Here is a 57,019-nt window from a genome sequence, read left to right as displayed (position 1 = left end):
CGCTGTTCCGGGACGGCTACCGCGCCGGCCTCGACGCGGGCGACCTCCAGTTCGCGGGCTACTTCCTCATCTACCTGCTCCTCAACCCGCTCTTCCGCGGCGAGAGCGCGCGCGGGCTGCTCGACGAGCTGCCCGGCTCGCTCCGCTTCGCGAAGCGGACGAAGCACACGGTCGCCACGCACAGCCTCCTCGGCCTCTTGCTCGCGCTCCGCGATCTCACCGGCGACGCCGCGGCGGTGCCCGAGGAGCCGCTGACGGAGGAGCAGTTCCTCAGGGACTGCGAGGCGCACCAGACGCGCTACGCGCTCTGCCACTACCAGATCCTCAAGGCCATGTGCCTCACCCTGCACGGCCTCCCCGCCGACGCGCTGCGGGTCGCGGACGAGGCCGAGGAGAACCTCGGCTTCCTCGCCGGGAAGTTCCAGACCGCGGCGCTCCGGTTCTACCGCGCGCTCGCGATCGCGGCGCTCTTGCCCGGGGCGACGGAGGGGGAGCGGGCGCGCCTCAGGCCCGAGCTCGACGCGTGCCGCGAGCGGCTGCGCGGCTGGAGCGAGGGCTCTGCCGCGAACTTCTCCCACAAGCACCAGCTCGTCGAGGCGGAGGCGGCGCGCCTCGACGGGCGGCTCGACGACGCGGCGAGGTCCTACGAGCAGGCGATCGCGCTCGCCCGCGAGCACGCCTTCCCCAACATCGAGGCGATCGCGTGCGAGCTCGCGGGCCGCTTCTGGATGTCGCGCGGCCGGACGCGCGTCGCGCTCGATTTCCTCACGGACGCGGTCCAGGCCTACGGCCGCTGGGGCGTCGATCGCAAGATCGCGCGCCTCACCGAGGAGTTCCCGCTCATCCGACCCGGGCGCGACCGCGCCGCGCCCGGGGGCGTGCGCGCGGACGCCTTCGACGTGGAGACGCTGCTCAAGGCGGCGCGCGTGCTCTCCCAGGAGCTCGTCGTCGAGCGGCTGCTCGGCAGCATGGCGCAGGTGCTCGTCGAGAACGCCGGCGCCGAGCGGGGGACGCTGCTCCTCGCCCGCGGCGACGACCTCGTGCTCGTCGCGCAGGGCGTGGCGCACCCGCCCGGGTCGCGGGCGCTGCCCTCGATCCCGCTCGGCGACCAGAGCGACGAGGTCTGCGCCTCGGTGGTGCGGCTCGCCGTGCGCACGCGCCAGAGCGTGATCCACGCGGACGCCTCCCGGGATCCGGCGCTGCGAGACGACCCGTACGTGAGCTCCCGCAAGGTCCGGTCGATGCTCTGCGCGCCGCTCCTGCTCAAGGGGCGGGTGCTCGGCGCCATCTACCTCGAGAACAACCTGGTCGAGGGGCTCTTCGGCCCCGAGCGCCTCGAGATCCTGCACCTGCTCGCCGCGCAGGCGGCCGTCTCGTTCAACAACGCGCTCGTCTACGAGGACCTCGAGCGCATGGTGGAGGAGCGCACGCGCGAGCTCCGGAGCGCGCAGCAGCAGCTCGTCGACGCCGCGCGCAAGGCGGGGATGGCCGAGGTCGCGGGCAGCGCCATGCACAACGTGGGCAACGCGCTGAACAGCGTCATGGTGCTGCGGATGCAGCTCTCGGAGCGGGTCGCCGCCTCGCGCGTCCCGCGGCTCGCCCAGGTGGCGCAGCTCCTGAAGGAGCACCGGGGCGACCTCGGCGCGTTCCTCACGACCGACCCGCGCGGCCAGCGGCTGATCGAGTACATGGACGAGCTCGCGCGGCACCTCGCGTCCGAGCAGGAGAGCGCGGCCTCCGAGCTCCTGGAGCTCGGCGAGTGCGTCGGCCGCATCCGCGACATCGTGTCCGATCAGCTCCGGAACGCCGGCATGAAGATCATCGTCGAGCCGGTCGCCGTCTCCGCGGTGGTCGAGGACGCCCTGCGCGTCGGGCTGAACCGGATCGAGCGCGCGCACCACGGCATCGAGGTGGTCTGCGAGCTCTCGGACGAGGCGCGGGTCGAGACGGACCGGCACCGGCTGCTCCAGATCGTCACGAACCTCATCACGAACGCGCGGCGCGCCGTGTGCCACGCGGCGGGCCTGGAGCGCCGCGTGTTCGTCCGGTGCGCGCCGCTCGAGGGGGGCGGCTGCTCCGTGGAGGTCGAGGACACCGGCGTCGGCATCGCGTCGGAGCACCTCGCGCGGCTGTTCCAGCAGGGGTTCACCACGTGGCCCGAGGGCACGGGGCTCGGCCTTCACGCGAGCGTGCTGGAGGCCCGCCTGCTCGGCGCGGCGCTCCGCGCCGAGAGCAAGGGCCCCGGCCAGGGCGCGAAGTTCACGCTCGACCTCCCGGCCGCGGCGCCCCGCAGCGGGAGGATCTCCGTCGAGGCGGTCGGCTGAGGGCGCGCCCGCCGGCCGAGGCGATGCATCGGCCTTCTGTGCATGGCAGACCTGCCCCGCTCGGAGGGCTGGACCGGCACGGGCCGAGCGTGCGATGAACCCGGCGAGCGTGCTCCACGAGATGCGGATCCTGGTCGTCGACGACAACGCCTCGATCCACAACGATTTCCGTCGGATCCTGAAGGCGGCCCCCTCCAGGTCTTCGCTCGAGGAGCACGAGGCCGAGCTCTTCGGCGATGTCGACGCGCCGAGGGGGCTCCCGGCGGTGGAGCTCGACGTGGAGCTCACGCTGGCGCACCAGGGCGAGGAGGGGGTCGAGCTCGTGCGGCAGGCGCGGGCGCGCGGGGAGCCGTACGCGGTGGCGTTCGTGGATTTCCGGATGCCCCCCGGCATCGACGGCGTGGAGACGATCCACCGCATGTTCGACGAGGATCCCGACATCCAGGCCGTGTTCTGCACCGCGTACACCGACCTGTCGTGGAGGGAGATCGCGGACCGGCTCTCGCGGGTGGACCGCTACCTGATCCTCAAGAAGCCGTTCGAGCCGATGGAGGTGCGGCAGATGGCGGCGGCGCTCGGCGCGAAGTGGCGGCACGAGCGGGAGCGCGCGATGGCGCACGCCGCGCTGCTCGAGCGCGAGGCGCAGCTCCGGGCGCTCCTCGACGCCCTGCCGCAGGGGATCTTGCGGGTCGATCGGCGCGGGCGGTGCCTCGAGGCCCGGCTACCGCAGGGCATGGCCGGCGGGGTCGCGGGCGCTGTCCCGTCCTCGCTCGAGGAGCTCGTGCCGCCGGCCGACGCGGCGCGCGCGATCGAGCTGGTGCGGCGTGCGATCGACGAGGGGGTGTCGCAGCGGATGGAGTCCTCCGTGGAGGGCGTCGAGGGGCGCCGGCACCTCGACGTGCGCATCGCGGCCCTCGGCGAGCGCTCCGAGGCGATCGTCTCGCTGACGGACATCACCGAGCTGCGGCAGCGCCAGGAGCAGGAGAGCTTGCTGAGGGAGCGGGAGATCGCGCTGCAGGCGCAGGTCGATGCGCTCGGCGCGCTGTCCACGCCGATCGTGCCGATCTCCCGTCACGTGGTCGTGGTCCCGCTCGTCGGCGAGCTCGACGCGCGCCGCGGCGAGAGCATGCGGTCGGCGCTGCTCGCGGGCATCGTCGCGCGGGGGACCCGCACGGCGATCCTCGATGTCACGGGTGTGCCCAGGATGGATGAGCAGATGGCCACGGAGCTGGAGCGGACGGCGGGCGCGGTCGGGCTGCTCGGCGCCGAGCCGGTGCTGACCGGCCTCGGGCCGCAGGCGGCGCAGCAGCTCGTCGCGCTCGGCATCTCGCTGACGAGGCTGAAGACGTTTCTCACGCTGCAGGAGGGGGTCGAGTTCGCGCTCCGCCGCCGGCACAAGGCGTAGTCCTGCGTCCCCGAAGCTCTGGCTTTCCGATGGGGGAGAGTTGGAACCACAGGGGCACAGGCTCGAGTCTCGCCGGTCCCGCGGCGAATCTCCGCCAGGAGGATCGCTACAACGCCGAGTTGTTCACGATCCAGTTGTAAAGGCCGGTGGTCATCCTGCGGCCATGGTTCACGTCGTACCCGAGCCAGTCCTCCGTCCAGCCTTTGTGGACCCCCACGACGTAGCGGACGTCGGCGCTGTCGAATTTGTATATGGCTGAACCGCTCTGCCCGCTCGTCGTGTCGATGTCATACCAGAGCTCGACGCCCTCGTCGAAGAGCGGGCCCCAGTAACCCCAGATCTGCGGCCACGTTGTCTTCTCCCCGGGATAGCCATAGATGTAGCCCTGCCTATCCTCGATGGCGGACTCGCTCGCGACCCACAGGCCGTGGAAGCCGAGATCGTTGCCCGGGTCGAGGTTGCAATTCCCCGGGTACATGGAGCTGAGCTCCATGATCGCGAAGTCGTGGGAGACGGAGGTGTCGCCGTTCAGCCATTCGCTCGGAACGACGGCCTTGTAGCAACCGAATATCGGAGCGGTGCCAGAGGGATCCGGGTAGACAGTGCCACCCTGATAGGGGAACGGGTTCGAATCCTGGCTGTCCACACCAGGGCTCCAGGCTCGCGTGGCGAACCAGCCGCTACCATTGTGAAGGCAGTGGGCCGCGGTGAGGATGGTCGTCGGTCCGATGAGCTGTCCGGAGCACTGGCTCGTCACCGCCTGATTCGTGATGAGCACGCGGGTTCTGCTCGGGAACGTCGTATTGTCCCGCTTCTGCTCACGCTCGTCGGAGCCTCCGATGATGATCTGCGGGGTGAGCCCGGGCGTGAGGTCGACCTCGTTCTTGTCAGGGGCGCGGCCCCGACTGCCCTGCGTCTTCAGCTCCTTCCCTCGCGCAGCGATGATCGCGTCGGCGAGCTCGTACGCAGGCCCCTCGAGGATGTACTCGTGCTTGTTGTAGAGTACCACCGGCCGGAGCGTGTGCGCGAGCTCCTCGCGCGTCATCTGGTCCTCGGAGCGCCGGCCACGGGCGCCGGGGGCCTCGACGGACGAGAACGGCTGCGGAGCCCCGACGGGGTCATCAACGAACTTTGCAGGCCCGCGTAGCACGAAGCGTTGCCCTTTACCGCTGATGAATTCCTTCGGGACGGCCTCCGTGCCGACGATCTTGAAATCCCGAACTCCTTCGACCACCTCGACGTCTTCCGCGACGCAGCCGATCAGGAGCATTGCTGACGACGTGATCACAGCCGTCAGACTTGTCGTGCGCATGGTTCTTCGCCTTCCTGTCCACGGCAATTCAATCACCCGTGGCGCGGCGCGCCGGTGGCAAGCCTTGGACCACGCGCTTCCAGGGCGCGCCATGGCGCTTTATCGTGCAGGAGGGAGCTGCCACCCAGAAGCGACGCTGGCACGCTGGCACGCTGGCACGCTGGCACGCTGGCACGCTGGCACGCTGGCACGCTGGCACGCTGGCAGCATTGTTCGGAGCCGCTCGTCACAACATGGGCGCTTTCGCAGGGCACGAGCGCTTCAACGTCGCCGGGCAGACCCGTCAGATGAGCCGCCGCGCTCTCCTGGAAAAAGCAGGTACAGCGATCCGGGACAAGAAAAGGCGCCAGGGACGCCAGAGAGGACGCGGATCTCTCATACCGCTCTTCTCCTGGCGTCTTGGCGCTTGCTTTTGCTTCCAGCTATCGTCCGACGCCGGGGCGTTGCGGCGCAGGGGAGCGCCGGCGGCTCAGGTGCAGGTGCCTTCCACGCACGCGCTGCCGCTCGGACAGTCGCAGTCCACCTCGCAGGAGATGGCCGGCTCGGGCGGAGGCTGGCAGTACCCGCCCTCGCACGACTCGCCCTCTGCGCACTCGCACGAGGCCGCACAGGGCACCTTGCAGGCCCCCTCGACGCACGCGCTGCCGCTCGGGCAGTCGCAGTCCGCCTCGCACGCGGCCGTCTCCCCCCCGGTGCCGGCGCCGCCGTCGCCGCCGTCTCCGTCATCGTTGGGGTCCGGGCGCCCGATGTCGGGCGCGTCGGGCGCGTCGGGCGCGTCGGGCGCGTCGGGCGCGTCGGGCGCGTCGGGCGCGTCGGGCGCGTCGGGCGCGTCGGGCGCGTCGGGCGCGTCGCCCCAGAAGCACTCCTCATCGTCGTCCCAGTCGCAGTCTCTGTCGGTCTCGATGTAGCAACCGAGCATCGTTGTGGAGAAGAAGCACAGAGAGAGACCGAGACCCCACTCGAAGGCCGTGCGCATGCTCATACGTCATCACTCCTGATCGGCGAGACGGATCCAGGACAGCGGCGCCGACCGTCAACCGCGGCGCCCTCTGCCCACCCGATGCTGCGTGCCCGGCGGCGCCCCGTCCGTTCAACCGCCCGCGCGCCGCCGCACGATTCCGACGCCCGCCCACCCCCGCACCCCCGCCGGCGGCCCAGATCGCCCCCGGCCGGCGCTCTCCCCCGGTTTTCGCTCCCCCGCGTTGAACGTCCCCGGCCCCTCCGGGCACGAAACGGACGCGGAGCCATGAACGACCGCCTCCCTGCCGGGCACGAAGCGGTGTGCCCCCCATCGCCCTGGACCCGCCGGCGCTCGCTCACCGCAAACGGGCAGCGCCGCGGGGCGCGTTCGGATGTAACCATGATGACGCAGGAATGGACCGAGATGGGACAGAGCAGGCCGCGGGCTTCCCGCCGGGCGAGCCGTCGGGCGCCGTCCGCCCGCCGCGCGCGCCGCGCGGGCCGCACGTGCCGCACGTTGAAGAGAGGAAGGGGCCGATGAGGACCATCGCGCTCCTCGTGCCCTTCCTCTTCTCCCGCGGCGCCGAGCGCGCGCAGGATCCGGAGGAGGCCCTCGTCGAGCGGCTGCGGCGCGGCGAGGCCGCGGCGATCGGCGAGGCGTACGACAGGCACTACGACGCGGTGCGCGGGTTCGCCCGCCGCCTCACCGGCGACGACGCCGCCGCCGAGGACCTCGCGCACGACGTCTTCGTCAGCCTGCCGCAGGCCGCGCAGCGGTTCCGCGGCGGCTCGTCGCTCAAGACGTTCCTCATCGCGATCGCGGTCAACCACGCCCGCCACCACGTCCGCGCCGCCGCGCGCCGCCGCGCCGCCATGGAGCGCCTCGCCCTCGAGCCGGACGACGACAGCTCGCCGAGCCCCGAGCGGGAGGCCGGCCGCGCCGCGCTCGCCCAGGCCCTGAACCGCGCCCTCGACGCGCTCCCGGACGCGCAGCGCGCGACGTTCGTCCTCTGCGAGGTCGAGGAGCGCAGCGCGCGCGAGGTGTCCGAGATCCTCGGCGTGCCCGAGGCGACCGTGCGCACGCGGCTGTTCCACGCCAAACAGAAGCTCCGCACGCTGCTGGAAGAGAGGACCCCATGAAGGACGACGTGCTCCGCGAGGCCGCGCGCGCGCTGCGCGAGGAGGCAGGCGCGTCGCGCGCCCGTCGCGACGAGACGCGCGCCCGCGTGATGAGGAGCCTGAAGGCGCAGCGCGCCCGCCGGCTCACCACGGTCCGCGTCGCGGTCCCGCTGGCCGCCGTGCTCGTCGGCTCGGCCGCGTGGGCCTCGGCCGCGCGCTGGTTCCCCGACGCGTGGAACGACCTCGCCTCCCAGCTCGGCCTGAGCGTGGCCGATCCGCCCGACGCGCCGCCCGCGCCGCCGATGTCGCGCGCGCTGCCCTCGCCGCGCCGCGCAGCCGAGGCCGACGCGCCCGCGCCGCCGCCGCCCGAGCCCGAGGCGCCCGCGCCGCCGCCGCCCGAGCCCAGCAGCGTCGCCGAGCTCGCCCCGCCCGCGCCGCTGCCCGCGCCGCCGCTCTCGCCCTCCGCGCCGCCCGAGAGCGCGCCGGCGCCGCGGCGCGCGCCGGTCGTGGCGGTCGCGCCGCGGGCGCGATCGTCGTCGAGCGCGCCCGTCGCGGCGAGCCCCGCGAAGCCCGCGCAGCCGCCGGCGGACGATCCGCAGGCGATCCAGCGTCCGCCCGCCGGCCCCGACGCCGACGCGCTCTACCAGGCGGCGCACCGAGCGCACTTCGTCGACCGCAACCCGTCCGCCGCCCTCGCCGCCTGGAACGACTACCTCGCCGCCGCGCCGCGCGGCCGCTTCGCGGTCGAGGCGCAGTACAACCGCGCCCTCTGCCTCGTGCGCCTCGGCCGCACGGACGAGGCGCGGCGCGCGCTCGAGCCGTTCGCGCAGGGCGCCTTCGGCGGCTACCGTCAGACCGAGTCGCGCTCGCTGCTCGAGGCCATGAGCAACGCCGGCCCGTGATCGACCATCGGCGCGCGCGTGAACGAACGCGCCTCGAGCGGGCACTGCACGGTCGATGAACACCCCCGACATCGCTCCTCACCTCGCACCTCCGGGCGGCCTGCCGCGCGCCCGTCGGAAGGTCCCCGCGCGCGGCGCCGTCCTCGGCGCGGGCGTCCTCCTGCTGCGCGCGATCGCGGCCGCGGGCGTGTTCGCCGCGGCCGCCGCGCTCCCCGAGAGCGCCCTCGCCGCCGCGCCGAGCGCCGCCGGCGTCGACCTCGTCGTCGACGGCGCCTCGTGGACGCTCGACCCCGAGGCGGTGCGCGCTGCGCTCGCGCGCGAGCTCGGCGGCCCCGTCACGGCGGTCGACGCGGCGACCGCCGGGCGCCCCACGCTCACCCTTCGCGGCGAGCCCGACGGCCGCGTCACGCTGACGTACAGCGCCCCCGACGGCCGCCACATCGGTCGCACGATCGACGTCCCCGAGGATCCCGATCGCGCCGCCGAGGCGATCGCCCTGCTCGGGGGCAACCTCGTCCGCGACGAGGCCGCGGAGCTCGCCGCCGCCCTGAACAAGCGCCCGCCCGAGGAGCCGGCCGCGGCGCCGCCCGCGCCCGCCGCGCGCCCCGCGTCACCCGCCGCGCGCGCCGTGCAGCCGCCCGGGCGCCCCGCGCCGCCCGGGCCTCCTCCCTGCGCCCTCCCCGGCGCGAAGCACGTCCTCGTCGGCGGCGACATCGTCCCCTTCGTCGGCTCCTCGAACGTCGACGGCACGAACGTCGTCCGCCGCTACTCGCTGAACCTCGTTGGCGGGTACACGGCGGGCGTCTCCGGCGTGGAGCTCAGCGCCGGCGTCAACGTCCTCTCGTCGTTCCTGTGCGGCGCGCAGATCTCGACCGCCGGAAACCTCGTGCTCGGCCCGGCGCGCGGCGCGCAGATCACGGGGGGGCTCAACCTCGCCACGTCGCTCGACGGCGCGCAGCTCGGCTCGTTCAACCTCGCCACCGGCCCGGTCGACGGCGTGCAGGGCGGCCTCCTGAACGTCGCCGTCGGCGCCGTGGCCGGCGCGCAGCTCGGCGCGGCCAACGTCGCCTTGGGCGACGCGACCGACGTGCAGGTCGGCATCGCCAACCTCGCCGTGAGCGCGTCGACCGACGTGCAGCTCGGCGTGGCCAACGTCGCCGCGGGCGAGTCGGCCGACCTGCAGATAAGCCTCGCCAACGTCGCCGCCGGCAAGTCGAACGACGTGCAGATCGGCCTGGCCAACCTCGCCGCGGGCGAGTCGACGGGCGTCCAGATCGGGCTCCTCAACGTGTCCACCGGCGCGGTGCGGGGCGCGCAGATCGGCCTTGTCAACTACGCCGACGCGTCGCCGTTCTCGCTCGGGCTGCTCAACATCATCCGCAACGGCCGCCTCCACATCGACGCCTGGGGCACCGAGTCGGGCCTCGCCATGGCCGGCATCAAGCACGGCAGCGACCACTTCCACAACGTCTACGGCATCGGCGTCCGCCTCCTCGGCGACCGCCCGCTCCTCGCGTACGCGCTCGGCCTCGGCGGCCGCATCTCCCTCGGCGAGCGCGTGTACGCCGACCTGGACGTGCTCGGGTACTCGCTCCACGAGCCCTCCGTGCTCAAGCCCACGGCCGTGCTGACGCAGGCGCGCGCGCTCCTCGGCCTCCGTCTCCTCCCCGGGTTCGCGATCTTCGGCGGCCCCAGCTACAACGTCGCGTTCGGCGAGACCCCCGAGGACGCCGGCCTGAGCCCCTACGGCAGCATCCCGCTCCGCATCGACGACTCCTTCTCCCAGCGCGCCTGGCCCGGCGTCGTGCTCGGCGTCCAGGCGCTCTGACCCGGACGCCACGCTCGTCCGGCAGCGAGCTGACGCTTCGCTCGGCGTCCAGGCGCTCCGACCCGCGCTCTGGCCCGCGTGCGCCGAGCTCGTCGGTGGCGGGTTGACGGACCGGTGAACGAATTTACTTTCCGTTCATCGATTCATGGAGCTCGCCCGAGCGGTCGCTCGCGGCGGTCTACGTGAGCGTCCCATCCGCGCGCCGCGCGCCGCCCTCACGGGCGAGGCGCGGCGCAGCTCATCCACCAACGTCCACCAACTGTCCGGTTCCGGCAGGGATGGCGCGAGCCAGCCGCTGCCACAGGAGTCCGCATGAGCCAGCTTCGCAGCGGCGCCAGCGCGCCTCGCTCTCCATTTCCCCTGCTCCCGCTCCGCACGGGCGTGCTCTTCCCGGGCACCGTGCTCACGCTCCCTGTGGGGCGCGCCCGCTCGGTGGCGCTGCTCAACGCGGTGCACGCCGGCGACGTCATCGGCGTCATCGCGCAGCGCGACCCGAAGCGCGAGGATCCCCGGCGCGAGGACCTCCACGACATCGGCACGTTCGCCCGGATCGTCGACGTCACGCGCGTCTCGAACGGCTTTCGCCTCGTGATCGAGGGGCTCGACCGCTTCGCGCTCACCGCGCTCGTCGACACCGACACCGAGCCGTACTGGCGGGCCGAGGGCGCCGTCGCGCCCGAGTTCCTCGGCGACGCCGAGGAGGCGCGCCTGCTCGCCGCGTCGCTGCGCGAGCGCGCCCGCGAGGTCGGCCAGAAGCTCGCGACGAACCTCGCCGAGATCGCCGCCACGAGCCGGGCCGAGCCGGGCCTCCTCGCCGATCAGATCGCCGGCGCGCTCGGCCTCCCGACCGACAAGGAGATCGAGGTGCTCGCCGAGCTCCGCGTCGTGCCGCGGCTCCAGCGCGTCGCCGCGCTGCTCTCCGAGGCGGCCGCCCTCGCCGATCTGAAGAAGAAGATCGACAGCGACGTCCGGCGCGAGCTCGGCAAGGGTCAGCGCGAGGTGATCCTCCGCGAGCAGCTCCGGGCGATCCAGAAGGAGCTCGCGGGCGGCGACCAGGGCGAGGACGAGCTGGCGATCCTGCGCAGGCGCCTCGACGAGGCCGGCCTCCCCGAGGAGGCGCGCGCCGTCGCCGATCGGGAGCTCCGCCGGCTCGAGTCGGTCGGCCCGCAGAGCGCGGAGCACAACGTGATCCGCACCTACCTGGAGTGGATCGCCGATCTGCCGTGGAGCGCGCGGGCGTCGGTGAAGGACGACCTCGACGCGGTCCAGGCGAAGCTCGACGCGGATCACCGCGGCCTCGACGACGTGAAGCGCCGCATCCTCGAGCACATGGCGGTGCTCAAGCTGACCGGCCAGCCGCGCGCGACGATCCTCTGCTTCGCGGGCCCGCCCGGCGTGGGCAAGACGTCGCTCGGCCAGTCGATCGCGGACGCCACGGGCCGCCCGTTCGTGCGCATCTCGCTCGGCGGCGTGCACGACGAGGCGGAGCTGCGCGGTCACCGGCGGACGTACGTCGGCGCGCTGCCCGGCCGCATCGTCCACGCGCTGAAGAAGGCGAAGGTGAAGAACCCTGTCGTGCTCCTCGACGAGGTCGACAAGCTCGGCGCCGGCTGGCGCGGCTCGCCGGAGGCGGCGCTCCTGGAGGTGCTGGATCCCGAGCAGAACCGGACGTTCGTCGACCACTACATGGAGCTCCCGTTCGATCTGTCCGAGGTCGTCTTCCTCTGCACGGTGAACGATCTCGGCGCGCTCTCCGCGCCGCTGCGGGACCGGCTCGAGGTCATCGAGCTGTCCGGCTACACGCCGGACGAGAAGATCGCGATCGCGCGGTCGCACCTCGTCCCGAAGCAGCTCGCGGAGCACGCGATCGACCCGGCGCTGCTCGCGATCACGGACGACGCGCTCGCCGCGATCGTGCGCGACTACACGCGGGAGGCCGGGGTGCGGCAGCTCGGCCGCGAGATCAAGAAGCTGTGCCGGGCGGTCGCGCTCGAGGTCGCCCGGGCCGTGGACGGCAAGGCCGCGCGCGTCGTCGTCGAGGCGCACGATCTCGGCAAGTACCTCGGCAAGGTCCGGTTCTTCAGCGACGTGGCGGAGCGGACGAGCGTGCCTGGGGTCGCGACGGGGCTCGCGTGGACGCCGGTGGGCGGGGACATCCTGTTCATCGAGACGTCGCGGATGCCGGGGAAGGGGAGGGTGGAGATCACGGGTCAGCTCGGCGACGTGATGAAGGAGTCGGCGAGGGCGGCGCTCTCCTACGTGCGCAGCCACGCGGGCGAGCTCGGGGTCGACACGGCGAAGCTCGAGGCGGAGGACCTGCACATCCACGTCCCTGCGGGCGGCGTGCCCAAGGACGGGCCTTCCGCGGGCGTGACGATGTTCACGGCGCTGACGTCGCTGCTCTCCGGGCGGCGGGTGCGGTCCGACACGGCGATGACGGGCGAGTGCACGCTGCGCGGGCGGGTGCTGCCGGTGGGCGGCATCAAATCCAAGGTGCTGGCGGCGCACCGGGCGGGGATCACGCGGGTGGTGCTGCCGCAGAAGAACGCGCGCGACGCGGAGGAGATCCCGAAGGAGGTGCGGGCCGAGATGGAGCTCATCTTCGTCGAGGACATGAGCCAGGTGCTGGCGGCGGCGCTGGAGGAGGCGCCGATCGAGGCGGCGGGCGCGAGCGGCGCGGGCGTCCCCGCGGAGCCGGCGGCGGCCGCGTAGGCGCGCGGGGGGGGCCGCCGCGCCGAGGCCGCCCGCGCCGGCGGGGGGCTGTGCGCGGCGGCGCGCGGGCGGGCGCTCGGCCATCCGCCAAGACGGGGGCCGTGGAGCTTGCGCATAGACCACCACCCGGCATGTCTCACTTCGGGCCATGCCACCTGAAACGTTCCGATGCGCGCCACACAAGGCGCGCCTGAGACGCGGAGCCCCCTGAGACCCTATGGCACCTCGTTCGGTGCTCGCCGCGCCCGCCCGCGCGCCGCCGCGCACAGCCCCCCGCCGGCGCTACCGTTGTGCTGGGGGCGTCGTTCACGGGGGCGCGCCGAGATGCGCGCACTCTCGCCCGGAGGAGCAGGGTGAGGCGCGGCGGCTCCCAGCGGCGGTTCGTGCGAGCCGCGCCTGTACGCCCTCGTCAGCGGGGGGCCAGGGCGCTTGACTCGGGGGGGGGCCTGGGTATGCATCGCGCATGTCCGGCGCCCTCGAGCGGATCCCATTCGCGTGGTGGAACACGAAGGTTTCGCCCCCGAGCATCCGCGCGAGCGCGACAGAGAGGCATCGGACCGCCGTCGTCGATATCTTGCGCGCGCTGGTCGAGCAGCACGGCTGCCTCTTGGTCGCCCTGGCTGAGGTCCAAGGTGAGAACGTCCTGGGGTGGCTCCCTGATGGCCTGCGCGCGAGCTGGAATGCCGTGAGCGACACGTCCGGCGAGCGCCACGCTTTCGACGTCGCGATCGCCTACGACCGAAGGACGCTGACGCTCATGGACCACCGCTGGGTGCGGACGTACCATGCTACCCATGCGGTTCGAGCGGGGCTCGTCGCGACGTTCGGTGTGCATGACCGCGGCGGATGGCTCATCGTCGCGGCCGCGCATTGGCGGTCGAACGTCGGCGATGCCGCGGGCGCCGACGCGCTGAGGTCGCGCTCCGCCGAGGTACTGCGCGACGCGATCCTCGCAAGCACGGAGGCCGTCGGCGAGGACGTCCCCGTCCTCATCCTGGGCGACTTCAACGCCGAACCGTTCGACAAGCAATTCGACGCGAGTCTTCCGACGTCGCGGTCGCGGGCTGCAGTCCAGCGGCACCGGCCCCGCTCGCGGTCAGACCTTCTCTTTTACAACGCGGCGTGGCGCTGGCTTGGCGAACGTCATGCCTGGGATGGCGAGCAACAGCCACCGACGCTCGCCGGTACGTTCTGTTCGACAGGCACTGTCCGGCCGACATCCTGGCGGACGTTCGATCAGGTGCTCGTCTCGCCGTCGCTGCTTCGAAGAGACGGCTGGTCGCTCGACGAGAGGATCCTCGGAATCCATGACGACAGCGCGGTCTTCGACCGGGCTGGGGCGCGTCCTCGTGCGCCGTTCGACCACCTACCCATCGTGGGCCACCTTCGATGGCTCGCGCCACCGACGATCGACTGAGAGGGATCTATGGCCAGCTTTGGAGAAGCACTGAAGAAGGGGCTCGACGCTCACAAGCGTGCGGCGGAGGCACGAAAGGAGATGGAGGAGGTGCTCGCCGCCGCGTCGGCGGAGGTGGCAACGATCACGGGGGCGCCCATCGCGCTTCGATTCGAGACCGTCGAGCATGCGGTGCGAGAGGCGTCCCACGCCGAGGTTCTCATGGGCATACCCGCGCCGCGTCAGACGATCACTGCGCTCGCGGCGCGGCTCGACACGGGCCCCTTCACGCCGCTGGCCGAGGTAACCTTCGGGGAGCTCGGATACCCCGTGAGGCTCCGCTGGGAGAATCGCTTCGACTCGGCCAACGATCGCGCCTCCTTCGAAGAGCTCCTCAAGGCGATCCTCGAACACAGCGCGACGGGAGAGAAAATCAGCGCGCTCATCACGGGAAAGTAAGCTCCGGAAGCACCGGCGTGCCGTCGAGCAAGCCACCCATAACGCCCCCAGCCGGTGCACCCGCACCTTGGCCAGCAGGTCCCTGACGTTCGCCAGCAGGTCACGGACGCTCGCCAGCACGTCCGGGTCCCTTGTCAGCACCCGCTGGTGCAGCTCCCCCGCGCTGCTGGCCCCGTCCCCCGACGTGCTGGGTACGCTCCTCCGACCTGCTGGCGCAGCCGCCCCGCTGCGCTGGCGTCGCTCCTCCGCCCTGCTGGTGCACGCGCCCCGCCGCGCCGGCCGCGATTCCCGGCCCGCTGGTCCCGTTGCCCGTCCCCGCCGGGCCGCGTCCCGGAAGCGCTGGCGTTGCTCCTCTGCGACGCAACCATGCTCCCCAGAGGTCCAGGGCCTGCTGCGGTGATGCCGGGCTCTGCTGCCGTGCTACGACCGCCCGCTGGCCACGACGTCCACACTGGCCACCACCCCACCAGGAGGTAGGTTATGGGAATCGAACTCTCACAAGAGCAGCACGCCGTCCTGAAGGAGACCCGCGCGGTCGGCACCCCCGCGGAGTTTCAGGCCCTCCTCGAGCAGGCGCGCCCCGAGATGGACCGCATCGTCCGCGAGGTCATGGAGCCGAGCCAGCCCATCTCGACCACGCTCACGGAGCTCCGGGATCTCTACCTGTCGGTCGTCCAGTACGAGGCGGCGCTCGCGAGCAAGGCGTACGGCCCCGAGCGCCGCGCGCTGCTCCGCGGCGCCATCCAGCTCCTCGATACGGCGAACCTCTGGTTCGGCGAGGGCAAGCGCACCGGCGCCTACCAGGTGCGATCGATCGAGCAGGTGCTCAAGGCGAGCCGGCCCTGGCGCGCGCGGCTCAAGGCGTTCGCCGACCAGGCGTTCGTCTTCGAGCCGGACGTCGCCGAGCAGTTCGCCGACGTGAACACGAGCGGCACCCTCGACGAGGAGGTCAGCGACCTCGGCATGCTCCTCCGCCTCGCCCGGCAGCACCAGGCCCGCTTGACGCCGGTCGGCCTCACCGAGGACTTCCTGCGCGAAGGGAGCGTCCTGCTCGACGAGGTGAGCGGCCGCGACCTGCTCGGCATCCTCGGCCTGCGGAACCGCGAGGAGGCCATGGTCCTCCGCAACTCCATCGTGACGTACGCCACGCTGCTCGGGCACGAGGCGCGCGCCGCCGGCGTCAACGCCTGCTGGGACATGCCCGAGGCGAAGCGCCGCTTCAGCGCCGCCTCGTTCCGCAACGCCCTGCGGAGGCTCCGCCCGAAGCGCCGGGGCAGCGCCGCCGCGCCGGTCGAGCCGGCGCCGGTCGAGACAACGCCGGTCGAGGCCAAGCCGGCCGAGACCAAGCCGGCCGAGGCAAAGCCAGCCGAGCCCACGCCCGTCGAGCCCGCGCCGATCTGAAGCGACGCGTCTCACCGCTCGCGGGGCGCTGGATCCCGGCGCCCCGCGGGGCGGCTTCGCAGCACATGCCTTCAGCCCGAGATCGCCGATCGACGAGACCACCGGCGCCCGAGGCCCAGGCTCCCCTCGGCGATGTAGCGCTCAGCGAACGCGATAGATGCGAAGCACGGTGATCGTCCGCGCCTCGCGATCGATCGCGAGCACCGCGTCGTGGAAGCCCGCGCGGAGGAGGTGATAGGGCGGCTCCCAGGCGAGCTCGCCTTCGCCCGTCTCCGCGAAGCGCACGACCGCCCGGTCGATCATGAAAGCCGAGTGCATCGGCAGGCTGTAAAACGTCGCAAGGGCGGGGAAGTTCCAGACGACGCGGAAGCTCATCCGTCGTGCTTGCGGGACAGCTCCTCCAGGGCCTGCGGCAGATCCTCGTGCGCGACGAGGCGCGCTCGGCCCGCCGCGATGTCGGCGAGGTCTTGCTCGAGCTCGGCGCGCTGCTCCGGCGTGAGCCTCTGCACACGCGGCGCGCGGCCGATGGCCGCAAGGATGGGGTCGCTCGGCAAGGCGTCGGGGCGGGTGGCCATGGACCCAGCGTGGATCGGAAGGGGGCACGGGAGCAAGGGCCGCGTCTGTCGGTCTCTCGCGAAGGCCAGGCGCCACCGTCCCCCCCGGCGGCCGTCCTGCCTGGCACCCGGCCGGCCCGCTACCGCCGTGGCGCCCGCACCCGCCTTCCTGCCCTAGAACAGCTCGCCGATGCGCCGCAGCCAGCCCCCGCTCGAGTAGAGCGCGCGCATGCCCCGCTTGAACCAGCCGTACGACGCCTCGGTGTAGGGGAACCAGATCGGATCCTTCGACCCGAGCGCGACGCGGTCCGCGTTGATGTGCTTGACCTCGCACATCTGCCGCAGCCCGTCCTCGCCCATCACCCGGCCGAAGCCGCTCTGCTTGACGCCGCCGAACGGCGCGTCGGGCAGGGCGCCGTTCATCAGCACGTCGTTCACCAGCACGCTGCCCGCCTGCAGGCGCTCGGCGAGCCGCCGCGCGTGGTCGGTGTCCTCCGAGAAGACGTACGCGTTCAGCCCGAGGTGCGACTCGTTCGCGAGGCGGATCGCCTCCTCCTCGGTGGCGACCTGCATGAACGGCACGACCGGCCCGAAGATCTCCTCCTTCATCACCGTCATCGCGTGATCGCAGCCCGCGAGGATCGTCGGCTCGAAGAACTGGCCCTGCCCCTGCGCGCGCTTGCCGCCCACCTTCACGCTGGCGCCCTTGTCGACAGCGTCCTTGATGTGCCGCTCGGCCACCTCGATCTGCGGCGCGAAGATGATCGCCCCGACGTCGACGAACTCCTTGCCCGGGTCGCCCTGGCTCAGCCCCCGCGTGATCTCGACCGTGCGCTCGAGCAGCTTGTCGTGGATCTCGCGGTGCGCGTAGACCCGCTCCACCGAGAGGCAGACCTGCCCCGCGTTCGCGAACCCGCCGAAGACGATCGCCTGCGCCGTGCGCTCGACGTCGGCGTCCGCGCACGCGATGAGCGGCGCCTTGCCGCCGAGCTCCATCACGCACGGGATGAGCCGCTCCCCGCACGCCGCCGCCACCCGCTTGCCGGTGCTCACGCTGCCCGTGAACACGAGCATCTGGATGCCGCTGTCGATGAGCGCCGCGCCGGTCGGACCGTAGCCCGTGACGACCTGGAACAGATCCTCCGGCATGCCCGCGCCGTCCCAGATCTCCTTCTGCTTCATCGCGATGAGCGGCGTCACCTCGCTCGGCTTGAGCACGGCCGCGTTGCCGGCCACGACCGCCGCGAGCACGTCGCGCAGCGCGAGCTGGAACGGGAAGTTCCACGGCGAGATCACGCCGACGACGCCGCGCGGGACGTGGTGGACCCAGCTGCGCCGGTGCTTGAAGAGGTGGAGCTTGATCTCGCGCGGCTCGAGCGCCTTCGGCGCGATGTCCGCGAAGTACGTCGCCATGTCCGCCGCGACGAGCACCTCGTGCAAGAGCGCCTCGTGGCGCGGCTTGCCGCACTCGCGCGAGAGCAGGTCGACGATCTCGTCGGCGCGGTCGACGATGGCGTCGCGGAAGCGGAGAACGCGCTGGCAGCGCTCCTCGACCGGCAGCGCGCCCCACGCCTCCTGCGCGCGCCGCGCCCGCGCGACCGCGGCCCGCACCTCCTCGGCGCTCCTGTTCGGGACCTCCCCGAGGAGCTCCCCGGTCGCCGGCGCGTAGCTGCGGATCGTCTCGCCCCCGTGCCCGTTCACGCCCGGACCGCCGCCGTTGCCCCCGATCGCGCGTTCGCTCACCACCTGACCCATGTTCGATCCCTCCGCCTCTCGAGCCCCGCGTTCTTGCCGGACGGCCTCCGCGGCTCGCTGCTCGGCGCCGGGACCCTACCCCTCCTGCGAAGGTGCAGCAAATGCGCATGCCCCCTGTTTTCTCGGCCAGCGCGCGCGATCGGCCCCCGGACGTCCGATGTTGCACTGCGGACAAATGATGGGCACACGGCCGCTGCGCCAGGGGCGGCCGCCCGGCGAGGGCCGGGGCCGGCTTCGTCAGGGTGAGCCTGGCTCTCGTCTCGGGCGGACTCTCGGCATGACGTCGGCGAAAGGAGCCGGTATAGGCAGACCCCGACATGTTGGAACAACGAGAAGTCGATCTCATCGCGCCTGAAGTCGATCGCATCGTGGCTGTCGAGCACCCGGACCCCCACCATGTGCTCGGCCCGCACGAGGTGGGCGACGACCTGGTGGTCCGCGTCTTCCGCCCCGACGCCACCGAGATCAAGGTGCTGCCGGACGATCCGTCGCTGCCGAAGCTGCGGATGAAGCGCGTGCACCCGGCGGGCCTGTTCGAGGCGCGCTTCCCCGGCGTGTCCTACCCGAAGGACGGCCGCTTCCACTACCAGCTCGACCTGCGCCATCCGGACGGGAACGCCTCGGTGGAGCGCGACCCGTACGCCATGCGGCCCACGCTCGGCGAGATCGATCTCCACCTCCTCGCGGAGGGGAAGCACTGGGAGCTCTACCGCGTCCTCGGCTCCCACGTGCGCGAGGTCGACGGCGTGTCCGGGACGGCGTTCGCCGTCTGGGCCCCGAACGCGCGGCGCGTGAGCGTCATCGGCGACTTCAACTGCTGGGACGGCCGCCGCAGCGCCATGCGCCGGATGGGCGAGGGCTTCTGGGAGATCTTCATCCCCGGCCTCGGCGAGGGCGCGCTCTACAAGTACGAGATCAAGACCCAGGAGGGGCACCTCACGGTGAAGACCGATCCCCTCGCGCAGGCGATGGAGCTCCGGCCCGCCACCGCCGCCCGGGTCACGACCAGCCGCTACACGTTCCAGGACGACGCGTGGATGAAGGAGCGCGGGCGGCTCGACTCCCGCAAGAAGCCGATCGCGATCTACGAGGTGCACGCCGGCTCCTGGCGCCGCGTGCCGGGCGAGGGGCCCCCGTACGAGCACGGCATGCGGTGGATGACGTACCGCGAGCTCGCCGACCACCTCGTCGACTACGTCGTCGAGCTCGGCTTCACCCACGTGGAGCTCATGCCGGTCATGGAGCACCCGTTCGACGGATCGTGGGGCTACCAGGTGGCCGGCTACTTCGCCCCGACCAGCCGCTTCGGCGATCCCGACGACCTGCGGTACCTCATCGACCGGTTCCACCAGCGGGGGATCGGCGTGATCCTCGACTGGACCCCGGCGCACTTCCCGAAGGACGCGTGGGCGCTCGGCCGGTTCGACGGCACGGCGCTCTACGAGCACCTCGACCCGCGGCTCGGCGAGCACCGCGAGTGGAACACGTACATCTTCAACTACGGCCGCCACGAGGTGCGGAACTTCCTTGTCGCCAACGCCCTCTACTGGCTCGACGAGTTCCACGTCGATGGCCTGCGGGTCGACGCGGTCGCCTCGATGCTCTACCTCGACTACGCCGCGCAGGGCGGGGACTGGGTGCCGAACCGGTACGGCGGCCGCGAGAACATCGAGGCCATCGACTTCATCCGCGAGCTGTCGAACCGGGTCCACGAGCGCCACCCGGGCGCGATGCTCTGCGCCGAGGAGTCCACCGCCTGGCCGTCGGTGACCCACGCGACGTACGTCGGCGGGCTCGGCTTCGACTTCAAGTGGAACATGGGGTGGATGCACGACACGCTCGACTTCTTCAAGCACGAGCCCATCCACCGCGCGTTCCACTATCACCAGCTCACGTTCGGGCTCATCTACGCCTTCTCCGAGAAGTTCCTCCTGCCGCTGAGCCACGACGAGGTCGTCCACCTCAAGCGGGCGCTGCTCTCGAAGATGCCCGGCGACTACTGGCAGATGCTCGCGAACCTGCGCGCGCTCTACGGCTACATGTGGGCGCACCCGGGCAAGAAGCTGCTCTTCATGGGCGGCGAGTTCGGCCAGTTCGCCGAGTGGAGCGAGAAGACGGAGCTCGACTGGGGCCTGCTCAACGTCCCGCAGCACGCCGGGCTGAAGCGGCTGCTCACGGACATCAACGCGCTCTACAAGAAGTACCCGGCGATGTACGAGCTCGACGACGAGCACCACGGATTCCGGTGGATCGACTGCACCGACAACATGCAGACGGTGATCTCGTTCATCCGCTACGGGGACGGCGCGGGAGATCAGATGTCGCCGTCGGGCGTCCACGTCGTGTTCATCGGCAACTTCACGCCGGTCCCGCGCCACCAGTACCGTATCGGCGTCCCGCGCCGCGGCGCGTACCTGGAGGTCCTCAACACGGACGCGACCGAGTACGGCGGCAGCGGCGTCGGCAACATGGGCCGCGTCGAGGTCGAGGACGTCCCCTGCCACGGCTTCCCGCAATCCATCGTGCTGACGCTCCCGCCGCTCGGGGTGCTCTGGCTCGTCCCCGAGCGCGACGCGTAGCCCGACGCTCGGTCCAGCGCCCCGAGCAGCGCGGCGGCGCCTCGCCCGCCGCGCTCGCGCCCCTGCCGCGCTCCTCCGCCGCCGCCCGCGCCCGGGCCGCCCCGGCACACCTCACCCTCTCCGAGGCGCTCACCGCCATGGCGGCGAGGTGTGCCTTGTGCGTCCAGGTCGGAGCGCTGTTCCTCCGGGCGCGGACCTCCCACGCGGGTCGCGCGCCGTGGTTCCGTTCAAATCGTAGCTCTGTGCCACGCTGGTACCGTGTGCGGAGCCGCTGGTTCAATTGTTCAACAAGGCACCACGCGCGCGTCGTGTTTCACGCTCCGGCCGACTGCAGCGTTCGAAACATACTTGCTTCGAAATACAAACTTCTTTACTAAGAGACTTCCGCGCAACGGATGTGGCGCTTTCGCTTCGTCGGAGCGATGGCGCCGGGATCGGGGGGGGACTTGACCAGGCGGCGCCGTTTCACTGTCTGCGACCCGGGGGGCGAGCGATCCGGTCGCGTCGATGACCTTGCCCGAGGCCAGGGCCTCCGACGGCGCCGCGACGTGACATGCGGCTGTCCTTGAATATCTACCCTGTCTCGCCGGACCCCGTGCTCTCTCGCGCGGCGCTCCCGACCGCGAGCCTCGGTGTTCGTGGGCATCGCGCAAAGGCGGGGTTCTTCGATGGTGCATAGCAACGACAAGCTCCTCGGTCCGATGAAGGCGGCGGCGACCCAGGGGGGCTCGTCGCGCTTCCTGTCGCCGCCGCCCCCCACGCCCTGGACTGGACCTGAATCCACCCGAGGCGGCGATGTCCGCAGGGTGCTCGTCATCGACGACAACCCGGCGATCCACCGCGATTTCCAGAGGCTGCTCTGCCCGGACCACGGGGCCGCGTCGGACCTCGACGCGCTCGACGCGGCGATCTTCGCGGCGCCAGCCCCGGCGGCGAGGACCACGTTCCAGGTGGACGGCGCCTGCCAGGGGCAGGAGGGCTACGAGAAGGCCCGTCGGATGCAGCGGAGCGGCCGCCCCTACGCGCTGATGTTCGTGGACATGCGGATGCCGCCGGGCTGGGACGGCATCGAGACGCTCGAGCGGATCTGGTGCGAGTGTCCGGACATCGAGGCCGTGATCTGCAGCGCTTACTCGGACTATTCGTGGCACGACGTGATCCGGCGCCTCAGGCGGCCCGAGCTGCGGCTCCTGACAAAGCCGTTCGAGAGCAAGGACGTGCTGGAGCTCGCCTGGTCGCTCACGTCCCGCTGGATCAAGCGGGGCGGGAAGCGGTGAGGCGCCCGCGCCGCGCGGGCGTTGACACGCGAGGATCGGTGTTTACACCTTCGAGTGGGTTCGGCAGGGGTCCTGAGCCACGCGCCTCACCTCGACCGGTCCAGCTCGCACAGAGGTGGTGAGCTCCCGCCACGGCGTCCTGCTCGGCATGGCCTCCCGGAGCTCCTCTGTCCGCCGGTGACTCCCGATCTGGCGTCCTCTGGCTCAGGGCCCCTCCGAACCTGCTCACGAGGAGCATAGGAGGAGAGATACTTCGTGAGACGCACGAAGGAGGTCACCATGCTGGCGCGAGCCACGCCCAGGTCCTCGACAGACGCTCTTCTTTCGCGCGTTCCCCGCGCCTCTCCGCTGGCCGGTGCAACGACGAAGGGGGAAACCATCCTGCGGATGCCCCCCACAACCTGATCTGCGAACGATCCGTGGAACACGGCAAGCGCGATGTCGCGCCAGCTCGGCGCGGCCTGGCCCTATCCCGGCTCCGCGGGTCCCGGCTCCGCGGGCGGCGCCGCCTCGCCCCGCCGCGTTCGCCTCGGCAGCCACATGTCCACGGTCGAGACGACCGCCATGGCGCCGAGCGACAGGAGCATCGCCACGCCGGAGATCGGCATCAGCGCCGCGGCGCCGGGCGCGCCCCGGATGAGCCACGGCGTCGCCATGTGCAGCCCGCTGGCAGCGACAGCGGCCACGACGCCCGCTGTGTGCAGCCACGACGGCAGCCTCGCGAGCAGCCAGAGGTGGGCGAGGATCAGCACGTACACGGGCACGGAGAAGAGGTGGAAGTGGGTCACCTCGAGCAGCTTCCGCTCGGAGATCTGCTCGACGAGCACGCGCGGCGCCTCGGGCGTCGCGGGCAGATCGAGCTCCGGGCCGAGATCGAGCGCCGGCCCCTCGGCCGGGGCGTCCGCCTGCGTCGTGGCGGGCGGCGCCGGCGCGACCACCGCCGCGCCCGCATAGTACCCGGCGGACCCTGCGTCCTGCACCATGGCCCCGTAGAGGCGCCACGACACGAGGAGGCCAACGATCGAGGCGACGGTGAACGCCGTATAGAGGAGCTTCGCGCCCAGCGAGAGCGACCTCAGCCGCCCCGCTGCCGCGGTGAAGTCCCTCATAGCCCGCCGCGCTTCAGCGCGAGCTGGAGGACGAGCGTGTCGCGCTTGACGCCGAGCGCCACGGAGCGGGACGAGATCGACGCGCCCGACACGATGTCGATGTCCTTGCCCGCGGTGATCGGGTCGTTCGCCGTCTTGCCGCGGAACTGCGCGCGGAAGCGATCGCCGCGGACCTCGTCGCCGTACGCCTCGCGATACTCCAGGATCTCGATCCGCTCCACGACGCCGGCCGTCGAGAACTTCACGGCGAAGTCGATCGGCTCGTGCATCCCCTTCTCTTCGTCCTTGATCGCGTAGCCGTCGGTCTTGCCGTCGGACTCCGCGACGTACACGACCCACTCGCGCTTGACCGGCGCCCCGAGCTTCTTGCCGATCTCCTGCGCCTCGGCGTCGCTCAGGACGACCTTGCGGTATCCGACCTTCTTCGAGCTCGCGAAGAAGCTCTTCAGGACGGCCGGGACCGTCCAGTACGTCGCGCCGTGGGCGGGGAGGGCCGCGAGCAGGAGCGCGAACGCCGCGGCGGCTGTGAAGTGGGCGGCACGGGAAGGATGCATCAACGCTCCGACGAGGCTGTCACTCATGAAAGTCAACGTCAACAGCGTCCGGGCGCTGGATCCCGTGGCTTCCGCGGCGCGGGGGCCTCAGTCGCGCACCTGGACGTCGAGGTAGCGCTCCGCGTCCAGCACCCAGGCTTCCGGGCTCTTGCCGGACTCGACGTGCGCCACCGCGTCGGCCGCGATCGCGGCGCAGTGGTCGAGGTTGCAGTGAAGGAACAGCGCCTGCCGCCCGAACGGCAGCGCGCCGAGCGCGGCGGCGCGGCGCATGGCGGCCCGCCAGTCCGCGAGCCAGCCGCGCCGGTAGAGCGGGTACACGCTCGGCACGAACCGCTGCCGGGCCTCGACCGGCGCGACCCCGCGCGGGGCGATGCCGGCGCGCACGAGCTGGTCGAGGAGCGCCTCGAGCGGCCGGCCCGCGGCGAAGTCGCGCCCGCGCCCCCAGGCGCCCTCGGGGATCTCCACACACAGCACCGTCTCGCCTGGGCGGCGCAGATCGGGCGCGTAGTTCTGCAGCTCGGAGACGCGGCCGAACCAGAAGCGCGGGTCGGGGCAGTAGTACGTCTCCGGCGTGCCCACCCGCGCGCGCGGGTAGGCGAGGTAAACGAGGTAGAGGCCGCGGTGCTCTAGCCGGCTGTCGGGCACGAGGTCCGCGAGGTCGCCCGCGAACAGGACGGGCCCGCGGCCGGCGCGCGCGCGCATCGCGGCGAGGTCGAAGCCCGTCCCGCACTCGGCCCGGACGCCGGCCTCCGCGAGCCGCGCCTCGAGGTACGCGATGATCGACGAGATCCCTCCGGGCGGGTAGACGAACCGCGCGAGCTCCGCCGCGGCGCCGCCGCGGGCGAGGCCCCTGAAGAGCGCGAGCGGGCTCGTCGTGCTGATCCGCTTCTTCGCCACGGTCTGCGACAGCTCGGACGGCGGGATGCCCCAGACCTTCTCGGCGTAGGGCCTGTAGAACGACGCGTACGCCGCCGCCCCGACGCGATCGCGCACGAACCGCTCGAAGCCGACGTCCTCGCCCGCGAGCGCGCGGTCGTGCTCCCAGCGGGCGAACGCCGCGCGGCGGCCGCGCTGCGCCACGAAGCCGAGGCCCATGGCGGCGCCGGCGCGGAGGCCGAGCGCGCGGAGCATCGAGGTCGCGCTCGGAGGGTAGGGGACGTGGCGCTCGCCGAGCACGAGCACCCCGCGCCGCGGGCGCACGAGGAGCGGGGCGCGCGCGTGCACCTCGCGGAAGAGCGGCTGATCGAGCGCGGCCGGGTGGAGCCGGTGCGAGCCGAGATCGCACGGCAGCCCGCGGAACGCCTCGGCGCCGGCGAGCCCGCCGGGGCGCGCCGCGCGCTCGAGGAGGCGCACGCGCCGGCCGGCGCGCGCGAGCAGCAGGGCCGCGTACAGGCCGGAGATCCCGGCGCCGACGACGAGGCGCTCGGGCCCGGCGTCGCCTGGGCGGAGTGACATGGCGTGCGCTCGGCCCCCGCGCTCAGTACATGAACCCGAGCCCGAAATTGAGCTGCGTCTGGTCGAACCCCAGCCTGCGGTCGCGGAGCTGATAGTCGGCCTTGAGCACGACGCCCTGGGTCGGGCGGTACGAGGCCCCGAGCGTGAGCTCGCGGACGCCGTACGACGCGTTCGCCGCGAAGCCCTCGGGCACAGCGGACTGCGTGTCGTACGCCTCGAGGCGCGCGAACGGCAGCAGCTCGTGGCCGAGGCCGAGCGGGCGGAGGACGTCGTAGGCGGCCTCGACGTAGCCGCCGCGGATGCGGCTACCGACAGGGCTCGTCGGGTCGATGAAATTGGGCGCGCCGCTCGCGTTGAACGAGACCATGAGGGCGCGCGCCTCGGGGAGGTGCCACTCGGCGAACAGGACCCGCGCCTCGATGCCGCTCCTGCGCCAGCGCGCGTCGATCGACCAGCCGAAGACGGGGACGGTGAGGTCCACCGGGGTGCCGTCGCGGAGGAAGAACTCGCCGTCGCCGTTCGGTCCAGCGTCGCTCGCGTACACGGACGCGCCGGCGATCGCGCCGAGCAGCGGCTCCGCCTCGACGCGGGCGACGCCGGCCCACGCGTTGGCGCGGGCGAGGCCGCCGCTCTGCCGCCCGCCGGCGAGGCCGCCGGCGCGGAAGCCGAGCGGATCGAGGCCGGTCATCGCGTAGGCCTCGAAGCGCAGCCAGTCGAGCGGCTGGCCGAAGGCGCCGATCGCGATCTCGCGCCACGTCGAGGGGATGACGACGGTCTCGACCTTCGGCCGGACGACGCCGTGGAACACCGGCGGCTCGTGCCACTGGTTGATGATCCCCATCGGGACGAGCACGAGGCCGGCGCGCAGCCCGAGCGCGCGGCCTTTCGCGTTCCATTCGACGTAGGCCTGCTCGAGCTCCGCGGCGCCGGGGCAGCTCGCGCAGGAGAGCGAGTGCTCCACCTCGAGCTCGACGTAGGACCGGATGTCGCTCGTGAACTCGTGCGCGACGAAGAGCACGAGCCGGGGGATGTCGGCGACCCACGCGCGCTCGCCCTCGCGGCCGGTCGTGGTGCCGCGGACGTGCACCTCGCCGTAGCCGCCGATGGAGGTGTTGCTGGCGCTCGCCGCGGCGCTCCGGAACCGCTGCTCGGTCATGCCGCGCGCGAGCTCGTGCTCCGGCGCCCGTCCGGCGCCCAGGCCGACGGCGGGCTCCGGCGCGTCGGGTGGCGGGGCGGCGTGCTCGGGGGCGAGATCGAGGGCCGGGCCATCCGCTGCGGGCCCCGGGGCGGGCGCGGGAGGAGGAGCTGCTGCGGGCTCCGGGGCGGGCGCGGGCGGAGGTGCCGGTGATGGCGGAGGTGCCGGTGATGGCGGAGGTGCCGGTGATGGCGGAGGTGCCGGTGATGGCGGAGGTGCCGGTGATGGCGGAGGTGCTGCCGCGGGCGGAGGTGCCGCGGGCTGCGCGGCCGCTGGCGTGGCCGCGGCGAGGGAAAGCAGCAGCGCGCTGAGGGCGGCACCCGCAGGGCGATGCCGCAAGGACGAGGTCGCTTTCATGGACGAGGACCGGGCGCCCGGCGAGGCGCGAGTCTTCGCGCCCCTGAAAACGGAGGTCAACCTCGTTGTTCAGCGCGAGGGCGCGGCGCGGGGCGACGGCGGCTGCGCTCTATCGACGGGCGGCGCGGGCGGCACCGCCTCGAGCAGGGCGAGATCGCTCCAGAGCGCGTCGACGTAGCGCGAGCGCGGGCGCGCGTGGCGGATCGAGATCGCGTAGCCGCGGCCGGCGAGGACGCCGCGCGCCGCCGGCGAGAGCGCCTCGCTCGTGAGGAGCGCGCCGGCGGGGCCGGCCTCCTCGACGGCGTGGACCAGCGCGGCGTCGCTGCGGACGCGCACCGGCCGCCGGCCCGGCGCGCCCTCCAGGATCATCCGGTCGAGGTCGCGCGTGAGCACGGGCCGCTGCTCGGCGCCGTGCTCGCGGAGGAAGCCCACGATCGAGGCCGCCGGCGAGGGAGCCTGGTGCTGGCGCGCGAGGGAGAGCCCGTCCGCGAACCACTGCGCCGCGAGCGCCGCGACGAGGGCGGCGGGCGCCGCGGCGCGGACCGGGATCCGGCGCGTCGCGCGCGCCGCGGCCGCGCCCGCCGGCGCGAGCGACGCCGCGCCCGCGGCGAGGGCGACGAGGAGGAGCGGGACGAGCGGCAGCCAGTGCCGCGGCTTGTAGGCGATGTTCTGTCCGAGGAGCGCCCAGACGAAGTACGCGAGCGCGGAGGCCCAGAGCTCGGGCTGATCGCGCGCCGCGCGCACCGCGCGGCGGAGAGGGACGGCGCGGAGCGCCGCGGCGGCGAGGAGCGCGGCGAGGAGCGGCGCGCCGAGCCACCGCGCCGCCGGTGCGTCCGGCCACGCGCCGCCGAGGCCGTTGGCCCAGAGGCCCCAGACGACGCCGTGGAGGCGATCGAGCGGCGACGAGACGGTGATCGCCGTGCCCCCCCAGCGGGTGAAGTGCCCGAGCCCCTGCACCCACGTGGTCGCGACGAGGTCGCGCGGCGTCGCGATCAGCACGAGCGGCACGAGCCACGCGAGCACGCCGGTCGCGAGGTCGCGGCCGCGCGCGAGCCACGCGAGGCGGCCGCCCTCGGCGCGGGCGATGACGGCGAGGCAGGCGAGCGCGAACGGGAAGTACGAGAGGCGCACGCCGAGCCCCGCGCCGAGCAGCACGAGGGCGCCCGTGCGCGCTCGCGCGGCGCGCGGATCGGCCTGAGGGAGCGCGGCGGCCGGCTCGGTCCGAGCGGCCCCGGGCGGCGCGGCGGGCGCGACGCGCGCCGCGCGGTCGAGGCGCCGGGCGCGCGCGCAGAGCCAGAGCGCCGCGGTCGTCACCGCGGCGCCGGCCATGTCGCTGAGGAGCTTCTCGGAAGAGAGCCACAGGAACGGCGAGGCGAGCGCGAGGACGCCGGCGAAAGCCGCGGCGCGCCGCCCGGCGACGGCGCGCGCGAGCAGCGCGGTGAAGGCGACGACGGCCGCGCCCGACGCGGCGCTGACGACGCCGAGCGCGGCCTGCGGCGTCGCGCCGAGCAGCGCGACCCCCTTCGCGGCGGCGATGAAGACGGGGTAGTACGGCGCGTGCGGGCGGAGCTCGGCCACGTCGAAGCGCTCCACGCCGAGCGCGAACCGGAGCGCGTCGATGTCCTCGTCGTGGTCGATGCGGAAGAGCAGGCGCGCGGCGAGCGCGGCGACGGCGAGCGCGGCGAGCGCGATGGCGTCGCGCCGCGCCCCCCTCACGACCCCGAGCCGGAGCCCGATCCGGGCGCGTGCGTCGGCGCGCCGCAGTCCGGCGCGTCCGCGCCGGCGTCGACGATCGCGCCCGAGCCGGAGCCCGAGCCGGGCAGCGGCGCCGCGGGCGTGTCGCACTGGTCGAACAGCGCCTCGCCCGCGTAGTCGAGGCACGCGGTCGCGAGCGACACGAACACGAACGCGGTGCCCGCCACAACGAACGCGGTGCGGGCGCTGCGGAGCGACGCCCAGGAGCCCAAGCCGGCCACGCAAGCACCGTGCCGCCGGCGGAAATTGGCGTCAAGGATGGCGTCGAGCGCCCGCGCTCCGCGCCCCCGACGGCGTCGCGGCGCCTTGTGTCGCGCGTTTTTTGCTCTTTCGCGCGCGCTGCGCTTAGGGTCGCGCGCATGGAGTGGCTCGAGTCGATGCACCGCATCCGCGCGCTCAAGCTGGAGCTCGCGCGGATGGACCCGCGGCGGGGAATGCCGATCGCGCCGCCGGCGGGCGCGTCCGAGGCGGCGATCGCGGGCGTCGAGCGTCGGCTCGGGATGCCGCTGCCGCCGAGCTACCGTGAGCTGCTCGCGCGGCACGACGGCTGGCCGCAGCTCTTCGAGGGGGCCAGCCTGCTCGGGGTGCGCGCGCTCGCGCGCGGCTCGTACATGGACGTCGGGCGGATGGTGCTCGATCTCTGCGGGGGCGAGGAGACGGGCGGCGGAGGCGATCGCGACGCCGCGCCGGCGAGGGTGCGCGGCCGACACGGCGCGCGGAGCGCGCTCGTTCCGTTTGGCATCGACGCGGCGGCCGAGACCGTCTTCGCGTGGGATCCGGAGGCGAGGGCGCCTGACGGCGAGCTCGAGGTCATCCTCTGGACGAACGACATCGGGCTGCGCCTCTCGGGCTTCCCGGAGCTGCTCGAGACGGTGAAGGAGATGCTCGCCGCGGAGCTCGACGATCGCCGCCAGCGCGCCGCCGCGCAGCTCGAGCTGACGCCGCGGCAGCGCGCGCTCGTCGCGCCGAGGAGCCGCCCGCGCGCGGTCGCGGTGCCGCTCGCGCCTGCGCCCCGCGCGTTCGCGAGGAGCGCGCTCACGGGCTGAGCCCGCGTCGTCCGCGCGCCTGTCCTCGGCGAAACCCGCGAGCGCCCGCGTCCGGGAGCGCGACACGGAGCGCGTTCAGGAGACCTGGAACGCGCTCGTAACAAAGCCCACGCCGCCGCGCGCCGGGCCCCAGGGCGCGCCGGCGCGGCGCGCTGGTTGTTTCCGCGCACCGCGTGGGACGTGATGTACTAGGCGGAGCATGACGGAAGCCCACCAGCAGCAGCGCTACCGGGTCGTCGAGCGGCTCGCTTCGGGCGGCATGGCCGAGGTCTTCCTCGCGGAGAGCGCGGGGATCGAGGGGTTCAAGAAGCAGGTCGCCATCAAGCGCGTGCTCCCGCACCTCAGCGAGAAGAAGCGCTTCATCGCCATGTTCCTGGACGAGGCGCGGCTCTCCGCGCACCTCTCCCACTCCAACGTCGCGCAGGTGTTCGACATCGGCGTCGGCGACAACGCGTATTTCATCGTGATGGAGTACGTGGACGGCGCCGACCTGAAGGCCGTCCTCGAGTCGATGCGCAAGGCCGGCCGCACGCTCCCGGTCGAGTCCGCCGTCTTCATCACGGCCAAGCTCTGCGAGGGGCTCACCTACGCCCACGAGCTCAAGGCGGCCGACGGGCACCCGCTCAAGATCGTGCACCGGGACATGTCCCCCCCGAACGTGCTCATCACCAAGTACGGCGAGGTGAAGATCGTCGACTTCGGCCTCGCCAAGGCGACGAGCCAGCTCGAGAAGAGCGAGGCGGGCATCATCAAGGGCAAGTTCAGCTACCTCTCGCCCGAGGCTGCGCAGGGCCTGGAGGTCGATCACCGCACCGACATCTTCGCGGTGGGCGCCATCCTCTGGGAGATGCTCGCCGGCAAGCGGCTCTTCCTCGGCGACACCGACTACCAGACCGTCAAGCTCGTGCAGCAGGCGCAGATCCCGCCGCTCTCCGGGATCAACAAGGCCGTTCCCCCCGAGCTCGATCGCATCATCGCCCGCTCGCTGGCCCGCGAGCCCGACGAACGCTACGCCTCGGCGCGCGAGTTCGGCCGCGATCTGACGAATTTCCTCTACAAGTTCGGCCGGCCGGTCAGCGCCTACGACATCGCCGAGCACGTCCGGAGCGCCATGGCGCTCCGGAGACGCGCCCCCGCCTCGGAGAAGGCGTCGTTCATCGACAGGCTCATCGAGGAGACCCTCCTCGAGTTCACGTCGATCCCGGACGACAAGGCGGCGCCGAGCACCGCCCGGCTGAGCGAGCCGCTCAAGATCTCGGCCTTCGAGGACATCGGCAAGTGGGCCGACGAGATCAAGGTGTCGGCGCCCGGGGAGGACCTCATGCGGCGGTCCCTGGCCGCGGTGTCGGTCGAGGCGGGCAACCTGGCCGCGCTCGAGGAGCCGGAGCTCGTCGCCCCACCCGCGACGTTGCCGGCAGCCTCTCCGCTCAGGGCAGTGCCTCCGCCCCTGGCGGCTCCTCTGCCCGGACCCGCGGAGCCGCCGCGCGCGCCGTTCGTGCCGCCCGTGCCGCCCACGTCCGCGGAGCCGCCGCTCGAGAGGAGGCCCGAGACGACCCTGGCATCTCCACAGTTTGCGCCCGGGCTGCGGCCCGCAGCGCCGCCGCTCGCCGTGGCGCCTCCGCGCAACCTCGACGCGGGGCCGGTCCCGCAGGGCAATCAGGGCAAGGGAACGGGCAGCGCCGTGAAGGCCGTGCTGATCGCCGCCGCGCTGGCGGTCATCGCCGCGGGCGCGTGGCTCGGCGGCCTGATCCCGCACTGACACCGCGCCGCTCGCGCGCCGATCCTCCGGCGGACGCGCACCGGCGACACGACCGTCGCGCGCCGGCTCCGAGGCGGGCGCGCACCGCCGCCCGCGCTTCGCGGCAGGCGTCGTGGCGCGCGCTCGCCGGGCGCTCTACGCGTTGCCCTCGGCCTCGTCGTCGTCCTCGTCGTCGTCCTGCTCTTCGAGCTGCCTCTCGAGCTTCTCGATCTCCTCTTCCTCGTCGTTGGCCGTCGCCGGAGCGGCGCGGCCTTCCTGGAGCGCCTTCTGGCGGGCCTTCTCGGCGGCGGCGCGGGCCTGGGCGACCTTCTGCAGGATGGCGGGCTTGGGCGCCATCATCAGCGTCATCGTGCGCTGCTCCATCATCGGGCGCACCTCGACGTTCGCGATCTCCTCGCACTGCTGGACGATCCAGTCGAGCTGCTCCTGCGCCTTCTCCGGGTGCGTGATCTCGCGGCCGCGGAAGCGCACGGTGAACTTCACCTTGTGACCCGCGCCGAGGAACCGGTGCGCAGCCCTGGTCTTGAACTCGAGATCGTGGTCGTCCGTCTTGGGACGGAGCTTGATCTCCTTGATCTCCACCACACTCTGCTTGCGCTTCGCCTCGCGGGCCTTCTTCTTCTCGTCGTACTTGTACTTGCCGAAGTCGAGGATCTTGCAGACCGGAGGATCCGCCTTCGGGTTGACCTCGACGAGGTCCAGCCCCTTCTCCTGCGCCCGGCGCAGCGCCTCGTGGGTCTGCATGATGCCGAGCATCTCGCCATCATCGCCGATGACGCGGATCTCCGGGACGCGGATGCGCTGGTTGATGCGGATCTGCGGCCCCCGCTGGGCCTGCCGAGGGTCGAAGCGTCTCATCGCCATGTGGAATTTCGCTGCCTCCTTGTGTTCTGTGCTTCTGAAAGCGACGGACCGCCGCTGCGCGACCGATCCCGATCGCGGCGACCATCACCACGCCAATGTCGCCTGACTCCGCGCCGCAGGCAACGGCAGCAAGCACGGCGGCCGCTGCGTCGCTCGGGCGTACCGAGCCCGGGGCTACCGGGCTCGACGGGGGTGGGGAAGGGGCCTGCCGGCGGGAGGATCCGGACGGAACGGCAGGTCACGAACGCGATGCGCTCACCGCGAGGCGAGGGGGCCTCGACTCCGCGGCGAGCCGGTCGGCGAACTCCTCGAGCGGCATCGCCCCGAGGTCCTTGTTCAGGTCGCGCGACCGGGGGGCGACCTTGCGGCCCTCCGCCTCCTTGTCGCCGACGACGACGACGTACGGGACGCGCGTCAGCCGGGCCGCCCGGATCTTGGCGCCGAGCTTGTCGGAGCTGAGATCGGCCCTCGCCCGCAGCCCGCGGCTCCGGAGGTGGGCGACAACCTCCTGGGCGTAGGCGGCCTGCTTCTCGCTGACCGTGACGATGATCGCCTGCTCCGGGGCGAGCCACGCCGGGAAAGCGCCCCCGATGTGCTCGAGGTACACCGAGAAGAACCGCTCGAGCGAGCCGAGGATCGCCCGGTGGAGCATCACGGGACGGTGGGCTGCGCCGTCGGCGCCCGTGTACTCGAGCTCGAACCGGTCGGGCAGCGCGTAGTCCACCTGGATCGTTCCGAGCTGCCAGCTCCGGCGCAGCGCGTCCTCGACGTGGAACTCGAGCTTCGGGCCGTAGAACGCGCCCTCCTCGGGCGCGATCTCGAAGGGGAGGCCCGCCTGCTTCAGCGCGTCCGCGAGCGCCCCCTCCGCGGCGTCCCACTGCGCGTCCGTGCCGATGCGCTTCTTGGGCCGGGTCGCCAGCTTGATGTCGATCTTGGCGAACCGGAACGCCGCGTACACCTCGAGCAGGAGGCGCAAAAACGACTGGATCTCGCCGTGCATCTGCTCCGGCGCGCAGAAGATATGGGCGTCGTCCTGGCAGAAGCTCCGCACCCGGGCGAGCCCGTGGACGACGCCGCCGCGCTCGTACCGGTGGAGCCGGCCGAAATCGGCGAGCCGCCACGGCAGCTCGCGGTAGCTGCGCCGCCGCTGCCCGAAGATGAGGCAATGGCTCGGGCAGTTCATCGGCTTCTGCGCGAGCCGCTCGAGCTCGGCGAGCTGCTCCACGACGGCGGCGTCGCGCTTCTTGTCCGCTTCCTTGTACGCGGCCGCGTCCGCCTCGCCGGGGGAGACGCCGAGCCGGAGCGCGAGCCGCATCGCGTCCAGGTGCTCCGCCGTCACCGGCAGGTACATGTTCTCGCGGTAGTTCGGCAGGTGACCGCTCGTATCGAACAGCCGCTTGTCGAAGATCTGCGGGGTGATGACCTCCTCGTACCCGTAGTCGACGTAGAGGTCGCGCATGTACTGGACGAGCGCGTTGTAGACCTGGGCGCCGCGCGGCAGGAGGAACGGCATCGCCGGCGCGACCTCGTGGAACATGAAGAGCTCGAGCTCTTTCCCGAGCTTCCTGTGGTCGCGCTCCTTGGCCTCCGCGAGCAGCTTGAGGTGCTCGTCGAGCGCCGCCTGGCTCGGGAACGCCGTGCCGTAGATGCGCTGGAGCATCGGGTTGCGCTCGTCGCCGCGCCAGTAGGCGCCGGCCACGCTGACCAGCTTGACGGCCTGGAGCACCGAGGCGTCCGGCACGTGCGGCCCCTCGCAGAGGTCGACCCACTCGCGCTCGCCGTCGCTGTGCCGGTAGAGCGAGACGTCCTCGCCCGGCGGGATCGCGTCGATGAGCTCGCGCTTGTACGTCTCGCCCATCTGCGCGAAGAGCTCGTGCGCCGCCTCGCGGTTCACCACCTCGCGCCGGAACGGGCGGCCCGCGGCGATGATATCGCGCATCTTCGCCTCGATCTTGGCGAGATCCTCGTCCGTGAAGGGGCCGGTCGGCTTGTCGAAGTCGTAATAGAACCCCGCGTCGATGGCGGGGCCGATCGTGACCTTCGTGCCCGGGAAGAGGCGCTGCACGGCGTCGGCCATGATGTGCGCCGTCGAGTGCCGGATGATGCGCAGGCCGTCCGGATCGGTCGTCCGCACCGGCTCGATCCGGGTCGCCTCGTCGCGGAGGATGGGGGTGTGGAGGTCGAGGAGGCGCCCGTTGACCCGGGCGCCGATGACAGTGCGGTCCTTGGCGATGTCGTCGGCGAGAGCCTCGCGCACCGTGGTGCGGGCCGCCGAGGCGGCCTGGGCTGTCTGATCGAGGGCCATGAAACCTCGCAGGCTAGGTCTCCTGCTGATTTGTAGGCGCGGCCGGTTTCGAACCGGCGACCCCTACCGTGTCAAGGTAGTGCTCTACCACTGAGCTACGCGCCTGTGTCCCGCTCGCTCGGCGCGAGGCCGACGAAACGGAGAGCGCCTCCTATCAAGCGGGTACGATTCCGTCAAGCGATCAATTTCTTCTCGGTCGCTTTTTGCCGAGAGCACGCTGTCGCGCTGCCGTCGGTCGGCGCCGGTCGGGGCCGGTCCCGGGCCGGCATGGCGCCTCGCCGGTGCCGCCTGAGGTGGCCCGCCTGAGGCGGCCCGAGCCAGCGCGCGCGGACGACCGCCCAGGGCCCGGGCCGCGAGCCGCGCCCGTGCGCTTGACCTCGGGGTCGGCTCGGGTGACGAACGGCTGGATGGCAGGACCTGACGCTCTGGGCTCGCCGCCGGATCCGGCGGCGGTGATCGCGGTGGTCGAGGTGGCCACGGGGGGCGCGCTCTTCGCCGCCCACGCGGCGGTGCCAGGCGAGCTGCCGATCGAGCGCGCCCCGAGCGCCTCCGACGCGATCCGCGGCGCCGCGGCGCGCGCGCGCGCCGGGCAACGGGCGAGCGTCGTGCTGGGCGCCCACGAGCTCGTCGGGGCCCTCGCCGCGCTCGGCGAGGCGGCGGCGGTGCGGACGCCGCTCACGGTGCACGTCATCGAGCGGCGCGGCGGGCTCGCCGTGGGGCGCGACGAGCTCGCGCCGGCGCTCGACGTCGGCGCGGGGGTGCTCGTGACGTGGAGCAGCCAGGAGGCCGCCGACATGGCGCTCGTGGCGCGGCGCGCCGCCGAGGACAGCGAGACGCCGTTCCTGCACCTCGTCGATGCGCTGCCGTCGGACGTGTCCGGCCTCGGGGCCGCGCGCGCGCTCGCGGCGCGCTTCCTCGGCGCGGAGCGGACCCCGCCGACGTTCACCGACGTGGCCCCCGGCGAGAGCGACGGCGACGGGGGCCCGCGCCCCCAGGGCCGCGGCGTCGTGCGCAAGCGGGCCGAGCGGGGCTTCTGCGCGCGCGTGCCGTTCGCGCTCACCAGCGCGATGCGCGAGCTCTGCGAGCTGACCGGGCGGCCGCTCGGCGCCATCGAGCGCGTCGACACCGCCGACGCCGAGGAGATCATGGTCGTCGTGGGCTGCGCCTTCCCGGCGGCCCGCGAGGTCGTGCGCAGCCTGCGCGCGCAGGGCCGGCGCGTCGGCCTCGTCGGCGTGCGCGCGCTCCGCCCGTTCTTCGGCGCGGAGCTGGTCAAGACGCTCGGGCGGGCCAGGGCCGTCGTGGTGCTCGAGCCGCTCGACGTGCCCCTCGCCCCGTACGGGCCCGTCGCCGCCGCGGTGAAGGCCGCGTTCGCCGACGCGCTCACGTGGGCCCCGGGCTTCCCCGGCGTCGGGCGCATCCCGCCGATCATCTCCGCGACGTTCGCGACGATCGACGGGACGATCACCGAGCGCGACGTGCGCCTCTCGCTCGCGGAGATCGCGGGCGGCGAGCGGGCCCGCCGGCACATCGTGTTCGGCAGCGACGGCTGACGCCGCGCCGCGGCGGCCCGCCGCTCCCGGGGCGCTGGGGCGCGCCGCCCCCGGCGCACAGGGCAGGGGGGCACGAGCGGAAAAGCCTGCGAGCAGGGATTCCGGGCGCGACCGGGTGAGGCTGCCCGCCTAGCTCCTTGCGCGACCTCTGGATCCTGGGTATGGAGGCGGGCCCCGGGGGGTTGGGAGAGGCCCGCAATTTGCGGGCGAGCCCCGTCGGGTCCCGGAGACACGCGTCACCTTGGCAAGCTCAAACTGGTTCCAGCCGAACGCCGCCCCCGGGCGCGCGGGCAACGCGCCCGCCGCGCCGGCCGAAGGTCAACCGCCGCCGCCGTCCGGGGGCGAAGCGCCGCCTGCGCCGTTCGGCGGAGGGGCCTTCTCGTTCCTCATCCTGGCGCTGCCGCTGCTGCTCATCTTCGTGATGACGCGGAGCCAGAACAAGAAACAGAAGCAGATCGAAGCGAGCCTCAAGGTGGGCGACAGGGTCTACACCCAGTCCGGGATCTTCGGCCGGATCACCGACATCAGCCCGAACTCGCCAAAGGTCAAGCTGGAGATCGCCCCCGGCGTGAACGTGCAGGTCATGAAGAGCGCGATCCAGGGCCCGGACCCGGGCGAGGCCGCGGCGGCGGACGCCAAGGTCGCCGACAAGGCGAAGGAACCGGCGAAGGACAAGAAGTCGTAGGCCGGCGCTCGGCCCAAGAGGAAGCTTTCTACCGCCCCCCGCGGCGCCCCACTCCATGCTCCTAAACATCTTTCAGTACGGGTTCGCCGGCGTCGCCGGCCTGTGCCTCCTCGGCGCGTGGCTGAGCCGTCCGCGGCGCAACGTCTTCCTCTGGGCGGCGCTCTCCGCGGGCGCCGCCGCGATCGCGGCCCACTACCACGTGTTCTGGGCCCTCGCGGTGTTCGGGCTGATGGTGCCGTGGGCGCTGTTCTGCGTCGGGCCGTGGATCGACTTCTCGTGGCGCGTGAAGACGGGCTTCGTGCTGTTCCTCGCGCTCGGCTCGGCGCTCTGCATCTACCCGACCTACCACGACGAGCGGTTCGGCCGCCCCGACCCGTCGGGCCTGTCGTCCGAGGAGGTGTCGGAGCAGCAGACGAGGGCGCAGCGCGGGGATCTCGGGTTCAGCCGCTTCCTCACCTCGAACATCCCGTTCCGCCTCGTGCGCGGCCTCGACCTGAAGGGCGGCCTCCGGCTCGTCTACACGGTCGACGTCGACGAGGCGATCAGCGACAAGCGCGACCGGTACTACGACGACCTGCGCGCCGCGCTCGCGAGGTCGTTCGGGTTCGCCCAGGGCGACAAGCCGCCGACGATCGAGGAGATGCAGAAGCTCCAGGAGAAGCTCCGCATCGAGAAGTCGCGCGAGCAGGCCGACACGATCGTGATCACCTTCAACGACCCGGCGGACTCCGAGAAGATCAACGACGAGTTCCTCTCGAAGTTCCTGGGCGAGATGCAGCTCCAGCGCTCGGCGGACCGCAAGGTGGCGCGGTTCCGGATCCGCGACGAGGTGTCGAGCAGCATCCGCGAGCGCGCGGTGTCGCAGGCGAAGGAGACGGTGCTCCGCCGCGTCGACGGCCTCGGCCTCAAGGAGGCGAGCGTCTCGACCCGCGACGAGGACGTCATCATCGAGGTGCCCGGCGACGACGAGGCATCGTTCAACACGATCCGCGAGATCATCAGCCAGACGGCGCGGCTCGAGTTCAAGATGGTCGATGACGACCAGGACTTCTTCGAGCCGATCGCCAGGACCGCGAAGGAGGAGGACCTCCCGAAGGGCCTCACGTTCTCGATCGAGAACGCGCCGGTCGGCCCCGGGAAGACGAAGCCTGTCCACTTCGCCCGCATGGTGCGCGCAGAGCACGAGGAGATGCGCGACACCCTGAAGCGGCTGCGCGAGTGGGTCGGGACGCTCCAGGTCCCGCCGGACAACGAGATCGGCTTCGGCAAGCTGTTCGAGTACAACGAGGAGAAGGACGCGATCGAGGAGATCGGCTGGCGGACCTACTTCCTCTTCAGCAAGGCCGAGATCACGGGCGACATGGTGCGCGACGCCCAGGCGCTCCCCGACCAGAGCGAGGGCGGCCTCGGCGGCTGGTACGTGTCGATGGAGTTCACCCCGCTCGGCGCCGACCGGTTCGAGGACATCACGGGCCGGAATATCAAGCGGCGGTTCGCGATCATCCTCGACGAGAAGGTCGAGAGCGCGCCGGTCATCCAGACGAAGATCGGCGGCGGCCGCGCGCAGATCACGATGGGGTCGCAGAACCCCGACCAGCAGCTCCAGGACGCGCGCAAGCTCGAGCTGGTGCTCCGGTCGGGCGCGCTGCCGGCCCCGATCTCCCCGTCGAACGAGCAGCGCATCGGCCCGTCGCTGGGCCAGGACGCCATCCAGCAGAGCATGAAGGGCGCGATCGCGAGCGGGACGCTCGTGCTCGTGTTCATGGTGGTGATCTACAGCCGCGCCGGGTTCATCGCGAACATCGCCGTCGTCTTCAACCTCATCCTCCAGATCGCCGTGCTCGCGATGTTCGGCGCGTCGATGACGCTGCCCGGCATCGCCGGCCTGGTGCTCACCATGGGCATCGCGGTCGACGCGAACGTGCTGATCAACGAGCGCATCCGGGAGGAGCTCCGGATCGGCAAGAGCCCGCGCGCCGCGGTCGACGTCGGCTACGACAAGGCGTTCAGCGCCATCCTCGACGGCCACGTGACGACGCTGATCTCGGGGCTCATCCTCGCGCAGTACGGCACGGGCCCCATCAAGGGCTTCGCCATCACGCTGATCGTCGGCATCGCGATCAGCCTGTTCACCGGGGTCGTGTGCACCCGCCTGATGTTCGACTGGGCGGTCCGCGGCCGGAAGATCAAGAAACTCTCGCTCGGCTGAGGTAGGCGCGGGCGCGGGGCCCCGCGTCCTGTGGGAGGCCGCGAGCGCGGATCTCCGGCTTTCTGAGGGAGACCGCGGGCGCGGCGCTCCGAGACTGGGACACGACGATGGAACTCATCAAACCTGGCCGTCAGTTCGACTTCATGAGCAAGCGCTGGCTCTTCATCGGGCTCAGCGGCGTGCTGCTCCTCCTGTCGATCATCTCGTTCATCGTGCCGGGGCCGAAGCTCGGGACCGATTTCAAGGGGGGCACCGAGGTCGAGGTCGCCTTCAAGAGCGCGGTCTCGAGCGCCGAGGTCCGCGAGGCCGTCACGAAGTCGGGCTTCGACTCGCCGGACGTCGTGTCCGTCGCGGATCAGACCAACGCGAACCGCTACCTCATCCGCGTGCACGAGGTCTCCGCGCTCACGGAGCCGCAGAAGGCGGCGCTGCGCGAGCGGATGTGCCTGCCGCCCGAGAACGTCCCCGTCCCCGAGGACCGCTGCCCGCCGGCGGTGCGCGCGACCGAGGTCAAGTTCAGCCCCGGCGGCGACAAGATCTCCGCCCGCTACGACGCCGCGCCCGACCTGGAGGGGATCAAGAAGCAGTTCGAGGGCATCGAGGGCGTCGACATCCGGCCGGGCGCGAACAACCCGGTGATCGTCAGCGAGCGCGACAACAAGGTCGAGATCCACCTGAAGTCGAAGGGCGACCAGCTCATGGACGGCCTCCGGCAGCACCTCGGCGCGGACAAGGTGCCCGACCAGGCGCTCCGGGTCGAGTGGATCGGGCCGAAGGCCGGCGCGCAGCTCCGCGACGCGGCGATCAAGAGCGTGCTCATCACGATCTTCTTCATCATGGCGTACATCGCGTTCCGGTTCGACATCCGGTTCGCGCCGGGCGGCATCCTCGCGCTCGTCCACGACGTGGGCATCGCGCTCGGCGCCATGGTGATCACGCAGCGCGAGATCACCCTCTCCACCGTGGCCGCGCTGCTCACGATCGTCGGCTACTCGATCACGGACACGGTCGTCGTCTACGACCGCATCCGCGAGAACCTGGCGAAGCACCGCGACATGAGCTTCGCCGCGGTCATCAACAGCTCGCTCTCCGAGATGCTCGGCCGCACGATCCTCGTGTCCGTGTCGACGTTCCTGTCGCTCGTCATGTTCCTCTTCTACGGGACGGGCGTGATCAGGGACTTCGCCTTCACGCTCGTGGTCGGCATCGTCGTCGGCACGTACTCCTCCATCTACGTCGCGGCGCCGCTCACCGAGTGGATCGATCGCCGGTTCTTCGGCTCCTCGGGCGGCGGCAAGCGCAAGAAGGTGAGCCGCGTCCGCGCGCAGAAGCGCGCCGACGCGGTCGTCTGAGCGCCTCGCCCGTCGCCGTGCCGCGCCCGCCCGCGGCGCTCGATTCGACGCCCGATTCTACCCCCGCTTCCAGCCCGTAGACGCCACCGTGGCGCCGGTGTACCCGCTCCTGCGATGACGAGCACGGCCACGGTGGCCTGGAAGGAGCTCGCCGAGCGCGATGCTCCGGCGCCCGCGGCGCGAGGCGGCGCGAGCGCGCCCTGCGCCGAGCGCATCGCCGATCCGGGCGAGGCGTCGCCCGAGGCGCTCGCGATGGCCCGCGAGCTCGGCCTGTCGATCACGGTGGCCGACATCCTGCACCGGGCTGGCCGCGCGCCGGACGACGCCACCCGGCGCTTCCTCGACCCGCGGCTCTCCCACCTCACCGCGCCCGACGCCATGGCCGATCGCGAGGCGAGCGCCGACCGGATCGCCCGCGCCGTGCGCGCCGGAGAGCGGATCGCCGTCTTCGGCGACTACGACTGCGACGGGATCACCGCGACCGCCATCATGACCGGCGCGCTGCGCGCGATGTCCGGCCAGGTCGTGCCGCTGCTCGCGACGCGCGCCGAGGGGAGCTACGGCCTCTCGGCGCCGGCGCTCGAGCGCGTGCTGCGCGCTTGCCCCACGCTGCTCATCACGTGCGACTGCGGCTCGAGCGACCACGAGCGGCTCGCCGCCGCGCGCGCGGCCGGCGTCGACTGCGTCGTCATCGACCACCACCTCGTGCCGGCCGAGCCGCTCCCCGCGATCGCGTTCCTGAACCCGCACCGCGCCGACTGCGGCTTTCCGTACAAGGGGCTCGCGTCGTGCGGGCTCGCGCTCTCGCTCCTGGCCGCCGTGCGCAAGAAGCTTGGCTCGTCGCTCGATCTCCGGCCTTACCTCGACCTCGTGGCCATCGGCACCGTCGCCGACGTCGCGCCGCTGACCGGCGACAACCGCGCGCTCGTGCGCGCCGGCCTCGGCGTGCTCCAGACCGGGCCGCGGCCCGGGCTCCGCGCGCTCGCGGCCCTCGCCAACCTCGACCTCGGGCGCGGCGCGTCCGCCGAGGACGTCGCCTTTCGCATCGCGCCGCGCCTCAACGCGCCGGGCCGGCTCGGCGACCCCGACGTCTCGCTGGAGCTCTTGCTCACGCAGGACAGCGTGACCGCCTCGGCGCTCGCCGCGACGGTCGAGCAGGCGCAGATGAAGCGGCGGGCCATCCAGGACGAGATGCTCGCGTCCGCGCTCGCCGAGATCGAGCGCGCCGGCTTCGATCGCGACCCGGCGATCGTCATCGCGCGGCAGGGCTTTCACCCCGGCGTCGTCGGCATCGTCGCGGGCAGGCTCACGGCGCGCTTCGGCAAGCCGACGATCGTCATCGGCCTCGAGGGTGCAAAGGGGCGCGGCTCGGTGCGGGGCCCCACAGGCGCGCGCCTCCACGACGCGCTCGTCCGCTGCAGCGCCGAGCTCGTCGGCTTCGGCGGCCACCAGGCGGCGGCCGGCGTCGAGGTGCGCGCCGACCGCGTCGAGGCGCTCCGGGCGGCCTGGTGCGACGCCTTCCGCGAGATGGACCTCCCGGCGGTCGCGCCGCACGCGACCGCCCACGCCCGGCTCGACGACCGCGACGACCCCTCGGTCGTGGCGCGCGACCTCGAGCGGCTCGAGCCGTGCGGCGAGGGGAACCGGGCGGCGCACGTCCTCGTGCCGGGCGCGGCCGTTCGCTCCGCCAGGAACCTGAAGGGCCACCTCAAGCTCGAGCTCACCTTCGCCCGCCGCGAGATCGCCTGCTTCGGGTTCGAGCTGGGCGAGCTCGCGCCCCGGTTCGCCGGCGGGCGCGTCGACGTCGTGGGCCGCCTCCGGCGCGACGCGTGGCGCGGCGGGGACGCCGTCGAGATCAGGATCGAGCACATCGCGGCGGCCGACTGAGCGTTCGCGGCGGCCCCGGGCGCCGTGCTAGCGTTCGCGCGTGGCTGAGCCGCTGATCCGGTTCTCGCATGTGCGCAAGGCCTTCGGGCCGAAGGTCATCTACCGCGACCTGAACCTCGCCGTGTACCCGGGCGAGACGCTGACCGTCATGGGTGGCTCTGGTGTCGGCAAGAGCGTCATGCTCAAGCTGCTCATCCGTCTGCTTGACGCTGACAGTGGAAGTGTCCAGTTTCACGGTGAGGAGATCACGAAGGTGAGCGAGGCGCGCATCGCCGGGGTGCGTCAGCGCATCGCGATGCTCTTCCAGGGGGGCGCCCTGTTCGACTCGATCTCGGTCGGCGAGAACGTCGCTTACGGCCTGCACGAGCACTTCCGCAAGGAGATGACCGAGGCGCAGATCGCCGAGCGGGTGCACTGGGCGCTGTCGCTCGTCGGCCTGCCCGGCATCGAGCAGATGCGCCCCGGGGACCTGTCCGGCGGCATGAAGAAGCGCGTCGGCCTCGCCCGCGCCATCGCGGTGCAGCCCGAGGTGATCCTCTACGACGAGCCGACGACCGGCCTCGATCCGATCAACACCGAGCGCATCAATCACCTCATCAAGGGGCTCAAGCAGGCCCTCAACGTCACGAGCATCGTGGTGACGCACGACATGAAGAGCGCGTTCTCGATCTCGGATCGGATGGCGATGATCTACCGAGGCGAGGTCATCGCGACGGGGACGCCGGACGACTTCCGCGCCTCCCAAGATCCTCGTGTCGCCGATTTCATTACCGGTACCGCTCCGGTGAACGAAGACGTCCAGACGCTTCTCGGCGCGTGACGATGCCCTCGAGATAGCGCAAGATGCCCTTCCGCATGGGCAGAGCGCGCGATCTGAAGGTCGGACTCTTCGTGCTGGCGGGGCTTATCCTTTCCGGCCTGGTCATTTTCCTGATAGGCGACGAGCGACGGCTGTTCGACTCCTCGGTCGAGTTCTCGACGAGCTTCGCCGACGTGCAGGGGCTGAAGCCGGGCGCGCCGATCCGGATGGGGGGCATCGACATCGGCCATGTGGCTGAGGTCGGCTACGGCCCCGACCCGAAGGACACAAAGATCTACGTGAAGCTCGAGGTCGTCGAGAGCGAGGCGGGCCGCATCCGGACCGACAGCAAGGCCCAGATCGCGAACAAGGGCCTGCTCGGCGACAAGATGCTGGAGATCACGAAGGGGCAGAGCCCGGATTCGGTCCCGCCGGGCGGCCAGATCCCGGGCGAGGTGCCGACCGACGTGATGCAGACCGTGAGCGGGATGGCCGAGAAGGCCGAGGCGACGCTCGACAACATCCAGAAGGTCTCGGAGAACATCGCCGACGAGAAGCTCCACAAGGACCTCCGCGAGACGGTCGCCTCGGCGAACACGCTGATGAAGCAGGTGACCGAGGGCGAGGGGTACCCGCACCGCTTCCTGACCGACCCCGAGGAGGCCGAGCGCATCTCGCGCACCCTGGCGAGCCTCGACCGGGTGAGCACGGAGCTCGCGACCACGCTGCGCGAGGTGCGCGGGGTCGTCTCGCGCGTCAAGGAGGGGCCGGGGTTCGCGCACGACGTCATCTACGGCGACGGCCCGCAGAAGCAGATTCAGCAGTTCGGCAACGCCGCGGACGAGGTCGCCATGACGCTGCGTGGCATCCGCGAGAGCGACAGCCTCGCGCACGACGCGCTCTATGGCGGCAAGGGCGACGGCGCCGAGGCGCTCGCCAACGTGACGGCGATGACGGGGGACCTGCGGGCGATCGTTCACGACATGCGGGCGGGCAAGGGGACGCTCGGCGCGCTCCTCGTCGACCCGTCGATCTACGAGGACATGAAGAGCCTGCTCGGCAACGTGCAGCGCAACGACGTGCTCCGCGCGCTGGTGCGCTACTCGATCAAGCAGGACGAGCAGAAGCCCGCGGTCCAGGTCGGCGGCGCCACGCAGTCACCGTCGCCCTAGCGCGGCGACGGGCTCCAGAGAGCGCCGGCGGCCAGCGCCGCGCCGGGCTCGGGGGCCCCGGATGAGCGCGGCGCAGGCAGCCGCGTGCCGTGCGAGGCACATCCGCGCCGATTGCGCAACCGCGGGGCGCTAGTGCCTTGCGTCGTCCGGGACCCCCTTTTATTCCTCATTGTCTCGATGCCCAGGAAGCTCGCTGACCGACTGTCGGCCGTCGCGCCCAGTGCAACGCTCGCCATGGCGGCGAGGGCTGCGCGCCTGCGCGCCGAGGGGCACACGGTGTACTCGTTCAGCGTGGGCGAGCCCGACTTCGACACGCCCGAGCATATCCGCAGCGCGGCGAAGGCGGCGCTGGACGCCGGCGCCACCCACTACACGGCCGTGTCCGGCACCCCCGAGCTGAAGTCGGCGATCTGCGCGTCGACGGAGCAGCACCGCGGATGGCGGCCGCTGCCGAGCCAGATCACCGTGAGCTGCGGGGCGAAGCACGCGCTGTTCAACCTCGCTGTCGCGCTCTTCGAGCCGGGCGACGAGGTCGTCATCCCGGCGCCCTACTGGGTGAGCTACCCCGAGCAGGTGCGCCTCGTCGGCGCCACGCCGGTCATCGTCGAGACCGCCGAGGCGGCCGGCTTCCGTCTCACGCCGGAGGCGCTGCAGGCCGCGCTGTCCCCGCGGGTGAAGGCGATCGTCCTGTGCACGCCCTCGAACCCGACCGGCTCGGCGTACGCGGAGGAGCACCTGCGCCCGCTGATCGGCGTGCTGCGGCGCCACGACTGCTGGATCATCGTGGACGAGATCTACGCCGACCTCACCTACGACGGGTTCCGCCACGCGTCGCTCCCCGCCCTCGCGGAGGACCTCGCGCCGCGCGTGATCGTGGTCGACGGCGTCAGCAAGACGTTCGCGATGACGGGCTGGCGCGTCGGCTGGAGCATCGCGCCGACCGAGGTCGCACGGGCGCTCGACGTGGTCCAGGGCCAGAGCACCTCGAACGCGGCGGCCGTCGCCCAGGCCGCCGCCGTCGCGGCGCTGAACGGACCACGCGACGCGGTGTTCGCGATGCGCGCGGCCTTCGCCCGGCGGCGCGCGCTCATGGTCGAGGGCCTCAACGCGATCCCGGGGATACGTTGCCGGATGCCCGAGGGCGCCTTCTACGCCTTCGCCGACGTGCGCGGCCTCTGCGGCCGCTCGTCCCAGGGGAAGGTGCTCGCGAGCGACGAGGACGTGGCGACGTGGATGCTGGATCAGGCGCACGTGGCCTCGGTCGCCGGCGCTCCCTTCGGGGCGCCCGGCTACCTTCGGTTCTCCTATGCCTGCGACGAGGACCACATCGAGGCTGGCCTGGCCGCGCTCCGGCGCGCCGTCGCGACGCTGGATTGACGGTCCGCGTCCCCGGCCTGTCCGCGCGGCGGCGCGGCAGCGCGAGCGCCAGGTGCGCGGAAGCGGCCGCTCGCCTGATCCACGTCCTCCGGGCCGCGGGGAGGGGCCCCGGGGTCGAGGCTTCGGGCGACGGCGGTCAGAGCGGGCCGCGATGGCCTGCGTTTCCCGCGCGTCTCGAAGAATTCGACATCGGCAGCGAGTTGTTCTTGTCGAACGCCGATGTCTGGGTTAAAAGCGCCACGTCTTCCGAAACGGCCGGGTGACAACCGGCTGGAATCGGGCGCATAACTCAGCGGTAGAGTGCGTCCTTCACACGGACGAAGTCGCAGGTTCAAGTCCTGCTGCGCCCACCCCGATTCGCGTTCCTGGCGAGCTGAACCGCACGCCTCGTGCCACCCGCGTGGCCGTGCCGGTGCCGCCAGATGTCGCGTGACGCAGGCCTGCGCACCGGGATGTGTTCCGGCGCGATGGACGCTGGCGCCGCCGTTGCTGGTCTGGGGCGTATCGACGCCGCCAGGGTCGCAGGGCCTGGCCGGTGCCCAGACGAGAGCGCGGAGCGTTGACGCGAATCCGCGTGGAGCGAACGCGCGCAGCGGTGACGAGGGCCCCCGGGGAGCGAGAGGGGCGTCAGGGCGCAGCGCTCGCCCCGGGCGGGGCAGCTGCCGGCTTCTCGTTCTTGCGCTTCTCGATGACGCTGGCCGTGGCGCGCAGCTCCTTGGCCATGGAGGCGCACTTGAGGCAGCGGCGCCTGCGCGAGCCCGCACAGCGCTGCGGGGTGAGATAGGCCTTGATGTAGTGCAGCGCGCGGACATCGCCCTCCTCGCGCGCCCTGGCGAGCAGCGCGCTCGTGGGGCACTCCGTGATCCGGCGCAGGTCGTCGGCGACGAGCAGCGCGGGCGTCGCGAGCTGCCGCACGCTGCTGTCGAGCATCAACCTGCTCGCGTTGTCCCTGATCCAATCGCCGAACTTCGGCGCGGTCATGACCTCGTAGAGCAGGTCGGGGCCGCGGCTCCCCATGTGCTTGGCCATCAGATCGAGCGAGGTGAGGGCGACGTCCGGGGGGCCGTTGGCGATCCTCAGGAGGAGCTGCCTCAGCTCGTCGTTCCCGGTCTCCTCGGGGGCGATCTCGAACAGCCGCTTCGCCGTGAGCAGCGCGGCGGCCGACGCCTTCTCGCGCCCCTGCGCGATCGCGAGCGCCCTGAGGACCGCAGGGTCCTCCGGATACCGCTCCGCGAGCGCACCGAGCGCGGCGCTCCCCCCGGCCTGGGCGCTCTCGAGCTCCGCGGGTTGCGCGCGGGCAGGCTCCGGCTTGGCGGGGACCTCGGGCTCCTCGGGCTCGTCCTCGGGCGCGGCGGTCGTGGGCTGGGGGGCAGGCGCCTTGACGGGCTCGCCGCTGCTCGCCGCGGCGGGCGCCGCAGGCCTCCGCGTCACGACAGCGCCCCGCTCGAGGGTCGCCACGGCCGCCGGCTCGCGCAGCGCGACCGCGCCGCAGACGACGGCCGTCGCGGCCAGCAGGCCCAGCGCGGCCAGCGAGGCGGCCGTCTTGGGGCGGTTCAACCCTGACTCACCGACCTGACTTCCCGAGCCGCTCATCGCAGCTACCCCTCCCGCGGGGAACCCGCGGCGCTGTCCATCAACCGTAGGGATCGTCGTTCTTCGGCGGCTTCGGCGCCGCCGGCCTCGGCCTGGGCGTGGCCGGCCTGGGCGCCGCCGGCTGGACCGTCGCCTTGGGAGCCGCCGGCTCCGCCGTTGGCGCGGGTGCCGTGGGCTCGGCCGTCGCGGTGGGCGCCGTGGGCTCCGCCGTCGGCGTGGGCGCCGCGGGCTCCGCTGTCGCCTTGGGCGCCTCGACGGTCGCCGTGGCGGTCGCGGTCGCCGTGGCGGTCGCGGTCGGCGTGGCGGCGGGAGGGGCCGTTTCCGTCGCCGCGGGCGCAGCCTGGGTCGGCTCAGGCTTCTCCTCCTGCGCCGGCGCCGCCGCGGGCTGCTCCGGCGGGGTCGGCGTGGGCGGCGCGGCGGGCTTTGGATCGCTCTGCCAGAAGACGAGCCAGAGCGCACCGCAGAGCGCCGCCGCGACGAGCAGGATCGTGAGCAGCCGCCCGGTGCCGCTGCTCTCCTCCTCCTGCGCGAGCGGCGCCTTGCCCGTGGCGGCGGCCTTCGCGGCGACCGCCTTCTCCTCCTTCGGCTTCGCCGGCGCCGCCGGCCTCGCCGCGGCTTGCTCCTCGGATGCCCTCGCTTCCTGGCGCGCAGGCCGGGCGGGCGGCTCCTCGGCCGGCGCCTTCTCCACCACCTCGGCGGGCCTCCTGGCTGCCGCGGCCTTCGCCGGCCTCGCCTCGGCGGCGGGCACGTCGTCCCGCGCGTCCCGCTCGTTCGCGAGCTGGGCGACCGCCGCGACCGGCACGGCCGCGGGCTCGGCCAGCGGCCTCGCCTGCTCCTCCTTCGGCGCCGGCGCCGGCTCGGCCTTCTTCGGCGGGGTGGCGATGAGCGGCTCCTTGGACGCGCCGATCTCCTCCAGCGACCCGCCGGCCTCCGCGAGCGCCTGCTTCAGCAGCTCGGCGGCCTGCTTCATCATCGTCCGCTCGTCGGGCGGCGGCATCTCCTTCTCGGGGTTCGTCTGCGGGAAGAAGCTGCCGGCCTCCACGAGATCGGCCTTCTTCATGGCGTCGCCCTTGCCCGCGTCGCCCTTCGGGCTCGCCCCGATCGCGCCGAGGCCCAGCATCGTCGACGCGCGCTTCACCTGCGCGGCCTTGGCCGCCGCGGGCTCCGCCTGCGGCGCCGGCGCCGGCGCCGGCGCGGCCGCGGGCTCCTGCGCCTCGTCCCCCAGATCGGCGCGGTCGGTGATGCCCGCCTCGAACGCCGACCCGGCCCCCTGCTGCGCGTCGACGAGCCGGGTGATCACGGCCTTGGACTTCTCATCGATCTTGATGAACTTCACGCCCATGCCCGACGGGTGCGCGTCGCTCGCCTGCGCGGGCTCGCGCTTCCACACGACGCGACCGACGCCGGCGATGACGGCCTGCTCGTCTTGCAGCCGGATCTCGAACTTGAGAAGCGTGCCGGGGGGGAAGGGCGACGGCGTCTTGATGAAGATGCCGCCTCGGCTCACGTCATGCGAGTGGTGCTCGATGAACTCGTCGACCGTGGCGCTCTTGTAGCGCACGGTCATCTGCAGCACCCTCGCTCGCGGATCTTTGCGTGTGTCCTGGGCCATCAGGGTAGAACTCCGGTCTACTTCGCGACTCGCTCCTGCGGATGTGGTCCGCATGTTACCCAAGGTTCGCCGCGAAGCCCAAAGGCTAACACGTGACGGACGCTTTACCGACCGCGGCCATGGGCTTCACCGGGCGAGCACGCTGTTCGTGCGCGTGTGCTCGCGCCCGCGCCGCTGCGATGCAGGCTCGGCGACACGAGCTTCCTCGCGCGCTTCTCGTGATATGTTCGCGCCGACTGGAGAATGCGCCGAGATGGCTGTCCGGGACCACTTTCGCGCTCACGCGAGGCGACGCGTCGATCTTGGGGCGACGCTGCGCGATCGGCAGTCGATCGAGGAGCACGGGGTGCGCATCCGCGATCTCGGTCTTGGCGGCGCCGGGATCGAGCTCTCGGAGGCCCAGCTCGCGTCGGAGCTCCTCGATCCCGAGGCGCCGGTGACGCTCGAGGTCGCCACGCCGAACCTGTGGGATCCGCTGAGCCTCCGCGGCCGCATCGCCTGGATCCGCCGCGGCGCGGCGGGCCGGCCGGCGCGCGCGGGCGTCCGGTTCGAGCATCACGACGCCGGCGCGCTCTACGCGCTCTACCAGTTGCTCGGCACCGAACGCTTCGACCTCTAGCGCGAGGGGCGCCCGCTTCGGATACGGGCCCATCTCGACGTTTTCGGTGCTCGGCGTACGGGAGTACGCCTGCGCGCCGAAAACGCCGATCTGGGCCCGTCTCCTGTGCGGGCGCCCCTCGCGCTGCCGACCAAGAGGAGAGGCGGGGAGTAGGGGGGCGGATGGGGGAGGCGGGGACGGGCGTACGGGAGTACGCCTGCGCGCCGAAAACGTCGAGATGGGCCCGTCTCCTGTGTGGGCGCCCCTCGCGCTGCCGACCAAGGAGAGGCGGGGGAGGATGGGGCGGGGACGGGCGTGCTGGGGCACGCCGGGGGGCGCTAGAGGGCGAAGACGGGGCCGATCGTCGGGGCGAAGACGAGGCCGAGCGTCGGCCACATCAGCATGACCTTCACCTCGGCGGATACACCCAGGTTCGGCGTGATGCCGTAGACCACACCGGCGCCGACGCCCGAGAAATTGCGACCGGTGATCTGGAAGGCGTCGAGGTCCTCGACGAAACGTGAGCCCGACGGGCACCTGTTGCTGCCGTTGCCGCCCTGCGGCCTTCCCTGCTCGTCACGGCGATCGCACACGTCGACAGGCACCGAGGCGTTCACCTGGGCGTAGCCGATGGGCGACACGAACGCATACGGGCGGAACCCACCCTTCTCGACAATCCGATCTCCCAGGAAGAAGTACGTGGCGCGGATCTCCCCGTGGAACGGCATGAAGGGGAGCGCCCGGTAATGACTGTGCTGGCTCTCCCGGGGCAACGGCGTGCCCCGCGCGTCCCTCCACTCCGTCTCCGGCGCCTCCGACGACGGCGACCCGCCGAACGAGAAACCGAGCCGCGCGCCCACGAGCAGCGGGAGATTCGCGAAGAACTGCCGGTCGTACGACAGCATCACGCGCACCCCGGCAGGGCTCAGGCCACCCTTGACCCCGTTCGTTCCGGGAAGATCGGCCGGCTCACCGTAGAACTGCTGGCCGTCGGTGCCGGGATAGAAGCAGGCGTACGCGGAATCGCCGCCCGAGCAGACGTAATCCGTACCGCGCACGAGGAGCAGGTCGAGCTGCCCCCAGAGGCCGAACACGTTCCGGTTGCCCTTGCCCTCCGCGGCCCCTCCGCCCTCCTCTTCCCCCTGCTCGCAGGTCCCGTTCAGGCAGACAAGCCCCGACTTGCACTCCACCGTCTCCTCGCAGGTCGCGCCCCAGCCCTTGTCCCCGCGCTCGCCGCCGGCCTCGGGGCAGCCCGGCAAACCGGGCGGGCAGTCCTCCTTCGCGGCGCAGCGCTGCGGCGGATCCTGGCCGGGGAGCGAGGGCTCGGTCTCGATCTCGTTCTTGATCGGCACCCGGTGCGGCGCCTGCATCGAGCCGGCCGTGCCCACAGGATCGCCCGCCTCGTCCCGCAAGATCACGAAATACCGGACGTCGCCGGTCGTCGTGACATCCTCGCACGGGATCTCGGCCCCGAAGCCGTCCCCGAGGCGCGGCATCTCCAGCGACTTCCACTTCGGCGAGCCGAACGGCCTGTACCGCAGCGTCGCCTTGGCCGCGTCGATCTCCTCCGGGACCTCGACAAAGACCGGCACCGGCGTGTTCACCGCCTGCTCGGCCACCGGCGTGTGCGGGACGTCGCCAGCGGCCTGCTTCGCCGGCTTCCCGCCCTCGCCCGAGGTCTCGCCCGCGCCCTTCCCGGCGCCGGACTGCACATCCTTCTGGGCCTCCTTGAAGGCCTGGGCCAGCTCGGTCGTCGTCAACGCGTCGATGAGCGCCGCCTTCGGATCGGCCCGGAGCGCCAGCACGAACTCCGCCCTCGCCTGATCGAGCTTGCCGCCGCCGCCGTAGACCGTGCCGAGCGCGATGTGGAGCTTGCCGATCACCGGCCGCGTGCACGCGTTCTTCTCGCACCGCTTCAGGGCGTCTCTGAGCTTCTTCTCCGCCTTGTCGAACTCGACCGAGAGGTAATCCTCGTCCATCGCCTGGTTGTGCAGCTTCATCGCCTCCGCGTCCCTCTCACCGGCGGCGCTGGCCGCAGCCGGCGCGCCGAGGACGAGCAGCGAGGTCAGAGCGAAGGCGAGGCGAGCGCGGCGTGAACGGCGAAACAGCACGGGTTCATACCTCCAGGAAGTGCCGGGGATGGGCGCTTGCTTTCAGGAGCGGAGCCGCGGGCGACTCCAGGACTGCGCGGTCGAGGCCGGGCGTACCGACGTACGCCCGGATGGCGTGTTCGCTGGTGCTTGACTACTGCGAGGGCGGCGGGGCCGCCTCCGTGCGGACGAACTGCACGCGCCGGTTCAGGGCGCGGTTCTGATCGGACGTGTTCGGCACGATCGGCCGCTCCATCCCGTAGCCCACCGACGTCAGCCGGGACTCGTCGATCCCCTTGGCCACCAGGTACTTCTTCACCGAGGCGGCGCGCCGATCCGAGAGCTTCTTGTTGTACGCCGCGGCACCCTTGTTGTCCGTATGCCCCTGGATCTCGATCTTGATCTTCGGGTTCTGCTGGAGGACCTCCACCACGGCGTCGAGGATCGGGAAGCTCTCGGGCCGGATCTTGTCCTTGTCGAACTCGAAGTGGATCTGCTGCGTGATCTTGATCTCCTTCTCGGTGACGATGACGAGGCTCGGCTTCTTCGGGCAGCCAGGCTTGTCGCCGCCGACCACGCCCGGCTCGTTCGGGCACTGGTCCTCGAGATCGACCACGGTGTCCTGATCGTTGTCCGGCTCCGGGCAGCCGTCGGCGTCCTCGTAGCCGTCCGGATCCTCCGGATCGTTCGCGCAGTTCTTGCCCGTGCTGTCCTTGTCGTTCAGGTCGGCGACCGTATCGAGATCGTTGTCGAGCTCGGGGCAGCCGTCCTCGTCGAGGTAGCCGTCCTTGTCCTCGGGCAGCAGCACGCAGCTGTCCTTGCTGTCCGTGAGGCCGTCGCCGTCCGTGTCCGGATCGTCCGGGCAGCCGTCGTCGTCCTGGAAGCCGTTCCACGTCTCGGCGTCGCAGGGGCACTTCTTGTCCTGCGGATCGAGCAGCCCGTCGCCGTCGCAGTCGCCGGGCTTCGGCGGCGGCGCCTCCTCGATGAACCCGCGCTCGGCGCACTTCTGCGGCGGCGACAGGTCGTACGCGGCGTGCGTGTTCGCCTTGGCGATGTCGAGGTGCTCCTTCGCGCGGGCGAAGAACCCCTGCTCGAGCTCGACCGTGGCGAACGACAGGTGCGACTTCGCCATCGCCAGCTCGCGCGGCGCGCAGCGGAGCGCGCCGTTGCGCTCCGCCTGCTTCGCGATCGAGCTCAGCGCCTCGATGTCGCCGCGCATCACCGGCACCTGCGCGCAGGAGAGGGCGGACCCCGCGAACGCCACGACGGCGACGACGCCGGCGCGACGCGAGAAACGGCGCGTCCTTCGGATGCTCATCGGCCCGCGCCCTCGTGCGCCTGCTTCGCCAGGGTGATCGCCTTGTCCGCGTACTCCTCCGCGACGTCGGCGAAGTCGATCGCGTCGCCGTAGTCGGCGGCCGCGGCCTCCTCGCGCGCCTTCCAGAGGTGCTCTCGCGCGGTGTAGTACTCGTACGGCGCGTACTTCGCCGCGCCGAGCGCCTCCGCCGTCTCGAGCTTGCTCGAGGCCGAGTTCGCGGTGAATGCGTAGATGGCGCCGCCGCAGCCGCTCGTGAGAGCCGCCGCGAGCACCATGCCCGCGCCTGAAATCCATGTCCCGAATCGCCGCCCGTGCGTCGTCACGATCGCGTTCTTTCTGGAGCGGGCCCCTTGGACCGTCTGCCCGGTCGTCGCGACGCTACCAAGGGCGCTCGGCGCGCGTCAACCGGCTCGGGAAAGGGGAGCGGAGGTTGGACGGAGGTCAGAGCTTCCGGTAGACGCCGACGACCACGCCGAGCAGCATCGCCGGCTTGAAGTCGCTCGCCCTCACCAGGATGGGCGCCATGGCCGCGTTCGCGGGCTGGAAGCGCACGTAGTCCTTCTCGGGGAAGAAGTACTTCACGGTCGCCTCGTCGCCGATCAGCGCCACCACGATGTCGCCGCGCTGCGCGGTGAGCTGCCGGCGCACGAAGATGTAGTCGCCGCTGAAGATGCCCGCCTCGATCATCGAGTCGCCCGTGACGCGCAGGCCGAACACCTCGCGCCCGCCGCGCACGAGCGTCCGCTCGATGCGGACCGTATCGAGCACGTGCTCCTCGGCGAGGATCGGCAGGCCCGCGGCGATCCGCCCGACGACCGCGATCTCGACGAGGTCGTCCTCCTGGTCGTTCGCGGGGGCGTCGTTGCCGCCGCCCACGAGCGCGCCGCGGAGCTCGGCACCGCCGTTCGCGCCGCCGCCGTCCAGGTCGCGCGGGCGGAGGGCGCGCGACTTCATGTCCTCGCGCGTGAGGTAGCCCTTGCGCTCGAGCGCCCGGAGGTGATCGTTCACCCCGTTCGTCGAGCGGATCCCCATATGCGCGCCGATCTCGCGCAGCGTCGGCGGGTACCCGCGCTCGCTGATCGACTGCCGGATATAGTGAAGCACCTGCTGTTGTCGCTCGGTGAGCCCCTGCATCGGGCGGAACCTACTGAACGGTTGGGTAGATGTCAAAAAAGTGTGGGCGCGCCTCTCCACAGGCCCGATTTCCCTGAGGTTTTCAGGGCGGGGGCGCGGGGGCTCACCGACGCGCCGCCGAGCGCGCTGGCTTACCGACGCGCCACGGGGCGGGTCGAGCGTGCAGGGTGAACCGAAGGGCAGGGGACCCGATCAGGGCTGCTTCGCGAGGTTGCTCCGCGAGCTCATCGCCTGGCGGGGCTCGAGCATCGCCCGGATCTCGTCTCCGTCCGCGGCGGCGGCGAACATCTCCTCCAGCGTGATCATCCGTCGCTGGTAGAGCGACACGAGCGACTGGGCCATCGTCTGCATCCCGCTGCCGGCCTGACCCATCTGCATCTGCGAGTAGATCTGGTGGAGCTTGTCCTCGCGGATGAGGTTCCGGATCGCCGCGTTCGGGATCATGACCTCCATCGCCATGACGCGCCCCGGGCCGTTCGCGCGGGGCAGGAGGAGCTGCGTCATCACGGCGACGAGCGTGAACGAGAGCTGCTGGCGCACCTGCGACTGCTGGTGCGGCGGGAAGACGTCGATGATGCGGTTGATCGTCGAGATCGCCGAGTTCGTGTGGAGCGTGGCGAACACGAGGTGGCCGGTCTCGGCGATCGTCAGCGCCGCCTCGACGGTCTCGAGGTCGCGCATCTCGCCGACGAGCACCACGTCCGGATCCTGGCGCAGCGCGTAGCGCAGGGCGTCCTTGAACGACGCCGTGTCGGAGCCGATCTCGCGCTGGTTCACCAGCGAGAGCTTGTGCGGGTGCAGGTACTCGATCGGGTCCTCGATCGTGAGGATGTGGAGCCGCTGCTCGGCGTTGATCTTGTCGATGATGCTCGCGAGCGTCGTCGTCTTGCCGGAGCCGGTCGGGCCGGTCACGAGCACGAGGCCGCGCGGCTTGGAGGCGATGTCGAGCACGACCGGCGGCAGGCCGAGCTCGTCGAAGTTCATGATCCGGAAGGGGATCTGCCGGAAGGCGGCCGCCACGGCGCCGCGCTGCATGTAGATGTTCGCGCGGAAGCGGGCGAGCCCCTTCATGCCGAACGACAGATCGAGCTCGTTGCGCTGCTCGAACTGCGCCACCTGCTCCTCGCTCAGCACCGAGTAGCAGAGCTGCCTCGTGTCGGCCGGCATGAGCGGCGGGAGCTTGAGCGGCACCACCGTGCCGTCGATGCGCAGGAGCGGCGGCGTGCCGCTCGTGATGTGCATGTCGCTCGCGCCCTTCTCCACCATCGCGCGGAGGAGCTGCTGGAGCGTGTACCGGAGGCCCTCCGGCTGCCCGACGAGCTCGGTCGTCATGCGCTCAGTCCCCCATCGTCACGCGGCCGACCTCCTCGGTCGTCGTGACGCCCGCGAGCACCTTCTCGATGCCGCTCATCCGGAGGGTCAGCATCCCGCCCTTGATCGCCGCGGCCTTGAGCTCGGCCGTGGACGCGCCCTGGAGGACCATCTCCTTCAGCGCGTCGGTGAAGCGCATGACCTCGTAGAGCGCGACGCGGCCCTTGTAGCCCGAGCCGTTGCACGTCTTGCAGCCCGCGCCGCGCACGAGCTCCGCGCGCGCCACCTGCTGCTCGGTGAAGCCGAAGTCGAGGAGCACCTTCGGGTCCATGCGCAGCGGGACGCGGCAGTCGGGGCAGATCTTGCGCGCGAGGCGCTGGGCGAGCACGAGGTTCACGCTGGCGGTGATGAGGAACGGCTCGACGCCCATGTTGAGGAGGCGCGAGATCGTCGACGGCGCGTCGTTCGTGTGCAGCGTCGAGAGCACGAGGTGGCCGGTGAGCGCCGCCTTGACGGCGATCTCGGCCGTCTCGAAGTCGCGGATCTCGCCGACCATGATGATGTCCGGGTCCTGCCGGAGGAAGGACCTGAGCGACATCGCGAAGTTCAGCCCGATCTCGTCGTGCATCTGCACCTGGTTGATGCCGTGCAGGTTGTACTCGACGGGATCCTCGGCGGTGCTGATGTTCGAGCCGGTCTGGTTGAGCTCAGAGAGCGCCGAGTAGAGCGTCGTCGTCTTGCCGGAGCCGGTCGGGCCGGTGACGAGGACCATGCCCCACGGCTGGCCGATCGCCCACTTGAAGTCCGCGAGCGGCTTCGGATCGAAGCCGAGCTTCGCCATGTCGAGCTGGAGGTTCGACTTGTCGAGCAGGCGGAGGACGATCTTCTCGCCCCAGATCGTCGGGAGCACGGAGACGCGGAAGTCCATCTCCCGGCCCCTGCCCATCTTCAGCTTGATGCGGCCGTCCTGGGGGAGCCGCCGCTCGGCGATGTCGAGCGAGCTCATGATCTTGAGGCGGCTCGCGATCGCGTTCTTCAGCTTGATCGGCGGCTGCATCTCCTCCATCAGCACGCCGTCGATGCGGTACCGCACGCGGAGCTTCTTCTCGTACGGCTCGACGTGGATGTCGCTCGCGCCCTTCTTGATGGCGTTCAGGAGGATCGCGTTGACGAGCCGGACCACGGGCGCGCCTTCGGCCGCCTTCTCCAGCTCGAGGACGTTCACGTCGTCGGCCTCGACCTGGAAGCCGACCTCCTCCTCGCCGAACTCGCTGAGCACCTCGTCGTACGAGGGCCCGACGTTGTAGGCGCGCTCGATCGCCTCCGTGATGCCCGTCTCGGAGGCGACGACGGGCTCGACGTTGAAGCCCGTGAGGAACTTGATGTCGTCGATGGCGTGGAGGTTCGTCGGGTCGGCCATCGCGACGACGAGCGCCGTGCCCGAGCGCGAGATCGGGATGATCTTGTGCTTCTCGCAGACCTCGCGCGAGACGAGGCGCGAGACCTCCGCGTCGATCTCGTACTCGTCGAGGGCGACGGCCGGGACGCGGTACTGCGTCGAGAGGAAGCTCGTGATCTCTCCGTCGGAGATGTACCCGAGCTTGGCGAGCGCGTAGCCGAGGTTCTGGCCTGTCTTGCGCTGCTCTTCTTGGGCTTGCCTGAGCTGCTGGAGGCTGATGAGCTTTTCGCGGACGAGCAGCTCGCCGAGGCGGTTGGTTGTCGACATCGAGGCCGCAAATCCTGCGGGCGGCGAGGAGGAGAGTCAACGCTGGCGGTTGGGGCCGGCGCGCATCAAGGGTAGGATGTCGGATGGCGAGGATGGCGTGGCGTGAGTCTCTTTGAGTGGTTCGGGCTCAAGCGGGGGGACAGCCGACGCAGGGCGGCAGAGGCCAGGGAGCTCGCCGGCGACCTCGCGGGGGCAGTGGAGCTGTACGTCGAGGCCGGGATGCC

General features: G+C 71.9%; 45 protein-coding genes and 2 tRNA genes (2 of these 47 only partly in view). 25 read left to right on the top strand and 22 right to left on the bottom strand.

Annotated elements, in window-relative coordinates; translation table 11 throughout:
- Together WMF24_RS23965 and WMF24_RS23960 are read left to right on the top strand one after the other, a co-directional pair.
- Positions 1-2,324: the 3' end of an AAA family ATPase gene (locus tag WMF24_RS23965; RefSeq protein ID WP_437729685.1), read on the top strand. The gene continues 2,983 nt to the left of window position 1, outside the view; 2,324 of the gene's 5,307 nt are visible here — the last part of the coding sequence; its start codon lies off the left edge, out of view; it ends in the stop codon at positions 2,322-2,324.
- Between the two features lie 94 nt (positions 2,325-2,418).
- Entirely contained in the window at positions 2,419-3,729 is a 1,311-nt protein-coding gene (locus WMF24_RS23960) for an STAS domain-containing protein (protein WP_437729684.1), read from the top strand.
- Positions 3,730-3,835: 106 nt separating this feature from the next.
- Here the strand turns inward: WMF24_RS23960 and WMF24_RS23955 are convergent, their stop codons facing one another.
- Positions 3,836-5,041, bottom strand: a complete 1,206-nt coding sequence (locus WMF24_RS23955; protein WP_437729683.1) for a trypsin-like serine peptidase — start codon at positions 5,039-5,041, stop codon at positions 3,836-3,838.
- 469 nt (positions 5,042-5,510) lie between these two features.
- Positions 5,511-6,023: a hypothetical protein gene (locus tag WMF24_RS23950; protein ID WP_437729682.1), complete on the bottom strand. Its 513-nt coding sequence runs from the start codon at positions 6,021-6,023 to the stop codon at positions 5,511-5,513.
- A gap of 515 nt (positions 6,024-6,538) precedes the next feature.
- Between WMF24_RS23950 and WMF24_RS23945 the strand changes: the two genes are divergently transcribed.
- The 7 genes from WMF24_RS23945 (at position 6,539) to WMF24_RS23915 (ending at position 15,818) form a co-directional block, all read left to right on the top strand.
- A complete protein-coding gene (locus WMF24_RS23945; RefSeq protein WP_437729681.1) occupies positions 6,539-7,141 on the top strand; it encodes an RNA polymerase sigma factor in 603 nt (200 codons plus the stop codon).
- A complete protein-coding gene (locus WMF24_RS23940; protein WP_437729680.1) occupies positions 7,138-8,022 on the top strand; it encodes a tetratricopeptide repeat protein in 885 nt (294 codons plus the stop codon). Before WMF24_RS23945 ends, WMF24_RS23940 begins: the two co-directional genes overlap by 4 nt.
- A gap of 55 nt (positions 8,023-8,077) precedes the next feature.
- Entirely contained in the window at positions 8,078-9,850 is a 1,773-nt protein-coding gene (locus WMF24_RS23935) for an LA_2272 family surface repeat-containing protein (protein ID WP_437729679.1), read from the top strand.
- Positions 9,851-10,162: 312 nt separating this feature from the next.
- Positions 10,163-12,562 carry an endopeptidase La gene (gene lon / locus WMF24_RS23930; RefSeq protein ID WP_437729678.1) on the top strand — a complete coding sequence of 800 codons (2,400 nt, stop codon included), beginning with the start codon at positions 10,163-10,165 and terminating at the stop codon, positions 12,560-12,562.
- A 463-nt stretch (positions 12,563-13,025) separates the two neighbouring features.
- On the top strand, positions 13,026-13,979 hold the full coding sequence (locus WMF24_RS23925; protein ID WP_437729677.1) for an endonuclease/exonuclease/phosphatase family protein: 954 nt from the start codon (positions 13,026-13,028) through the stop codon (positions 13,977-13,979).
- 9 nt (positions 13,980-13,988) lie between these two features.
- Positions 13,989-14,417: a hypothetical protein gene (locus WMF24_RS23920; RefSeq protein WP_437729676.1), complete on the top strand. Its 429-nt coding sequence runs from the start codon at positions 13,989-13,991 to the stop codon at positions 14,415-14,417.
- Positions 14,418-14,897: 480 nt separating this feature from the next.
- Positions 14,898-15,818 (top strand): hypothetical protein, encoded by a 921-nt coding sequence (locus WMF24_RS23915; protein WP_437729675.1) that lies wholly within the window; start codon positions 14,898-14,900, stop codon positions 15,816-15,818.
- Positions 15,819-15,959: 141 nt separating this feature from the next.
- Here the strand turns inward: WMF24_RS23915 and WMF24_RS23910 are convergent, their stop codons facing one another.
- The 3 genes from WMF24_RS23910 to WMF24_RS23900 form a co-directional block, all read right to left on the bottom strand.
- Positions 15,960-16,193 (bottom strand): hypothetical protein, encoded by a 234-nt coding sequence (locus tag WMF24_RS23910; protein ID WP_437729674.1) that lies wholly within the window; start codon positions 16,191-16,193, stop codon positions 15,960-15,962.
- A complete protein-coding gene (locus WMF24_RS23905) occupies positions 16,190-16,393 on the bottom strand; it encodes a hypothetical protein (RefSeq protein WP_437729673.1) in 204 nt (67 codons plus the stop codon). Before WMF24_RS23905 ends, WMF24_RS23910 begins: the two co-directional genes overlap by 4 nt.
- A 153-nt stretch (positions 16,394-16,546) precedes the next feature.
- Entirely contained in the window at positions 16,547-18,127 is a 1,581-nt protein-coding gene (locus WMF24_RS23900; RefSeq protein WP_437729672.1) for an aldehyde dehydrogenase family protein, read from the bottom strand.
- A gap of 317 nt (positions 18,128-18,444) precedes the next feature.
- Here WMF24_RS23900 and glgB point away from each other — a divergent pair, with 317 nt between their 5' ends.
- Both glgB and WMF24_RS23890 read left to right on the top strand, forming a co-directional pair.
- Entirely contained in the window at positions 18,445-20,706 is a 2,262-nt protein-coding gene (gene glgB / locus WMF24_RS23895; RefSeq protein WP_437738747.1) for a 1,4-alpha-glucan branching protein GlgB, read from the top strand.
- Between the two features lie 668 nt (positions 20,707-21,374).
- On the top strand, positions 21,375-21,983 hold the full coding sequence (locus WMF24_RS23890; RefSeq protein WP_437738746.1) for a response regulator: 609 nt from the start codon (positions 21,375-21,377) through the stop codon (positions 21,981-21,983).
- A 467-nt stretch (positions 21,984-22,450) separates the two neighbouring features.
- Here the strand turns inward: WMF24_RS23890 and WMF24_RS23885 are convergent, their stop codons facing one another.
- The 4 genes from WMF24_RS23885 to WMF24_RS23870 form a co-directional block, all read right to left on the bottom strand.
- Positions 22,451-23,092 carry a hypothetical protein gene (locus tag WMF24_RS23885; protein WP_437738745.1) on the bottom strand — a complete coding sequence of 214 codons (642 nt, stop codon included), beginning with the start codon at positions 23,090-23,092 and terminating at the stop codon, positions 22,451-22,453.
- Positions 23,089-23,646, bottom strand: a complete 558-nt coding sequence (locus WMF24_RS23880; RefSeq protein ID WP_437738744.1) for an FMN-binding protein — start codon at positions 23,644-23,646, stop codon at positions 23,089-23,091. Before WMF24_RS23880 ends, WMF24_RS23885 begins: the two co-directional genes overlap by 4 nt.
- An 87-nt stretch (positions 23,647-23,733) precedes the next feature.
- Positions 23,734-25,101, bottom strand: coding sequence for a protoporphyrinogen/coproporphyrinogen oxidase (locus tag WMF24_RS23875; RefSeq protein WP_437738743.1), 1,368 nt, complete (start codon positions 25,099-25,101; stop codon positions 23,734-23,736).
- A 22-nt stretch (positions 25,102-25,123) separates the two neighbouring features.
- Entirely contained in the window at positions 25,124-26,257 is a 1,134-nt protein-coding gene (locus WMF24_RS23870; RefSeq protein ID WP_437738742.1) for a hypothetical protein, read from the bottom strand.
- 191 nt (positions 26,258-26,448) lie between these two features.
- On the opposite strand from WMF24_RS23870, the gene WMF24_RS23865 reads away from it, so the two are divergent.
- Entirely contained in the window at positions 26,449-26,607 is a 159-nt protein-coding gene (locus WMF24_RS23865) for a hypothetical protein (RefSeq protein ID WP_437738741.1), read from the top strand.
- Positions 26,608-26,722: 115 nt separating this feature from the next.
- Here WMF24_RS23865 and WMF24_RS23860 read toward each other — a convergent pair whose 3' ends face one another.
- Together WMF24_RS23860 and WMF24_RS23855 are read right to left on the bottom strand one after the other, a co-directional pair.
- Positions 26,723-28,369, bottom strand: a complete 1,647-nt coding sequence (locus WMF24_RS23860) for a hypothetical protein (protein WP_437738740.1) — start codon at positions 28,367-28,369, stop codon at positions 26,723-26,725.
- Positions 28,366-28,629, bottom strand: coding sequence for a hypothetical protein (locus WMF24_RS23855; protein WP_437738739.1), 264 nt, complete (start codon positions 28,627-28,629; stop codon positions 28,366-28,368). Before WMF24_RS23855 ends, WMF24_RS23860 begins: the two co-directional genes overlap by 4 nt.
- A 138-nt stretch (positions 28,630-28,767) precedes the next feature.
- Here WMF24_RS23855 and WMF24_RS23850 point away from each other — a divergent pair, with 138 nt between their 5' ends.
- Complete coding sequence (locus WMF24_RS23850; RefSeq protein ID WP_437738738.1) at positions 28,768-29,454, top strand: SMI1/KNR4 family protein; 687 nt, start codon at positions 28,768-28,770, stop codon at positions 29,452-29,454.
- A gap of 199 nt (positions 29,455-29,653) precedes the next feature.
- Complete coding sequence (locus WMF24_RS23845; protein WP_437738737.1) at positions 29,654-31,213, top strand: serine/threonine protein kinase; 1,560 nt, start codon at positions 29,654-29,656, stop codon at positions 31,211-31,213.
- Positions 31,214-31,348: 135 nt separating this feature from the next.
- Here WMF24_RS23845 and infC read toward each other — a convergent pair whose 3' ends face one another.
- The 3 genes from infC to WMF24_RS23830 all read right to left on the bottom strand — a co-directional run bounded on the left by infC (position 31,349) and on the right by WMF24_RS23830 (position 34,487).
- Positions 31,349-32,077 (bottom strand): translation initiation factor IF-3, encoded by a 729-nt coding sequence (gene infC, locus WMF24_RS23840; RefSeq protein WP_437738736.1) that lies wholly within the window; start codon positions 32,075-32,077, stop codon positions 31,349-31,351.
- A 238-nt stretch (positions 32,078-32,315) separates the two neighbouring features.
- Positions 32,316-34,382 carry a threonine--tRNA ligase gene (gene thrS / locus WMF24_RS23835; protein ID WP_437738735.1) on the bottom strand — a complete coding sequence of 689 codons (2,067 nt, stop codon included), beginning with the start codon at positions 34,380-34,382 and terminating at the stop codon, positions 32,316-32,318.
- Between the two features lie 33 nt (positions 34,383-34,415).
- A tRNA-Val gene (locus WMF24_RS23830) sits at positions 34,416-34,487 on the bottom strand.
- A gap of 302 nt (positions 34,488-34,789) precedes the next feature.
- Here WMF24_RS23830 and WMF24_RS23825 point away from each other — a divergent pair.
- From WMF24_RS23825 to WMF24_RS23785, 9 genes are all read left to right on the top strand, one after another.
- Positions 34,790-35,932 (top strand): transketolase, encoded by a 1,143-nt coding sequence (locus tag WMF24_RS23825; RefSeq protein ID WP_437738734.1) that lies wholly within the window; start codon positions 34,790-34,792, stop codon positions 35,930-35,932.
- 241 nt (positions 35,933-36,173) lie between these two features.
- Complete coding sequence (yajC, locus tag WMF24_RS23820; RefSeq protein WP_437738733.1) at positions 36,174-36,617, top strand: preprotein translocase subunit YajC; 444 nt, start codon at positions 36,174-36,176, stop codon at positions 36,615-36,617.
- 55 nt (positions 36,618-36,672) lie between these two features.
- Positions 36,673-38,826: a protein translocase subunit SecD gene (secD, locus tag WMF24_RS23815; RefSeq protein WP_437738732.1), complete on the top strand. Its 2,154-nt coding sequence runs from the start codon at positions 36,673-36,675 to the stop codon at positions 38,824-38,826.
- A 107-nt stretch (positions 38,827-38,933) separates the two neighbouring features.
- Positions 38,934-40,178 (top strand): protein translocase subunit SecF, encoded by a 1,245-nt coding sequence (gene secF / locus WMF24_RS23810; RefSeq protein WP_437738731.1) that lies wholly within the window; start codon positions 38,934-38,936, stop codon positions 40,176-40,178.
- A 114-nt stretch (positions 40,179-40,292) separates the two neighbouring features.
- Positions 40,293-42,065: a single-stranded-DNA-specific exonuclease RecJ gene (recJ, locus tag WMF24_RS23805; RefSeq protein ID WP_437738730.1), complete on the top strand. Its 1,773-nt coding sequence runs from the start codon at positions 40,293-40,295 to the stop codon at positions 42,063-42,065.
- 40 nt (positions 42,066-42,105) lie between these two features.
- Positions 42,106-42,885, top strand: a complete 780-nt coding sequence (locus WMF24_RS23800) for an ABC transporter ATP-binding protein (RefSeq protein ID WP_437738729.1) — start codon at positions 42,106-42,108, stop codon at positions 42,883-42,885.
- Between the two features lie 35 nt (positions 42,886-42,920).
- A complete protein-coding gene (locus WMF24_RS23795) occupies positions 42,921-44,036 on the top strand; it encodes an MlaD family protein (RefSeq protein ID WP_437738728.1) in 1,116 nt (371 codons plus the stop codon).
- 234 nt (positions 44,037-44,270) lie between these two features.
- Positions 44,271-45,413 carry a pyridoxal phosphate-dependent aminotransferase gene (locus WMF24_RS23790; protein ID WP_437738727.1) on the top strand — a complete coding sequence of 381 codons (1,143 nt, stop codon included), beginning with the start codon at positions 44,271-44,273 and terminating at the stop codon, positions 45,411-45,413.
- Positions 45,414-45,691: 278 nt separating this feature from the next.
- A tRNA-Val gene (locus WMF24_RS23785) sits at positions 45,692-45,763 on the top strand.
- A 277-nt stretch (positions 45,764-46,040) separates the two neighbouring features.
- Here WMF24_RS23785 and WMF24_RS23780 read toward each other — a convergent pair.
- Both WMF24_RS23780 and WMF24_RS23775 read right to left on the bottom strand, forming a co-directional pair.
- On the bottom strand, positions 46,041-46,970 hold the full coding sequence (locus WMF24_RS23780; RefSeq protein ID WP_437738726.1) for a hypothetical protein: 930 nt from the start codon (positions 46,968-46,970) through the stop codon (positions 46,041-46,043).
- A 76-nt stretch (positions 46,971-47,046) separates the two neighbouring features.
- Positions 47,047-48,618, bottom strand: a complete 1,572-nt coding sequence (locus tag WMF24_RS23775; protein WP_437738725.1) for a TIGR02266 family protein — start codon at positions 48,616-48,618, stop codon at positions 47,047-47,049.
- A 253-nt stretch (positions 48,619-48,871) separates the two neighbouring features.
- Here WMF24_RS23775 and WMF24_RS23770 point away from each other — a divergent pair, with 253 nt between their 5' ends.
- Entirely contained in the window at positions 48,872-49,237 is a 366-nt protein-coding gene (locus WMF24_RS23770; RefSeq protein ID WP_437738724.1) for a PilZ domain-containing protein, read from the top strand.
- 317 nt (positions 49,238-49,554) lie between these two features.
- On the opposite strand, the gene WMF24_RS23765 is transcribed toward WMF24_RS23770, so the two are convergent.
- The 6 genes from WMF24_RS23765 to pilB all read right to left on the bottom strand — a co-directional run bounded on the left by WMF24_RS23765 (position 49,555) and on the right by pilB (position 56,795).
- Positions 49,555-51,327: a tetratricopeptide repeat protein gene (locus WMF24_RS23765; protein ID WP_437738723.1), complete on the bottom strand. Its 1,773-nt coding sequence runs from the start codon at positions 51,325-51,327 to the stop codon at positions 49,555-49,557.
- 133 nt (positions 51,328-51,460) lie between these two features.
- The gene (locus WMF24_RS23760; protein ID WP_437738722.1) at positions 51,461-52,624 is read right to left on the bottom strand and encodes an OmpA family protein; all 1,164 of its coding nucleotides are present in this window, start codon (positions 52,622-52,624) and stop codon (positions 51,461-51,463) included.
- Positions 52,621-52,947, bottom strand: coding sequence for a DUF4398 domain-containing protein (locus WMF24_RS23755; protein ID WP_437738721.1), 327 nt, complete (start codon positions 52,945-52,947; stop codon positions 52,621-52,623). Before WMF24_RS23755 ends, WMF24_RS23760 begins: the two co-directional genes overlap by 4 nt.
- 118 nt (positions 52,948-53,065) lie before the next feature.
- Positions 53,066-53,758 (bottom strand): transcriptional repressor LexA, encoded by a 693-nt coding sequence (lexA, locus tag WMF24_RS23750; protein WP_437738720.1) that lies wholly within the window; start codon positions 53,756-53,758, stop codon positions 53,066-53,068.
- Between the two features lie 192 nt (positions 53,759-53,950).
- Positions 53,951-55,090 (bottom strand): type IV pilus twitching motility protein PilT, encoded by a 1,140-nt coding sequence (locus WMF24_RS23745; RefSeq protein WP_437738719.1) that lies wholly within the window; start codon positions 55,088-55,090, stop codon positions 53,951-53,953.
- A gap of 4 nt (positions 55,091-55,094) precedes the next feature.
- The gene (gene pilB, locus WMF24_RS23740; RefSeq protein ID WP_437738718.1) at positions 55,095-56,795 is read right to left on the bottom strand and encodes a type IV-A pilus assembly ATPase PilB; all 1,701 of its coding nucleotides are present in this window, start codon (positions 56,793-56,795) and stop codon (positions 55,095-55,097) included.
- A 102-nt stretch (positions 56,796-56,897) separates the two neighbouring features.
- Between pilB and WMF24_RS23735 the strand changes: the two genes are divergently transcribed.
- On the top strand, positions 56,898-57,019 hold the 5' portion of the coding sequence (locus WMF24_RS23735) for an FHA domain-containing protein (RefSeq protein ID WP_437738717.1). The gene runs 1,102 nt beyond the window's last position; 122 of the gene's 1,224 nt are visible here — the first part of the coding sequence; the start codon lies at positions 56,898-56,900; its stop codon lies beyond the right edge, outside the window.

Source organism: Sorangium sp. So ce1335 (assembly GCF_051521615.1).
Taxonomy (GTDB): Bacteria; Myxococcota_A; Polyangia; order Polyangiales; family Polyangiaceae; genus Sorangium.
The sequence above is the reverse complement of the archived record's forward strand: the minus strand, read 5'-3'. Positions and strand labels throughout refer to the sequence as shown.

Excerpts from the sequence above, each read along its gene's own strand:
- WMF24_RS23960 (WP_437729684.1), top strand. The coding sequence starts at position 2,419 with ATGAACCCGGCGAGCGTGCTCCACGAGATGCGGATCCTGGTCGTCGAC.
- WMF24_RS23955 (WP_437729683.1), bottom strand. The coding sequence starts at position 5,041 with ATGCGCACGACAAGTCTGACGGCTGTGATCACGTCGTCAGCAATGCTC.
- WMF24_RS23950 (WP_437729682.1), bottom strand. The coding sequence starts at position 6,023 with ATGAGCATGCGCACGGCCTTCGAGTGGGGTCTCGGTCTCTCTCTGTGC.
- WMF24_RS23945 (WP_437729681.1), top strand. The coding sequence starts at position 6,539 with ATGAGGACCATCGCGCTCCTCGTGCCCTTCCTCTTCTCCCGCGGCGCC.
- WMF24_RS23940 (WP_437729680.1), top strand. The coding sequence starts at position 7,138 with ATGAAGGACGACGTGCTCCGCGAGGCCGCGCGCGCGCTGCGCGAGGAG.
- WMF24_RS23935 (WP_437729679.1), top strand. The coding sequence starts at position 8,078 with ATGAACACCCCCGACATCGCTCCTCACCTCGCACCTCCGGGCGGCCTG.
- lon (WP_437729678.1), top strand. The coding sequence starts at position 10,163 with ATGAGCCAGCTTCGCAGCGGCGCCAGCGCGCCTCGCTCTCCATTTCCC.
- WMF24_RS23925 (WP_437729677.1), top strand. The coding sequence starts at position 13,026 with ATGTCCGGCGCCCTCGAGCGGATCCCATTCGCGTGGTGGAACACGAAG.
- WMF24_RS23920 (WP_437729676.1), top strand. The coding sequence starts at position 13,989 with ATGGCCAGCTTTGGAGAAGCACTGAAGAAGGGGCTCGACGCTCACAAG.
- WMF24_RS23915 (WP_437729675.1), top strand. The coding sequence starts at position 14,898 with ATGGGAATCGAACTCTCACAAGAGCAGCACGCCGTCCTGAAGGAGACC.
- WMF24_RS23910 (WP_437729674.1), bottom strand. The coding sequence starts at position 16,193 with ATGAGCTTCCGCGTCGTCTGGAACTTCCCCGCCCTTGCGACGTTTTAC.
- WMF24_RS23905 (WP_437729673.1), bottom strand. The coding sequence starts at position 16,393 with ATGGCCACCCGCCCCGACGCCTTGCCGAGCGACCCCATCCTTGCGGCC.
- WMF24_RS23900 (WP_437729672.1), bottom strand. The coding sequence starts at position 18,127 with ATGGGTCAGGTGGTGAGCGAACGCGCGATCGGGGGCAACGGCGGCGGT.
- glgB (WP_437738747.1), top strand. The coding sequence starts at position 18,445 with ATGTTGGAACAACGAGAAGTCGATCTCATCGCGCCTGAAGTCGATCGC.
- WMF24_RS23890 (WP_437738746.1), top strand. The coding sequence starts at position 21,375 with ATGGTGCATAGCAACGACAAGCTCCTCGGTCCGATGAAGGCGGCGGCG.
- WMF24_RS23885 (WP_437738745.1), bottom strand. The coding sequence starts at position 23,092 with ATGAGGGACTTCACCGCGGCAGCGGGGCGGCTGAGGTCGCTCTCGCTG.
- WMF24_RS23880 (WP_437738744.1), bottom strand. The coding sequence starts at position 23,646 with ATGCATCCTTCCCGTGCCGCCCACTTCACAGCCGCCGCGGCGTTCGCG.
- WMF24_RS23875 (WP_437738743.1), bottom strand. The coding sequence starts at position 25,101 with ATGTCACTCCGCCCAGGCGACGCCGGGCCCGAGCGCCTCGTCGTCGGC.
- WMF24_RS23870 (WP_437738742.1), bottom strand. The coding sequence starts at position 26,257 with ATGACCGAGCAGCGGTTCCGGAGCGCCGCGGCGAGCGCCAGCAACACC.
- WMF24_RS23865 (WP_437738741.1), top strand. The coding sequence starts at position 26,449 with ATGGCGGAGGTGCCGGTGATGGCGGAGGTGCCGGTGATGGCGGAGGTG.
- WMF24_RS23850 (WP_437738738.1), top strand. The coding sequence starts at position 28,768 with ATGGAGTGGCTCGAGTCGATGCACCGCATCCGCGCGCTCAAGCTGGAG.
- WMF24_RS23845 (WP_437738737.1), top strand. The coding sequence starts at position 29,654 with ATGACGGAAGCCCACCAGCAGCAGCGCTACCGGGTCGTCGAGCGGCTC.
- infC (WP_437738736.1), bottom strand. The coding sequence starts at position 32,077 with ATGGCGATGAGACGCTTCGACCCTCGGCAGGCCCAGCGGGGGCCGCAG.
- thrS (WP_437738735.1), bottom strand. The coding sequence starts at position 34,382 with ATGGCCCTCGATCAGACAGCCCAGGCCGCCTCGGCGGCCCGCACCACG.
- WMF24_RS23825 (WP_437738734.1), top strand. The coding sequence starts at position 34,790 with ATGGCAGGACCTGACGCTCTGGGCTCGCCGCCGGATCCGGCGGCGGTG.
- secD (WP_437738732.1), top strand. The coding sequence starts at position 36,673 with ATGCTCCTAAACATCTTTCAGTACGGGTTCGCCGGCGTCGCCGGCCTG.
- secF (WP_437738731.1), top strand. The coding sequence starts at position 38,934 with ATGGAACTCATCAAACCTGGCCGTCAGTTCGACTTCATGAGCAAGCGC.
- recJ (WP_437738730.1), top strand. The coding sequence starts at position 40,293 with ATGACGAGCACGGCCACGGTGGCCTGGAAGGAGCTCGCCGAGCGCGAT.
- WMF24_RS23795 (WP_437738728.1), top strand. The coding sequence starts at position 42,921 with ATGGGCAGAGCGCGCGATCTGAAGGTCGGACTCTTCGTGCTGGCGGGG.
- WMF24_RS23790 (WP_437738727.1), top strand. The coding sequence starts at position 44,271 with ATGGCGGCGAGGGCTGCGCGCCTGCGCGCCGAGGGGCACACGGTGTAC.
- WMF24_RS23775 (WP_437738725.1), bottom strand. The coding sequence starts at position 48,618 with ATGGCCCAGGACACACGCAAAGATCCGCGAGCGAGGGTGCTGCAGATG.
- WMF24_RS23770 (WP_437738724.1), top strand. The coding sequence starts at position 48,872 with ATGGCTGTCCGGGACCACTTTCGCGCTCACGCGAGGCGACGCGTCGAT.
- WMF24_RS23760 (WP_437738722.1), bottom strand. The coding sequence starts at position 52,624 with ATGAGCATCCGAAGGACGCGCCGTTTCTCGCGTCGCGCCGGCGTCGTC.
- lexA (WP_437738720.1), bottom strand. The coding sequence starts at position 53,758 with ATGCAGGGGCTCACCGAGCGACAACAGCAGGTGCTTCACTATATCCGG.
- WMF24_RS23745 (WP_437738719.1), bottom strand. The coding sequence starts at position 55,090 with ATGACGACCGAGCTCGTCGGGCAGCCGGAGGGCCTCCGGTACACGCTC.
- pilB (WP_437738718.1), bottom strand. The coding sequence starts at position 56,795 with ATGTCGACAACCAACCGCCTCGGCGAGCTGCTCGTCCGCGAAAAGCTC.